This is a genomic window from uncultured Adlercreutzia sp. (assembly GCA_910585575.1).
Taxonomy (GTDB): domain Bacteria; phylum Actinomycetota; class Coriobacteriia; order Coriobacteriales; family Eggerthellaceae; genus Adlercreutzia.
In genome coordinates, this window is the sequence record CAJUFS010000014.1 from 1 (window position 1) to 48,449 (window position 48,449).

Here is a 48,449-nt window from a genome sequence, read left to right on the forward strand (position 1 = left end):
TTCGCGCCGGCCATCGGCCCCACGGTGGCGGGCTTCGTCATCGATCAGGCCGACTGGCACATCCTCTTCTTCGGCGTGTTCGCCATCTCCGCGCTCATCATTGTGATGTCGCTGTTCTTCATCGACAACAAGCCGCCGGCGAACAAGGGCGACGCGGTGCTCGACCCGCTGTCGCTGGCGCTGTCCACACTGGGCTTTGGCATGCTGCTCTACGGCTTCTCGGCCCTGGGCTCCAACGGCTTCACGCCCGTCACCGTGGGCACGACGCTGGTGGGCATCGTGGGCGTCGTGTGGTTCTTCATTCGTCAGACGCGTTTGCCGCACCCCATGCTGCGGGTCGAGGTGCTGAAGAACCGTCGCTTCCTTATTGGCACCATTATCGGCATGCTTGTGCAGGGCGCCTTGCTGGCCGCCGGCATCCTCATGCCCATCTACATTCAGTCCCTGCGCGGCTTCTCGGCGACCCTGTCCGGCCTGGTGCTGATGCCCGGCGCCATTCTCATGGGCATCATGAACCCCATTGCCGGCAAGCTGTTCGACCGCCACGGTCCGCGCAAGATGGCCATTACCGGCATGTCGCTGCTGACGTTGACCACCGTGGCCTTCGCCATTTTGAACCTTGAGTCGAACATCATCTACATCACCATCGTGTACACCGTGCGCATGTTCTCCATGGCCCTGGTGAACATGCCCATTACCACCTGGGGCATGAACGCGCTGGACAACAAGGTCATGAACCACGGCACCTCGGTGAACAACACGCTGCGCCAGGTAGCGGGCTCTCTGGGCACGGCCATTATCATTTCGGCGTCCACCATGACCCAGGCCGCCACGGTGCCCACCTTCGGTGAGGCCCAGGGCACCATGTTCGGCATCAACGTGGCCTTTACCGTGTGCGCTCTTCTGTGCCTTGTCGGCCTGGTTATGACCATTGCCCTGGTGAAGGACAGGCCCGGCGAGGAAGCGGCCGTGGACGAAGAGGGCGCGCGCAAGTCGCTGCTGAAGTCCATCATGAAGACCGACGTGTTCTCGCTGCCCATCGACGCCACGGTGGAGCAGGCCATGCGCTTGTTCGTGAACAAGGGCATTTCCGCGGCACCCATTGTCGACGCTCACGGCGAGCCGGTGGGCTTCGTGTCCGACGGCGACATCCTGAAGCGCCTGTCGCCACGCGGCGCCTCGTTCACCGATCCCATTGTGCTTATCAACCGCACCATGATCGACGAAGAGGGCTACGAGGAGAAGCTGGTGAAGCTCATGGCTATGCCGGTGCGGGAAATTGGCGCCGCGCGGCCTATTTGCGTCAGCGTTCATGCGAAGCTGCCCGACGTCTGCCGCGTGCTGGCCGAGAACCATCTGAAGAAGGTGCCGGTGCTCGAGGACGGCCACATCGTGGGCATCATTAACCGTAGCGACATCACCCAGTACTCCATGGCTGCGTATCTGGCCGATCACCCGGAGCGTGCCGTGGGCGTGGGAGCCGGCCCCTCGGGCCAGGACGAGTGCGTGGAAGATGCCAGCGGCGTGTGCGAGCTGCCGTCCAAATAAAATCAAGCGGCCCCGGCGAGCAAGGCAACGGGGCCGCTTGGGCTTGGGAAGCCGCGAGGCGATGGGCTTCCGTGCTACCAGAGGCTGAGTGAAGTGGTGTCGTTTGAGGCAGGATTGGCATTCAGTATCTCTAACCTCTATCCTAGCCATTTCCCGTTCCAGGGCTTTGCACGGCGGCGAAACGTGGCCGAACTGCTAAACTAGCAGGCAGCTGAAATCGAGGACAGGAGAGTCCCATGTTCGGAGACAATCTCGAGCGTATCGTGGCGGCCATTGAGAAGAACTACGAGGCCGACGAAATCTTCTTTACGAAGCCCGGCCGCCGCTTCCCTAGCCGCACCGCCATCAAAGGGCTTATTACCGAGCTGCGCCGCGTGCTGTTCCCCGGCTACTTCGGCCCCGAGATGCTCACGCCCCAAACAAGCCCGGCCTACTTCATCGGCCAGGCGCTCATCGACATCGAGGCCGTCCTGCGCGAACAGCTTATTTTGGCCCTTACCTATACCTCCGACGATCGCGACGACCTTATCGAGGCCGGAAGCCCCCACTGCTTGGGCTGCGGCTCCGACGCCATTTGCAAGCAGGCCGCCGACATCTGCACCGCTTTCTTCGATGAGCTGCCTCACATTCAGCGCGTGCTGCTCACCGACGTGCAGGCGCTCTACGATGGCGACCCGGCCGCGGGCTCGAAGGAAGAGGTCATCTTCACCTACCCGGGCCTGTACGCCATCTACGTGTACCGCATTGCCAACGTGCTGTACCGCCTGGGCGTGCCCATTATTCCGCGCGTGATGACCGAGATCGCCCATTCGTCCACGGGTATCGACATTGGCGCCGGGGCCACCATCGGTGAGTACTTCTTCATCGACCACGGCACGGGTGTAGTTATCGGCGAGACCACCATCATCGGCGAGCACGTGAAGCTCTACCAGGGCGTTACCCTGGGCGCGCTTTCTACCCGTGGCGGTCAGCGCTTGGCTGGCGTGAAGCGCCATCCCACCATCGAGGACAACGTCACCATTTACTCGAACGCCAGCGTTTTGGGCGGCGAGACGGTTATCGGCGAGGGCTCCGTCATCGCCGGCTCCACCTTCGTCACGTTCAGTGTGCCCGCGAACTCCCGCGTGTCCGTCAAGGAACAGGAGATTCGCGTGCGACAGCCCGGCGAGCGCGACTAGGTTTCCGCGAGCCGCTCGTTCGCGGCTCCCCGTACCTGCTGCCTTCCTGCGGTCGTCGATGACCTCAGGAGATAAGCTCTGCGGTAGAATAGCCTCCAGCAAGTACGTTGGAGGGAAAGGGAAGAGCAGTGGGGGCTCTCCTTGAGAGGCTTACGGGCAATATTTCACCGGCGGCCCTTTTGACATCGACCTTCTTTTGGAGCTGGTTCGATGTCGTACCGTTGGGCGCGGCCATATTTCAACAGTTGGGCGGAAAAGTGGAGATGCTGCCTTTGGCGGTCTCTCTATTTGTCAGCGTTGTTGCGTTGATGGGATGCCTGCAGCTCAGTCGGAAACGGCGCTTGGCGCTTCGCCCGCGAGCATTCGCAGCGTTCTCGCTGGTGTTTGGCACGGGGGGCGCCGGCCTCGTGTTCGCCGGCGTCCTGGTCGGGTCGGTGCCGGCTCTGGTGGCGGGCGGTTTGCTTGTCGGTGTGTACGAGGCCATCGGCATTATTACGTCGGGGAGTATTGCCACGTGCGAAGGCACGACAAACGCCCTGGTTCATATTGCCGTAGCTTTGCCGCTCAACATCATCCCCATCCTTCTCATTGCGTTTCTTGAGCCTGGGGCCGCTATAGTCCTGGCTTGCTTGCTTCCGCTGCTTTCCGCCCTCAGCTTCGCCGTCTATACTGCGCGGAGAGGGAACGCTGAAGCGTTGGCCACCGTGCTGCGGGCGCGCGGTGCTTCGGGCGCCTCGCCGCTGCGCGCCCTGGTAAAAGAAAACGGCATCTTTTTGGCCATGGTGCTGGTGGTAACCATGGGCTTTGGCGTGGTGAACGTGCACACCATGGTGGCCACGGGGCAAAATCCCTTCGATGAGTACTTCTCTCTGGCCATTCGCGCCGCGGTCAGCGCTTTGGTGCTCTTCGGCTATCTTCGATTTTCTTGGAATCCCCGTTTTCTGTTCAATCTCGCCGTTGTGGTTATGGCGGTAAGTCTTGTCGGAGCTGCAGTGGGCTTGGCTCCCTTTTCGCAATGGGTCTATCACGCTGCGTACATCTGCTTCGATCTTCTTATTTGGGCGATCATTATTGCGCTGAGCTACAGCGCTGGTGCTCCTCTTGTCCAGGGCATCGGCGTTGTGCAGGCCGTGGACCAGCTCGGCATATTCATTGGCACCGTGGTGGCGCTGATGCTCCCAGCGGGACAGGTGCAGGAAGTGCTCTATGCCGCCTTGGGCGTGGCAGCGTTATTGCTTACCACGGGACTGTTGGTGCGCCGCCAGTCGGTCATTGACGATTTGGGCAAGGCCGACTTTGACTTCGCTGATGCCGCGCCAACGGAGCCTTCTTCCGTTGAGGCTGGCGATCCCCTCGCGGTGGTTCCGGCCCTGAAGCCGCTCGAAGAGATAGCTGCACGCTACTTTCTCTCTGATCGCGAAGGCGATATCTTGCAGCTGCTGGTGGCCGGCCGAACGGTTCCCTATATTGCCGAGCAGCTGTGCATTTCAGGCAATACCGTAAAGACCCATGTGCGACATATTTACACCAAGCTCGATGTGCATACGCGCCAGGAATTGCTTGATGTCGTGCGATCGCCCGAGGAATAATCCCAGGTGAGCCATCATCACTATCGGGTGATTCTCGCAAAAAACACCCGATAGTGATGAACACTGCCTCTTCCTTCTACGGTTCAATAGCAGCGTCGTCCAAGCCCGCAAAGGGGCAAGGAGGGGGCGACGGAAAAGGAGGAAGGATCATTATGAAAAGCATGATGACAAGGCGTGTGGCTCTGCTGAGCGCCGTGGCCCTGGTGGCTGCGTTGGCCCTGGGTGCTCTTATGGGCTGTAGCCAGGGATCGGGATCGTCGCTGGCCAGCACCGACTCGACCACCATGACCACGAAGACGTTGGTGAAGACGGCTACCAACGAAATGACGCTCATGGACTGGGATGTAACGGCCGACGAGAGCCCAGTGACTATTGCGAGCGGTGATCCGCGTTTCGCCGAGTACATCGAGAACTTGGGCGAGCTTACCGGGTTTACCATTGAGGATCTGACCATGGTGGTGCAGGTAACTGAGTTTGCCGGCGCAGAGATTGCGGCAACTCACGAGAACGTGACCGACAACATGTACCGCATTGAATCATTGCAGGCAACCGTTGACGGTCAGACCATCACCTACGAAGACGGCGACTTCAAATAATCCCGCTTCGCACATTAAGTTCACTCCTATGAAAGAGGTATCCATCATGGCAGAACTGACAAGAAGGAATTTCCTGTTCGGAGCAGGTATGGCCGGAGCCGCCTTGGCGGTGGTCGGTATGGGGCAGAAGGCCTACGCTGCGGGCAAGGACGAGGAAGAGGAAGACTGGGCAAGTCAGGTAACGGAAGAAATCTCCTGCGACATCCTGGTTGTCGGCGGCGGCTTCTCCGGTGTGGCCGCGGCCGTTCAGGCGGGCGAGCACGGCGACAAGGTGCTGCTCATCGAGGGCCAGTCGGCTTTGGGCGGCAACGGTACCGGCGTGGAGTGCACCAACGCCTATGGCCTGCATCCCAATTCACACGAGGCAACTTTGGGCGAAATGGTGCGCTATGAGGCCGACGCTCAGTCCTACACCGTGAACCAGCAGTTCATTCGCGATATGATCAGCCATGCTGCCGAGAACGTGCAATGGCTTATCGATAACGGCGTGCAGTACGAGGCCATCGAGGACCTGGACCCGGCCTATCTGGAGATGTACAAGCAGGGCCGCTATCGCGCCGAGTTCAGCTTCGACTACGTGTACAAGGGCGGTGCCGCTGGCATCGGCTACTTCCCCTATATGAAGAAGAAGCTGGCAGAATATGGTGTCAACCTGCGCCTGAACACCCGCGCTCGCGAGATTATCCCCGGCGAGAACGGTGCTGTGGCCGGTGTGTACGCCACCGACACCTATGGCGACACCATTAAGATTAACGCCAAGGCCGTCATTGTGGGCACCGGTGGTTTCGGCGAGGATGCCGATCGCATGGGCAAGCTTGGCATCGACCTCGATGACATTCGCATTATCGGCACGCCCGGCCACTACGGCGACGGCGTTTCCATGATGATCAAGGCTGGCGGCATTGAGCACGGCGCCCCGGCGTTCGGTTGCACGAACATCATCGGCTCTGCAGGTCCCTGGGGCCCCATCTGGGACAAGCTTTGTTGGGGCGGCCCCAGCTTGTGGGTTGACATCAACGGAGAGCGCTTCTCCGATGAGGCTTGCTCCACCTACACCCACAACTTCGAGCTGCAGAACGTTCCGGTGCGCCTTGCCGGCGGCACGTGCTGGGCTATCTACGACACGCCCATCCTGGAAACCATGATGGAGGGCGACGAGGAGTGCGCTCAGCTGTGGAAGGAAATGGTGGAAACGGGCGACGATGCCTACCAGGCCAATTCCTTGGAAGAGCTGGCCGATATCATGGAGGTGGACAAGGAGCTGTTCCTGGCCCAGGTCGAGCAATACAACGCCAATGTGGCCGAAGGCGTGGACAAGGATTACGGCAAGGATAAAGAGTACCTCATGCCCATCGCCACCCCGCCTTTCTACTGCGGTCTTATTCGCGGCGCCTTGGAGGGTCTGTACTCCGGCGGCGTTAAGACCGATCGCCAGTTCCGCGTGAAGAAGCCCGGCCGCGACCAGGCCTTCCCGAACCTGTTTGCGGTGGGTGCCGACGGCGGCATGCTGTACAACAACATGTACGGCATTGACATCAACGGCTCCATGACCTGCCATGGGGTGAACAGCGCCCGTACGGCGGCCCACACGGCCCACGAGTACGTGAGCCAGCTGCAAGCCTAGCCGCCGTCTCATCGAGCGTTTCGCTTCGATGTAGCCTCCCTCTAAGCGCGAGCCCACCCTCCCTGGCTCGCGCTTTTTTCTTTGGTTGCACGCCAGCAGTTTCAGGGGCTCTGCCGATAAAAGGGAACTCCTGGCAGTCAGAGACCCCGCGCCTTCACTAGACGATCTTCGTCTCGTCGAGCTTCTTGAGGAACCAGTTGTTGAGGCGAATGACGGGACGGCGCAGCACCAGTCCCAAAATGAGCGACGGCACCAGGAAGGCCGCCAAGAGCCCCATGCTCACCGCGAAGTGATTGCCGTAGATGCCGGCCATGGCTCCTTGGAACGCCTCCATGGAGTGGGCGAAGGGCAGCCATGGGTAGATGACTTGGAACCAATCGGCTGACATCTGCACGGGCATGAGGCCGCCGGCGCCTCCCAGCTGCAGCACCAGGCCGATAATGGCCAGGGCCTTGCCAATGTTGCCGAAAGACACCGTCAGCGTGTATACCAGGTTGGTGAACACCACCGAGGCTAGGCAGCAGGCCAGCAGGTAGAGCCAGAAATGCTGGCACTCCACGCCCAGGAAGAACACGTTGCCCAAGCACACGATGATAGCCTGCAACAGTCCCAGCACGGCGAAGACGCCGTAGCGACCCAGATAGAGCTGGGCCTGGGTGGGGGCGTGGCCGACCTCGCGCGTCAGGGCGGCTTGGCGCTGCGGTGACACCTGCACCGACATGAGCGCCACCATGAAGATGGCGCCGATCCATAGGCAAAGCGAGGTGTAGAAGGGGCTCATGGCGCTGCCGTTGTTGGCCATGGCGTACACCGGGTGCTTGACCAGCTGGGTGGGGGCGGCGAGGAACTGCGCCACCGCCTCGGGGTTGTTGCCGATAATGCGGCGCACCTCGTCGATGTCGCCGGTGTTCACCGCGTGCTGCAAGTCATCGCGGCCCTCGGCCAGCTCTTTGGCGGCCTGCTTGAGGGCGGTTGCGGTTTTCTTCAGCGAGGTCTCGGCGGCATCGAGGCTCGTGCCGAGAGACGTGGTGGTGTCTCCCAGGCTCTCGGCTGTGGACTGCAGCGAATCGGTCAGCCGCTGGGCGTCGTCGCCCACGGAAGTAAGGCTGCTGCTGAGCGCTGTGAGCTTTTCCTTCAGCTGGTCGCGATAGGTGCTTTGGGAGGCGTCGAGGGCTTGCCGCGCCTGATCAAGGGCTTGATTGGTTTCGCTTTGCGTTTGCTGGAGGCGCTTCTCGTCGCTTCCCAGGGCGCTGGAGGCGGCTTTCAGGGTGTCCTCGAGAGCACCGAGCTGGGCTGTGGCCTGGGCTGCCGCGGCGGTCGCATCGCTGTCGGGGATGAGCGTGGCGAGCTTGTTGCTGAGGTCTCGGTAGGCCTTCTTCAGGGCCGCCACGTCGGTTTGGCAGGCATCGAGGGTTTTCTGCGCCGCTGCAGGATCGTCCTTCATGGTGGCGAAGGCCTGGTCGGCGGCCGCCTGCACGAAATCGAGGCTGCTTGAGGAGGAGGCGAGGGCCTGATCGGCTGCGGACGCTCCCTCCGTAAGACCCTTGTTGGCGCTGGAAAGGCCCTTCTGGGCCTCGCTGACAAGCGGCGTGACCGCACTGGGGGCGGCGCCGGCGTCTTTCAGTACCGAGGAGGTGGCCTCCACAAGCGACGTCGTGGAACCGAGCAGCCCCTGGTAGGCCTTCACCTGCGAGGCCGCCCCTTCCAGCTCGTCGATGGCCGTGTCCATGCGCTCGAGCAGCTGCTGCATGTAGCTCATCAGGCCATCGCCGCTCATGAAGGTGGTTAGATCCGAGGTGGTGCCCAGGGCGACGTTGGCCACGGTTTCGGTGAAGGTTTGGTCGATGGTCTCTTCCAGATCGGTGGCGCCCGTCGAGGTGACGCGCTGCGCGATGGCGTTTTCCTTCTCGTTGTCGTAGTAGACAATTTCGGAATGCTTGATATCGCCCGAGAAGACGGTCATCAGGTCGGCGGAGAACGAGGGGGGAATGACGATGGCCGCGTAGTACGCGCCCGATTTCACGCCCTCGATGGCCTCGTCCTCCGACACGAATTCCCAATGGAACTGGTCGTTGGCGCGCAAGGCTGAGACGATCTGCTCGCCGGCATTGATCTTGGTGGGGATGAGGTCCGATTGGTAGCCCTCGTCGGTGTTGGCCACTGCCACGTTGATGTTCCCCGTGTTCGCATAGGGGTCCCAGAAGCCGAGGGTCGTGAACCAGGCGTAGAGCGGGGGTACCAGCACCAGGCCCAGCACTACGATGGCGGCAATGACGTTGCGCAGCAGATGGCGCATGTCGCTGGAGAAAATGGCCCAGATCATCTTCACTTGCCATCACCGCCTTGGGGTCGTCGCTCCTCGGAGCCACCAGGCTCTTCTGCCGCTGAAGAACCCAGCTGCCGCTTGGCTTCGGCCTGAAGGTCGTCGGGGCTGAGGTTCGCCAGGGCCAGCTGGTGGGTGAGGCTGGTATTGAGGTAGCTGATGACAATGAGGTAGGCGTCCACCACGATAATGCCGATGACCATGGCCACCAGCATCTCTACGCGGACGTCCACGTCGGCGTGCACCAGCACCATGATCAGGAACGTGACAAGGGGCTGGGCGAACAGCGCCACCCAGCCGATGCGCACCAGCCGCGGGTAGTTCTTCTGGAAGCGGGCGGCGCGTCGGGCGAGGGCGGCGCGGAAGCCTTCCGCGTTGAGCAGCGCCTTCATAAGGGTACGCGTCCGGTAGCGCAGGGTGCCTCCCTGGGCGGCTTGCCGCGCGCTGGTGGTAACAGGCTCGGCTTGGAACAGGTCGGTAGCGCCCAGCTTCTCGTCGAACATGAGGTTCAGGTTGAAGTCGGCGCGCCCCACGCCCAGGCCGATGAAAAAGCCCAGGGGCACGAAGAGCAAGCCCAGGCACAGCATGTCCTTCAGATAGTTCATGCCGTAGAAGCCGCCGATGGCCTCGCGCATGGCGTCAATGGAGTAGGTGAAGGGCAGCAGGGGATGGATGGCCTGGAAGAACGCCGGCATCATCTCAATGGGGAACATGCCCGAGCTGCCGGGAATCTGCATGATAAGCAGAATGACGGCGATGGCCTTCCCGATGTGCCGCGAGGCATAGGCCAGGGCGTACATGAGGTTCACGTCCACGAAGACGGTAAGGAGCCCGGCCCCGATGAATGCCGCGGGGTTTTCGCACTGGATGCCCATGAGCAGGTCGCCAGCGCAGCAAATGAAGCCCTGGGCCAGGCCGATGGTCACGTAGAAGAGCCAGCGTCCGAGGTAGGCCTGAGTGGGGGTGAACTTCGGCAGCCCCGTCGGGTCGACGCGCAAGCGCACGATGGCCATGAGGATGAAACCGGCTACCCAGAGGGCCAGGTTGGTGAAGAAGGGAGCCACGCCGCTGCCGTAGTTCTTGACGGGGTAGACGGGCACGGTCTTCAGCGCGACGGGGGCGGCCATGAACGATCCGATGTCGTCGGGGTTCGCCTTCAAATAGGAAGCCAAGTCTTTCACCGTGGAGGAATCTTGCAGGGCGGTGAGATCCTTCAGCGTATGGTCGAGGCTTTCCTCCATGGACGTGAGCGAGGTGGCCGTGGTGCCCAGGGAGTCCTCGGCGGTGCCCAGCGTGCCGTCCAGCTCCTGGAGCAGCGTGTGCGCCTGGGAAAGGGCCGGCTTGAGCCCGGTGAGCGCGCCTTGCAGGGTGCCGCAGGCTTCCACGAGGTCGTCGAGGCTTGCGGAGAGGGACGGCAGCACCGAGGACTGGAAGCTCTTGGCGGTATCCTGCAGCGAGGCAGCGCCTTTCTGGGCTGCCTGGTCGAGGGCCGTGGCCTCCTGGCCCAGGGCGGTGTTGGTGGCATCAAGGGAATCGGCCAGGGACGCAAGGGCGCTGACGGTCTTCTCCAGGTCTTTTCCGTCCGTCTGAGCTTGGGCCAGGGCGTCGGCCACGCTGGGGTTGGCGTCGGCTTCGGACGCCAGGGACGCAACCAGCTTCTCGTTGGCCGCCAGCAGGGCCTGCGCCTCTTGGAGGGACGCCTTGGTCTGACTTTCCGCTTGCGTTACGGCGCCCGTCACGGTGCCCAGGGCCTGCTGGGCGCCGGTGGCGGCGGCACTTAGCTTGAGGGCGCCGTCGACGGCGTTCTTCGCCAGCGAGGTGCCGTAGGTGTCGGCCGCCTTCCGCGTTTCGGCCAGCAAATCCTTCGATTCGCCGATGGCTTCAAGGAGGTGCGGCACGTCGTCTTGGAGCCCCGCCACGGTTTCAGCGGCGTGGCCCACGGAGCGCCGCGCCTCCTTCACGGTATCTTGCAGGGAGGTGAGGGCGGCTTCTGTGTCGATCACGGTGCTATGAGCGGTTTTCAGCCCCGCAGTCAGGCTGCGCTCCGACTCGTCGCCTTTCTGCTCCGCGTAGGAGCCAGCCGCTTGAGTGGTGTCCACCACTTTCTCGGCGACGGTTTCCACGAAGTTCTCGTCGATGGCCTTCTGCACGGCCTGGGCTCCCGCGTCGGTGACTTTCGGGGCGATGGACGAGGGCTTCTCGTTGACGTAGTAATCAAGGGACGGCTGGGTGAAGTGCCCTGTGAAGACGCTGGCGAAGTCTTCGCTGAAGTTCTCGGGAATGACGAGGGCCGCCCAGTAGCGCCCTTCGTAGACGCCGTTGATGGCGCTTTCTTTATCGGTGAATTCCCAGCCCAGCTCATGGTTGTCCTTCAGCTGGTCGACCACCTGGGCGCCTACGTCGAGCTTGCCGGCCACGGCGCTGTCATCGCCTTTGTCGTCATTGGCCACGGCCACCTTCATGGAGGCCGTGTTGTTGTAGGGATCCCAGTTGGCCGCCACCACGTACCAGGCGTAGGCCGAGGGAATGACCGCCATGCCCAGCACCACGACGAGGGCAATGGGGTTGCGCAGCACGCGTTTCACGTCCCGGAGGAAAATGGCGAAGATGACGCCGAGATATGCCTTTGCTCGCTTGAACACCGCCTGCTGCATCCCATTTGGCTCGCTGCTGCCTTCTGCGAAAAATTATCCCAAAGCTCAGCGAAGGAGCAGACAGCGCGGGCGCTTTGTCAACGCCCCGTGGCCTGGCGTTCAGGGGAAGGGAACGAGGGGCGTGGACCGCGCCGACGGAAGCGGCTAGGCGGCTTCATAGATGAGAGCGCCGTTGTCGTCTTGGTTACGTTGCGCGCGGCCCGTGTCCACGAGATAGTCCAGGTAGCCGAAGAGCGTGGCCACGCGCCGCGCCCGCACGCCACGGGGCTGGCCGGCGAAGCCGCCCGGGCGCGCGGTGTCGTAGGCAGTGGTGACGGCGTGGACCGTGGCAGGCCCTTGCGCCTGCAGGATGGCCATGGTTTTGTCCAAGGGGCGCTGGTGGGTGGCTACGATGCGGTCGATCAGGCGGTTGATGGCGTCGGAGCCGATGAGCGCCTCGTGGTGGCTGAGCAGCGCGCGCTGCAGCCCAAGGCCGCGCAGGGCGGTCATGCTTCCCAGATAGTTGGCCAGCAAGTGCTGATCGGGCTGCAGCTGCATGACGCCGGGCGCGCCGAGGATGAGGTGATCGCCGGCGAAGAGAACGCCGCGCTCGCGGTCGAGCAGGCAACGGTGCTCGGCCGTGTGACCCGGCGTTTCGATCACTTCCAAATGCCAACTGGCGCGGTCGAAGGCTGCCCCGTCGTTGACGGGATGGACGGCGGGCGATTCCTCGAAGAGCGGATTGCCCTCGCCCAGCAGGAAGGCAACGAATTCGTCGAGCTCCTCATCGCCCGCGGCGCGGGCGCCGGTGACGGTAAGGAACTGCTGGATGGCGGCCGGGTCGAAGGGCCGGCACGAACCGCGGTGCACGCGCTGCGCGCCCTGGTGCAGGACGTAGGGCACGTTGCCCGCGTGGTCATCGTGGAGATGGGTGAGGAACACCTCGGTGTTTTCCCAGGTGCCACCCGTTGCCCGAGCCAGGTCGTCGAGGAAGTCCATGCCACACAAGTCGTAGTGGCCGGTGTCTACCAGAAGCCCTCCGTCGTGGGGGTTGCCCACGGCGTAAAGATCGACGCGATCGCAGAAATGGAAGCCTTCCAAGGCAAAGGCCGTATGGTAGAGCCCGGGCAGCTCCTCGACGGCCTCGACCAGAGGCGTGGCCGTCACCTGGGGATAACGCACGGGCACCTGATGGACGGCGCCGAGCCGATCGACATAGGAGCGCGTTTCCCCCGCGTGGGGCTGGTCGAGCCAGGGGATGAGACTGCTGGGTGTGTCCATGGAATCCTTGGTTTACGGTAGCTTTGTGGGAAGCCGATGAAGCAACGGTGACACCTATTTTGCGCCTCTGGTCGAACAGAGGCAATGGCTATAATGGACGAACTGCCCCTTGGCCTAGACTAGGGACAAACTCATGTCAGAAAGGAGGCCGTCATGGCCGATCGCACCATTGAAAATGACAGCCAGGAAGTCCCCGAGATCCCCGAGGAGCTCGAGCGCGTGCTGGTGTTCTCCCTGGACGAGGCCAAGGAGAAGATCAACAACGGCGAAGACCTCATTCCCTTCACGTCCCTTATTGTGAAGGACAACCTGTTCATCGAGTCCCATCCCGGCGATTCGGCCGAGGAGTGCTTCGCGGCTGCCGAGGCCAACGTGCGCGGCGCGCGCGGAGCCGGCGCCTACGCCTTCTGCTACGACGGCTATATCGAGACCGACGACGGCGTGAAGGACGCCATCATCGCCGAGGGCGGCGAGCCGGGCGCCGATACGGGCTACGCCGTGGCCTACCTTTACACGGTTGACGAGCAGGGCACCTATAATTTCGAGTCCGAAGCAGCCTACATCGGCGAGGCCCCCAACTTCATGGAAGGCCTGAAGGAGCCGGTGGACTACGCCGACGAAGACATCGAGGAGAAGTACCTCGACATCGACGAGGCCGACATCGAGGGCGACGAGAAGCCGGCCGAGTAACGAGCGCGACTGTAGCGTCGCCTTGCCGGCGGCACGCGAGGGCGCCCCGTGACGGGGTGCTGTGCCCCGCTGGTGCCCCTATGCTGGAAGGCTCGGCCCCGCGTCCCGCGGCCGGACGGTTGGGGCAGCGCCGCCCCGCACCCTGGGTGGGACAACCAGGGCTGCACCATGGCCTTAGGCTGTCGACTCCCCATCCCCAGGCCTGGAATGGCAAGACTGACGGCGCCCAGGTGTCCATGCTGCCAAGCCGACGTCGTTGGGTCCATGCTCCCCAGCTCGTGCTGTTGGGTCGCATTGTTAAGGCGCGAAGCTGAAAAAGCTTCGCTCCTTTTTGCTGGCAGCCCAAAAGCTCTGCTCCCGGTGGTCAAAAGAGCCTCGAGGCGGGGCTTTGGTTCGAAAAGCGCCGACTAAGGTCGAATATCGGTCGAGGCGGGGCTTTTGCGAGCTCGAAGAAGCCGATTGGATGGAAAATGCGCCCCCGTTGGCCATCCCGTGGCCAATTAGGGCGCGCTTTCCGCGCCGAACCACCGCCTCGATCGTTTTTCGACCTTAAAAGCCTCGAATCCCGCAAAACCTTCAACTTGGAGCTTATTTTGACCTTGGGCACGTTCGGAGGCGGCGGAACAAGCGCGAACTCATGAGGAAATCGACGCTAGACAGGGCGGTGCTTCTGAGACGAGTAGCTTGCCGGCAAGGAAACGGCAGGCTCTGGGCAATCGCGGACTTAAGAAGAAGTCAGTTTCGGGCCGCCGCGGATCCAGAGACCAATTGGTCCTGGTCAAATGATGAGGGCGACAGCTAAGCCGAATCTGCGAAAGGTATCTTAAGGGGAGAAAAAGAATGAGGCGGCGAAGAGGGGTACTTCGCCGCCTCGGAGGAGGGGGTAATGCGGCTTGAAGCCGCAGTCTGCTCACAAGGGGTATGAAGCAGAACGGAGCGAAGCAGGGGAACTTCGAAACTCCGTGATTAGAATTTTATGACGAAGGTCATCCTTTGGGGCATTTCCCCATATAAACGGAGGGATTTCAGCGGTAGAGGGCGCTCCAACGCAGTCGAGGCTCCGCTCGCCCCGACTCAGCTTCCGCTCGCCCTGGGACGAGGTTTTCGCTGAATCGGCGGTCGCGTCCCTCTGGAAAGGTCCATCTTCCGCTAGGATGGAATCAAACATCGATCCCTCGAGCAAAGGATGGTCGTCATGGCGGATATCGCGCTGCGCTTCTTCAAGGACATGCTGGTTCTCTCCTCTCCCGTGGCCGGTGCGCTGCGCCGCCATGGCGTGGAGGGAGAGCGCGAACAGATGCTGGCGCTTCTGCTCGAGCCCGAAACCATCGAGGAGGCCTATCGTCTGGAGGCGGTGGCTGGCCCCCAGTGCTTTGTTGCCGACACGGCCGAGTTGACCCCGGCCCGTTTGGCGGCTCTGGGTATGGACGGCCGCGGCGAGCAATTGGCGGCCACGGCCTTGGAGGCGGTGGAGTCCTTCACGCCCCAACACGTGCTGGTGGAGTTGGGGCCGTGCGGGCTGCCGCTCGATCCGTCGTCGAAGAGCTCCCTGGTTGAGAACCGCGATCAATACGCGCGGGCTGCCCAGCTGTTCGAGGGGCGCACCTTCGATGCGTTCTTCTTGAATGGCTTCACCACCTGCGGTGATTTGAAGTGCGCGCTGATGGGTGTGCGCAAGGTAAGCGATGCGCCCATCTTCGCCTCTGTCGATATCCAGGAAGACGGCATGCTGGCCTCTGGCCGCGGCACGCTGCGTGAGGCGGTGGAGGTCATGGCCGAGTTCGGCGCCGCGGTGGCGGGTTTCGCCACGACGGCGCGTCCCGCAGTGGCGGCCGAGCGTGCGGCCGAGGCGCGCGAGGCGCTTGAGGCCATGGGCGCCGACTTGTGCTTGCTGGTGTCGCTGGTGGTAAAGGAACGCGATGCGCGTCAGCAGGCTCCTACCGATGCGAACCCCTACTATTGCGCCGACACCATGACCGGGGCAGCTACGGTGCTCCGTGGCGCCGGCGTCCAGTTCCTCCGTGCCGCCGGAGACGCCACGCCTGCCTACACCGGCGTGCTTGCTGTCACCGTGGCGGGTCAGGACGTGGTCACGGGCCACTAGCGCTTTCGGCTTCGGCTCGTTCCGCCGCATTCCGGCTTCCAGGAATGGGCGGTTTGGTTCCCCCGTGCTTTAGGTTCCAGGATCGCGCTGTTTGGTTCCCTTTGGACAGTCAAAATCGGAGTCTTTGGTAGCGGGTGGCCGCAAAAGGCCAGGTCGCGTCTTGGCCGATTCGAAGAAGCAGGTACCAAAGCGGGCCTTTCTGGAACTTCCGACGTTGGGGCCTGCCTTGTCCCTCCGCGCGGGGCGCGTCGGCGTCCCTGCGGGCACGCGCCGCTCCGCTGGCTCGCTTCGCTCGGGCGCTACGCTCCTTCATGCTTTTAACGGGGCGAGCTGCGCTCGCTTTTTGTTGATCAGTGTTCAGACGGTGCCCTCCGGGACGCCGACGCGCCCCGCGCTGCTCGTTGAGGATAGTGGAGGTTTGATGGGCTCTTCGCGCCGCGCCCCGCGCTGCTTGCCGGAGGCACTGTAGGTCCGCTTTCCGTCCCTCGTTTCCCGTTTGCGAGAAAAAGTTTTGGAGTTTTTCGGCGCGTAAAAACACATCTTGTTCGATTGCAACCGAACACCTCTCCGAGTACTATATATATCCGCCAAGTGAAGCACAAACACAATATATTGTGTGACACTTGGTTAATAACCCGGTGGAAAGAATGCGGGAAAAGTATTCGGAAACACGGGTTTACCCCCCAAGTAATTGAGAAGTGCGGCAATGGGGAAAACATCGCCGCACTTCTGCATGTTGTGGTTCGGTTTCGAAAGAAAGGACTTTGGTCACTATGGTCAAGACCATCATCAAGCGCGACGGGCGCACCGCAGAGTTCCATCCCCAGAAGATTGCCGATGCGGTGGAGAAGTCGTTCCAGGCCTGTGCTGCCATGCAGGATCGTGCCACGGCCGAGGAAATTGCGCAGAAGGTGGTCGACAAGCTGGAGAGCGGCGCCATCGAGGGCACGCCCACGGTGGAGGGCGTCCAGGACCTGGTGGAGGAAACCCTCATCGAGTCCGGCTTCGTGCAGACGGCCAAGGCCTACATCCTGTATCGCGCCGAGCGCAATCGCGTGCGCGACGTGAACTCCCGCCTCATCCAGACGCTGAAGGACATCACCTTCTCCAAGGCGGCCGATTCCGATATGAAGCGCGAGAACGCCAACATCGACGCCGACACGGCCATGGGCACCATGCTGAAGTACGGCTCCGAGTCCGCCAAGCAGTTCTATGAGATGTGCGTCATCGACCCGCGCTTCGCCCGTGCCCACCGCGAGGGCGACATCCATATCCATGACATGGACTTCTACACCCTGACCACCACCTGCTGCCAGATTGAGCTGCGCAAGCTGTTCAAGGGCGGCTTCTCCACGGGTCACGGCGTGCTGCGCGAGCCCAACGACATTTCCAGCTATGCGGCCCTGGCCTGCATCGCCATCCAGTCGAACCAGAACGACCAGCACGGCGGCCAGTCGGTGTGCGACTTCGACTACGGTCTGGCTGAGGGCGTGCGCAAGACCTACCGCCGCCTGTTCAAGAAGCATGTGGCCGAGGGCGTCGACCTGCTGTCCGACATCGCCGACGATCGCGAGTTCGTCGAGAACCTGCTGGCTCAGATCGAGCAGTCCACGGGCGTGGTGGCCTCGCTGTCCATGGACCCCGAGTTCCGCGCTGCCGTGGTAAGCGGTCTTGAGGCTGCCGGCATCGACGCCGCCACCGCTGAGCGCGTGGTGGCCTATGCCGAGAAGAACGCCTCCCGCGACACCGACCGCCAGACCTTCCAGGCCATGGAGGCCCTGGTGCACAACTTGAACACCATGCACTCCCGCGCCGGCGCTCAGACGCCCTTCAGCTCGGTGAACTACGGCATGGACACCAGCCCTGAGGGCCGCATGGTCATCAAGAACATGCTGCTGGCCACCGAAGAGGGCCTTGGCTCCGGCGAGACGCCCATCTTCCCCGTGCAGATCTTCCGCGTGAAGGAAGGCGTGAACTACAACCCCGAGGATCCGAACTACGACCTGTTCAAGCTGGCCATGCACTGCTCGGCCAAGCGCCTGTTCCCCAACTTCAGCTTCCTGGACGCTCCCTTCAACGCGCAGTACTACAAGGGCACTCCGGAGACCGAGATTGCCTACATGGGCTGCCGTACCCGCGTGATGGGCAACGTGTTCGACCCCTCCAAGGAGGTCACGCCCGGCCGCGGCAACCTGTCCTTCACCTCCATCAACCTGCCCCGTCTGGCCATCCGCGCCAAGGGCGACCTGGATCTGTTCTTCGACCTGCTGGACTCCAAGCTGCAGCTGGTCACCGGCCAGCTGGACGAGCGCTTCGAGATTCAGGCCCGCAAGCATGTGTACAACGCGCCGTTCCTCATGGGCCAGGGCGTGTGGATCGACTCCGAGAAGCTGCTGCCCTCCGATGAGCAGCGCGAGGTGCTGAAGAACGGCACGCTCACCACGGGCTTCATCGGCTTGGCCGAGGCCTTGGTGGCTCTGACGGGCCAGCATCACGGCCAGTCGGCCGAGGCGCAGCGCCTGGGTCTGGAGATTGTGGGCCATATGCGCAGCTACTGCGACCGCATCTCCCGCGAGCGCGGCATGAACTACACCCTCATCGCCACGCCGGCCGAGGGCCTGTCCGGCCGCTTCGTGCGCATGGACCGCGCCCGCTACGGCGTCATCCCCGGCGTCACCGATCGCGACTACTACACCAACGGCTTCCACGTGCCGGTGTACTACGACATCTCCGCTTTCGACAAGATTGCCAAGGAGGCGCCCTACCACGCGCTTACCAACGGCGGCCATATCAGCTACATCGAGCTCGACGGCGACCCGACGGACAACCTGGAGGCCTTCGAGAGCGTTATCCGCTACATGAAGGACTGCGGCATGGGCTACGGCTCGGTGAACCATCCGGTCGACCGTGACCCGGTGTGCGGCTACAACGGCATCATCGAGGACGTGTGCCCCAAGTGCGGCCGCACCGAGGCCGAGCACCAGCAGCCCTTCGAGCGCATCCGCCGCATCACGGGCTACCTGGTAGGCACGCTCGACCGCTTCAACGACGCCAAGCGCGCCGAGGAGCACGACCGCGTAAAGCACGACGTGCCCGCAACGGACGAGGCTGCTGAGTAAGCGGCTAGAACCCAGCCAAGTCAGCAAAGAAGGGAGCCTTCGGGCTCCCTTCTTTTTGTATTGCTAGCCATATCTCGGATCTGAGAGGGGAAGGAGTACCGCCTAAATTTCACCTTCCCTTTACATTCGCCTTACGTGGTTCTCGCACGAGTTCCTTAGACTACGGTTCGCTGAAACAGGAAACGTGCGCCTAGATGCTCTGGGCGAAAGGCGAGCGGCGGCGCTGAGGCGCCCCGGTGAAGGAGAAGCAGTGCAGGAGTTGATGCAGATCGGACTGGGCCTTCTGGGCGGTCTGGCCATTTTTCTCTACGGTATGAACCTCATGAGCGGCAGCTTGCAGGATGCTGCGGGCGACCGCATGCGCTCCATTTTGGCAGCGGTTACCAAGAACCCCGTTATTGGCGTGCTGGCCGGTGCGGTGGCTACGGCCGTGCTGCAAAGCTCCAGCGCCACCACGGTTATGACCATCGGTTTCGTGTCGGCGGGCCTGATGAAGCTGCGCCAGGCCATCCCCATCATCATGGGCGCGAACATCGGCACCACCATTACGGCGCAGATCATCGCCTTCAAGTTGTCCGACTACGTGCTGGCCATCGTGTTCGTGGGCTTTGTCATCATGAGCTTGGCGAAGCAGCAGAACATCAAGCTGGGCGGCCGCGCCGTCTTCGGCTTCGGCCTGTTGTTCCTGGGCATCGACACCATGGGCGGCGTCATGAAGCCCTTGGCCACGAACCCGGTCTTCACCGACATGATTGCCGAGGTGGTGGGCGTGCCGCTGCTGGGCGTGCTGGTGGGCACCTTAATGACGGTCGTGGTGCAAAGCTCCAGCGCCACCATCGCCGTGCTGCAGAACTTCGCGGCTCAGCCGGGCATCGACGGGGCCAGCATTATTGGTCTGCACGGGGCCATCCCCATCTTGCTGGGCGACAACCTGGGCACCTGTATTACGGCGCTCATGGCTGCCATCGGGCAGTCGCGCGACGCCAAGCGGGTGGCCCTGGCCCACTGCATCTTCAACCTGTCGGGGTGCTTGCTGTTCGTGTGGCTCATCGGTCCCTTCGCCGGGGTCATTGCCGCCATCACGCCGGGGCCCGAGTTGGAGGTCATCGCGCGCCAGATTGCCAACGCGCACACGCTCTTCAACGTGTCTATGACCCTGATCTGGCTGCCCTTGGTGTCCCTTATGGTGCGCATGGTTATGGCGCTGCTGCCCGAGAAGCCGCGCCGGCCCCGCGATCCCCTGCACGATCGCGAGACGCCTTGGATGCCCGACGGCGCTGCGGCCTAAATACGGGCGCTCGTCTCAGAAGTTCATCAAGAACGTCACGCTTGCTTCGGGGGCGGCCGCAGGGCCGTCCCCCTCGTCGTACAATAGGCGATGCTAGCAACTGAAGGAGATCCATGGCCGATCAGCCCCTCATATTCTACGTGGAAGACGACGAGCACATTCGCGATTTGACCAGCTACGCCCTGCGCCAGGCCGGGTTTGCTGTGCGCGCCTTCCCTGACGGCTCGGACCTCATGGAAGCATGCCGCCAGGAAGCCCCCCAGGCGGTTCTCCTCGACATCATGCTTCCCGGCGTGGATGGGCTCGAGCTGTTGCGCCAACTGCGCGCCGATGCGGCTACCGAGAACATTCCCGTCATGATGCTGACGGCGAAGGGCACCGAGTACGACGCCGTATGCGGGCTCGATGCCGGTGCCGATGACTACCTGGCGAAGCCCTTCGGCATGATGGAGCTTATTTCGCGGGTCAACGCGCTGCTGCGTCGGGCCGCCCGTCCCGCGCCATCGACATCGCCGGTCCCCGCATCCGACGGGCATGAAGTCCCATCGCCTGATCGTGCCCCCTCTGCCGACGTCCTGCAGAGCGGTCCCATCGAGCTGTCCCTGGCGGCCCATCGGGTGAAAGCCCAGGGCCAGAAGGTTCCGCTGACGGTCAAGGAATTCGATCTGCTGCGCGTGCTCATGGAAAACGAGGGCCGCGTGCTGACCCGTGATCAACTGCTGGAAATGGTGTGGGACGTGCTCTATGCCGGCGAAACTCGCACGGTGGACGCCCACGTGAAAACCTTGCGACAGAAGCTGGCTGCCGCTGCCCCAGGGGCCGAGCAGGCCATTGCCACGGTGCGCGGCGTGGGCTACGTGTTCCAGGGGGAGGGCCAGTAATGGCGCCCTTGAAGGAGGCCATGAGCCTCTCGGGGCGTATTTTCCGCAGCGTTCTAGCCTTTGCCCTGGTGGGTATTGTGCTATTCTCGGTGGTCATTACCGGTATCTTCTACGTCTCGCTTGAGCACGATGCCTCGGCGAAGCTGCTGGCCCAGGCCCATCGCGCCGCAGCGGTGCTTGATGAAGAACCCGTCGACGCGCGGCCGGCCGTGCTTGCCGAGCAGTTCGACGGAGCGGTGCGCTATACCCTCATCGATGCCGGCGGCGCCGTGCTGTTCGACAGTGCCGCCCCCGCAGAGGGTGTTTCGTGGGAGAATCACGCCGACCGCCCCGAAGTGCGCGCGGCGTTAGAAAGCGGCGAAGGGGCCACCAGCCGTCACTCCACGACGCTCAACGCCGATACCCTTTATGCGGCGGCCCCATTGTCGAACGGCTCGGTGGTGCGCCTTGCTGAGACGCGTGCCTCGCTTATTGCGTTCTTCGCCACCGACTTGATGATGCCCGTCGCCTTGGCGCTGCTGGCGGCCGTGGTGCTGGTGCTGGTACTTTCGCGCCTGCTGACGCGCCACTTGATGCGACCCCTCGATAATTTGGACGTGTCATCGCCGCTGGACAATGCGGCCTATGCCGAAATGCAGCCCTTGCTCGAGCGCATCGATTCGCAGCAGCGTACCTTGCGCGCCCAGAACGAGGAGCTGGCCCGGGCGGAAAGCCTGCGCCGCGACTTCTCGGCCAACGTGTCCCACGAGATGAAGACGCCGCTCCAGGTTATTTCCGGCTATGCCGAGCTTATGGCCAACAACATGGTTCCTCCCAAGGAGGTGCCGCGCTTCGCGGGGCTCATCTACGAGGAGTCCCAGGCTATGCGCGCGCTCATCAACGATGTGCTGGTGCTCTCGCGCCTCGATGAGTCTTCGGGCGATATTGCCCAGACCGGCCCCGTCAATCTAGCGACGGTGGCCGAACGCGTCGTGCATCGATTGGCCGCGCCGGCCCACGAAGCCGGCGTGGTGGTTTCGCTTGAGACGGTGCCCGTGTGGGTTGAGGGCAGCGAGCTCTTGCTGGAGCAGATGATCTACAACCTGGTGGAGAACGCGGTGCGCTACAACCACGAAGGCGGCGCCGTGCACGTGCAGGTAACCGAGGAGAGGGGCGAGGGTACCGCGCTTATGGGCGAAGAGGGAACGGCGCAAGGCCGCGGCCGCGCGCGAGACCCCGAAGACGGCGCGGCGCTCGGCGAGGGAGATGTTGCGGCCTCGGCAACGGCCGCAACGCATCTCCTCCGGGTAGCCGTCGTGCGCGTAAGCGATACGGGTGCGGGCATTCCCCTTGAGGCCCAGGAGAAGATCTTCGAACGCTTCTACCGCCTGGACAAAAGCCGTTCCAAGGAGACGGGCGGCACAGGCCTGGGCCTGGCCATCGTGAAGCACGCGGCCCTCTATCACGGTGGCGAAGTAAGCCTGGAAAGCGAAGAAGGCCAGGGCACCACTTTCACGGTACGGCTGCCCCTGAGCTCCTAGTGCGTTTACCAGTTGGAAGGCTTTTCCAGCGAGAAGGTGGTGGGCTGCCACTCCACGATGGCGCCGGCGCGGCGGGTGGCCGGCACGTCGATGAGGCGCTGGTTCGAGGAACCGCACCACTTCAGCTCAAGAGACTTGAGGGATTCGACGAAGGGACCGTCTACTAGGACGTCGATGTGCTCCAGAAGGTGCTTGACGGCGGCGTCGTTGCGACGGGCCAGGTCTTCGTACAGATAGCCCGTATAGCACCAGATGCCGTAGCCGCGCTCTTTCAGCGCCTCGGCCAGAAGACCGCAGGGACCCGGCTGCTCGAAGGGCTCGCCGCCCGAGAGCGTGACGTCGTGCACGAGGCCGTTGGCCTCGATGTCGGCCAGCAGGGCCGGCAGCCCCAGCTCGGTGCCACCGCAGGCCGGCTGGCTGTCGGGGTTGTGGCACCCGGGGCATCCGTGGGAGCACCCTTGCACGAACACGGCATAGCGCAGGCCCGGGCCGTCCACAATGGAGTCGGGCTCGGTGCCGTACAGGGTGATGGTGGCGGTTTCGAAATCCTCGACGCGGCGAGCAGAAGACTCGTCTGCGGAGGAGCTGTTGTTTTGCGTAGTATCCATGGCGCCATTGTAGCCCAGGGCCCGATGCGCAACGGTGAACTGTTGCCGACCCACAAAGTCGGCACGAATACGTAAGACGCCGACCGCAGAGCCGGTGCTCACGGTCGGCGTCGGGAGATTTCAAGACCTACGGCACGGCGTGGCGCGGATGCAATAGATCCAGGAGACGTTCTGCCCGCCCCGCCCTGCGGGCGGAGCTCTGTGTCTCTAGGCGTTTTCGGTCTGCTGTCGTCGGCGGCGGATGGCGACAGCTGCGGTACTGGCGAAGCCAAGGGCCGCTAAAAGAGCAAGGGTGGTGGCAGCCCGATTCTGCACTGAATCGGACAGTCCGCTGCTCAGGGCGGTTTCGTCGTCAAAAAGCGCAACGGAAGCGGGGCCAGATCCTGTCGATCCTGGCCGACCCTCGGTCGTTGCCCCTACGACTGACGTTTCACCTGCAAGAGAGATCTGGGTAGCCAGAGCGCTATCGGCTCGGGAAATCAGCGTGGTGAACGCACTTCTCTGGCGATCGGCAAATGGCGAATTCGCGGCATGGTGCAGTGGAAGTCGAGAGCCGGCGCCGTCGGGCAGCAGGGTCGATCCCGAAGCGCCTCCCGGCCCAAGTATTCCGACATTTCCGGGGGCTCCGGGGTGTGTTGTCTCGGTTCCTGGCGCAAAGACTCCGGGGCTTGTGTTGCTTCCTGTGCCGCCGGGGATGCTGCCGTCGGTGCCGGGCGTCGTGCTGGTACCGGGAGTGGTTCCCGGTGTCGTAGGCGTTGCCGGCTGGGAAGACTCGGTCGGCGTGGGTGCGTCGGGTTCCGCCGGCTGACCGGGCTTAGGAGTTTCTGGCTCTTCGGGACTGATGGCCGCGCTCTTCTTGAGCACGAACAGATAGCCGCTGTCGTTGGTATAGCCGATATGGCCGGCTGCGTCGAGATAGGGGGAGGCCATGGTGTAGTTCTGGCGTGCGGCAGCCGGCTGGTAGACACGATGAGCCTGAGCGCTGCCCTCCTGGTAGCCATAGAGACAACCCGTGGCGTCATTGGTGGTGAAATACAGGGCAAGGCCCTGATCGCGCACGGTCAGGGGATGGCTTTTAACCTCGCCGGGAAGAGCCGTCCCGTCGGCGTGGGTGATGCGGCGGGTAACGGTGAACCGATCAAGATCGATTTCGGCCAGAACACCCTTACCGCCCAGCGCGCCGCCCACATAAGCCGTAGATCCCACCACGGCCGGCGTGGAGGTGGAAGTGTCGGCAAAGGACAGGGACAATCCCCGCCGCAGCTGGCCCGAGCTGTCAACGGAAAAGCGATGAAACGCTCCGTCGCGCGAGACCAGGTAGCAGGTGCGCCTTGTGCCATTGACCCCGCCCACTACTAAGGTGCTGCGCAGTGGGGAAGAGCTAAGGGCCAGGGTGCTCACTTCCAAGCTCAGGTCGGGGCGGTAGGCGTGAACGACGCCGGCATCGTCGCCGATAACGTAGGCGCCGCCCACCAGGGCGCCGCCAGCCCAGTAGTAACCGGCGCGCGGGTTGGTGATAGCGCCGCGCAGCTTTCCCGTGCGCACGTCGAAGGCACGCAGGGTGCCCCGAGTGCTCATGCCCTTGCGATCCAGCTTCTCGGCCGTGGCCAGGTACACTAAACCGTTGGCCACGGTGGGGGTGGATAAAGTCTGGGCGCCTTCCAGCGAGGCGGGAACGTACCAGAGCGTTTCAAGGGTTGAAGCAGAGAGGGCCTGAACAGCCCCTTCGGCCAGGGGAACGACGATGATGCCACTGCCGTAGGCAAGGCGGCAGGTGGAATTAATGGCTCCCGCCAACCGCTTGGTGGTGCGCGTCCCGTCTTCGGCCACTACGGACAGGGTGGCACGTTGAAGATCAGCGCCTGAGACGAGGAAGGTGCGCTGGCCGACCACAAGGGGATCGGAGGTATAGGAAACACTCAGGCTGCGGGAGGCGAAAGAGGCGCTGCGCAGCGTACGGAAGAGCGCCGGCGCTTCGGACAAAAGCACGGGATCGAAGGCTTCCTCTACCTCGGCGGCAACCAGGGGCGTGTCTGCTGAGGCGTTTGCGATGTTCCCCTGGGCCACTACGGAGGCATGCTCGGTGAAGCCCTCCCAATCAAGGGCCAGATCGGGATGGTCAGCCTCGATATTCGCCTCAGGGACTTCGACTGGCTGCTCCTCGCCGCTTCGATCCAGGTAGCGCAGCTCAATGACATCGCCGTCGACCACTTCGTAGTCGTCGGCATAGACGTCGGCGTAGCGGCCATTGACGTAGAAGGCCCAGTAGGACCGCGGGTCGTCGAAGGTGGCGGCCAGGGTGCGTCCCGCCTGATTGGTAATGCTGTAGGGCAGCCATCCCTCCTCAGTCGAGGCACCCATGCCGTGGGCGGAAAGCAGGCGCGAGAAACAATCCCAGGCCGACCATGACTCGTCGGCAGCGAGCTCAAGCACGGCCGCCGGCACCCAGGCTTGAGCCGCGAAGGCCTCACCGTCTTCATGCTCGGTGACGCCGGTGATGGAGGCGGTAACCGTGCGCACGGCGGGTTCCTGGCCACCGGATGGGTCGACGGTGCCTTCGGTGCCCTTCACCACGAAGGTGGCTTCGACCGGTTGGCGGTACAGCTGGGCCAGCAGCGGCCCCCACGTGGGATCATCCTGATAGCGTTCGAAGTAGTCGGCGAACTTCTCGGAGGAGAGGCAGCTGCGCACGGTGATGGTGCGATCATAGGCAGGGCGCGTGACCAGCAAGTTCTGGTGTGTGACCACGTTCTTGTCCGAGGACTCGAAGTACTGGTTGTCGTCGGGCACCGCGCTGTTCGTGACCAGCTGGGGAACAATGCCGCCGACGATGGCCGAAGCCTCGTCGTGAGTGCGCGACCAGAGCAAGCTACCGTCGCTGGCGCGCGATACCTTGAAGAAGTAGTCGAGGTTGTCGGTGACCGCGTCGGCGCTTTGGCCGCGGGAAATGGCCTCGAAGTAATGGGCCTTCGCCTCCTCCATAAGGGCTATTTCGTCCTCAAGGGCCTGGCGGCTGACGGGCTCCACGGTAACGTCGTACACCTTGATGGCGCACACCCAGGGTCGCGCCCGCTCGTAGACTTTGACGGTCAGCGTGGTAGTGGCCGCGTCGCCCTCAAGGGGTTGGAACACGTTGACGCGGTAGCTGTTGACGGACAGCAGCTCCTCGTTGCCGCTTTCCACCAAGAACGCATAGTCGTCGTTCACGCCAAAGCCCGGAAGCTTGAGCTGGGTGGAGGTGGGGGCGACGAAGTCGTCGGTAACGGTGACCGCCGTCTGGCCCACCGCCGTCAGCGCTTCGGTGCGTGCGGGATTCCACAGCTGGTAGCGCTCATCGATCTTGCGTTGGAGCCGTTCCTGATCGGTGAGGGTGGGGTCCCAATCGGCGGCCTTCAGGGTGAAGCGATAGGTTCTCGTCAGCGAGGCCGTGGTGGGGTTACCGGTAGCGCCGTCGTTGAAGAAGAACGTGCCCGTCAGCGTGATGTCGCGGTCGTTGGCGGGGCGGTTGGCAATGACGCCGTCGTCGCCCACGTAATAGTTATCGAGGCCCGAGGTCGCCCAGGAAGCGGTGACGAAGGGCGAGGTGATAGCCGTGGCCAGCGAGGGATCGGCCAGCACGCCGTCGATGGCACCCGAGCCGGTGGGAAGATTCAGATTATGGGTGACGGTGGATGAGGTATCGCCCTCGGTGAACAGGGAAGCGCCCACAGCGGTGGCGGTGGGTTCCAATATCTCGTTCTGAATGCGCGCCTGGTCCCAGCCAAGGGCCACGGGTTGGGACGGGCTCCATTCGAGGGAAGCCTCGCCGCAGGTAAGTTCGAACGTGACGGCAAAGGAGGAACCGTAGCCGTCTGGCTTGGTCACCGTGGTCGGGGAGACAACGGAGGGATTGTAGAAGAAGTAGGAGATAGCGCCATTGGCCTGGTCGTTTGCCGTGGAAAGGGCGGCGAAGGCGCCGTTGCGCACGGCATTGGCGGTTTTTAGGCGCAGGGTAATGCCCTCCAGGTTGAAGTCGGCCAAGGTGGCCGCAGTCTGCAGCTTTTCCTGAACGAGGGTGGTCAGGTTGCTATCGCGGGGGCTTTCCGGCTCGGGAGCCCATCCATTCGCGGCCGCGTCGCGCAGTAGTTGCACGGCCTGACGTACGCGCACTTCGTCGGAGGACAGGTCGAGCGGTCCCACCTGGCCCACGGAGTGTACGTAGGAGCCTTTTTGCGTGCGGGCCGACACTTGCAGGTAGCAGCCGTGGAGCGACCAATCAGGGGTAAAGTTGTCCGCCGTTGCGCCGAGAATGGGCAGATAGGATCCTTCTTCGCCCGTTGACGACACAAACCACTGCCAGGCAACCTGGGACGAGGTGATGCTGTAGTAATAGGTAGGACCGCCGTATTTGGCTTGGGCCGTCAGGGTTTCACCCGCGGCGCAGGAGCCGCTCATGACGATGAGCGTGGGCTGCGACGAGTAGAGATACGTGTACTGGACGGGCTCCGAGGAGAAGCTTACCGCTTGGCCGGCCGCGTCGGTGCCGGTAGCGGTAACACGTAGGTACTTGCCGCCGTAGGTGGAGGAGGTGGAAGTAAAGGTGGCAGCGGTGCCTCCGCTGTAGCTGGCGATGTTCGTCCAACGGGCGCCGTCCGAGGAGTACGACCACTGGTACTTGACGTTGGTGGGCTGCTGCAAGCTGGCACCCTGGGCCACCGCGGTAAGCGTCTGGCCCGACTCGGGAATACCCTCGATGGCTACACCCGTGAGCGCCACGGGAAGGGGGTGCACGGTTAGGTTGCCGGTGTAGGTATAGGAAGACGACCCCTTCGTCACCTTGGCAGTAACCACGACGGAGGTGCTGTCTGTGATGGGTAGCGTCACTTGGCCCGTAGCGCTGATAAGCGCCTCGTTTTTGCTGGTCCACGTAACCGTGGAGCCATTGGCGCCTTCTGCGGGAAACGCCAAGTCGCAGGGCTTGTAGATGTTCTTGTAGGTAGTGTTGTAATAGCTTTGAATGAGCTGGAAGTCGGTGTTGGCGCACAGGTAGTCGGAGAAGACGATGGCTCCACTAGCCTCTGAAGTGGCGGAGCTCTCCTCGTCTCCCCTGGCCGTGACGCGCACCATGCGGCCCTTCCACCCTTCGGGGCTGGCCGCCACGTAGGAGTTGGGAACCGTCCAGGTGGCGGCTGTGGCGCTCGGAATGTCGATCCACGTTCCAGCGGCAGCGGACTCGGCACTCTCCGCGTATTGCCACTGGTAGGTCACGTTGGTGGCGGTCTTGCCGTTGGCGCCCAAAGCGGTGGCGGTCAGCTTGGTGCCCGTTACCAGCTCGCCCTCAGGGAAGGAGCCGTCGGGAGCGGTCAGGGACACCGTAGCGATGGGATTGCTGGCCGGGTGCACCTTGATATCGAAGGTTTTCGTGGCGGTGGCGGTGCCGATGCGCAGGGTGGCGGTCAGACGTACCGTTACAGCGCTGGCGGTATCGGGCAGGGCTAAGGAGCCGTCGGAGCCAATGACGGCCTCATTGTTGGAGGCCCAGGTGATAGCGGCTTGGTTCAGACCTTGGGAGGGCAGCTCAAGACGCTTCACCGTCGCAAAACTATCGGCGGTGATGTCGTCGGTGACAATGTGCAGAGCCTCTTTGGCCTCGGTCACCAGCAGGGTGTCCGATTTGACGATGGGCCCGACAACATTCGAGGTAGCAGACGAATTCTGGTCGGCAGTCACAGAGGCGCGCAGGTACTTGCCCACCAAGCTGTCGTTTTGCGGAATGGTAAAGGTGGAGCCTGTGCCGGCGGTGGCGAGAGCCTCGAAAGGCCCCGCTGCGTTGTCAGACACCTCCCAGGTGTAGAGGGCGCCCGAGGCCTCCATGCCCGTGGCGCCCAGGGCAATACCGCGCAGGGTAACGCCGGTTTCAGGAGTGCCAGTAATTTCCAGCGTTGCCACGGGCACCTGGTAGAAGGAGCCGTTCGTGCAGGTGGGCATGCCGTAGCCGTTGGCGCCGACCAGCCAATAATCCACGGACGTATTCGCAGGAGTAGGCGAGAGCGTCTTGGTGGTCTGGCAGTTCGTCAGCGTCGCGCGCCCGGAAGAGGATGACGCGTAGCCGATGATGCCGCCCGCATTGCGGTTTTTCACGGCGGTGATGGCGCCGACGTTCACGCAGTTGCGATACGTGACTTTCGTTCCGCCCGTCGAGTAGCCGGCAATGCCTCCGGCGTATCCGAGGGACGAGGCCGTGGTGGTGACGGTGCCCTGGTTCGTGCAATCTTCCACGGCACCGCTGTTGTGGCCGATGATGCCGCCCAGGTAGTTGGCGGTGCCTGTGACGGTGGCGAGGTTGGTGCAGTGGCGCACGGTGCCCGTGTTGGAGCCGACGAGCGCACCCTGGGAATAGCCCGAATAGCCCGAATAACTCGATCCTGTAGTGACGACGCTGCCGGCTAACGTGAGGTTTTCGATGGTGCCGCTATTGCTAGCGAAGAGGCCCTTCTTGTCGCCTGATGCCAGCTTCAGCTCCACCGTAAGCGTGTGGCCGTCGCCATCAAAGGCGCCCGAGAAGCTGCTTTTGGGGGCCAGCGCGGTGCCACGCAAGTCGAAGTCGTTGCACAACTTGGCCGAGGCGGCGTTCGTGGTGTAGCTGCTGAAGAACCACAGTACCTCATCGACGGTGGAAAGCTGGTAGACACCGTCCTCGTCCTGGGCCGGCACGCCATCGGATTGTGCAGCCGGTGTTTCAGCGGAGGTTGCAAGGGGCTTCGGCGCTTGGGATGCGCTGGGGTCGGAAGCCGTCGAGAGCACCTCTTCCCCTTGGCTCGGTTGATCGGCGAGGGATGCTGTTGCGCCCGCTTCGGCGACTGCGTCAAGGTTTTCCGCCTCAGCCCAAGCAGCACTGGGCGTCAACGAGAGAATGAGGAGAACGCTCAACAAAAGAGAGAGCCATTGCTGCGCCCGCAGCGCAGCAGGGCGCCTTAAGGGCGCACGGGATTGTCCGACCATGCGGAACACCTACTTCCAGGGCTATCGTGCGACAGGCAGGTATTCCGACTTCGCCTCTTTTGGGAGCATTCGGCGTGCAACCGCCGGCGCCGACCTTGCGCTTCTTCACGCTGCTCTCGGTGGTTCTGACGAGAACGAGCGGCCCGACAGCAAAAGGATCCAGCGCGGTAATGCCCCATCAGCTTTACGGTTCCTGGTAGAGCGGAGGATTCTCACCTCCATTCCCCTCAGCCGTGCGGCCCCTTGCCGCCCGACCGGCGCGGTGCCCCGCGCAACCCATCAATGCCAATGGCCTCATTCTACCACCTGCGATACCGCCCCTGGGGAGGGTGGCCTGCGGGTGGTCTATCTGCCTATCCCGAATTCTCATATTTCGGAATAGGCCCCTCGCAGGCGGATGGCCACCATGCAGGCCTAACGAGGCGCAAGGTCGCAGCCTCGGGGAAGGATGATCCGCGGGTGGCGCGTCTGCGTTTCCCGATGGCGAGCAACGATAACCCAACAGCTTACAGAAGCCGCTATGTCAAGACTTCACGGCGCCGATGTTTTGCGTATACTAAGGGCAAGTCCTGTTCCCGCCCATCTTTGCGATGGACCGACGTTTTTACATGAGGGAGCTTTAGAAGCTGGTGAAACGGAGATTCGTATCCGTTGATACGAAAGCCGGGAAGCCAGATGCGAGCACCCACCTTTTGAGGTGGGTTCATCCTCAGGCGGGGGCAGGATTTGCTTATGCTTGCGCGGGCTTTTCCTGTTGAGTGCCTGCCGGAGCGCTCGTCTCCTCGCTCTTTCCCGTATCGCCCTTACTGCCGCTGTGCTCTGAACTGGGGCCACTGCCCGTGGCAGAAGCGCCGCCTTGCGCACCGGCCGTCTGAGGCACGGGTACCAGCACGCCGGTCTCGTCGGTGGGCACCAGCACCGGGGCCGTGCCGTGGTCTTCCCCGTCGGCAGTCAGCGAGCTCATGGCTTCTTCGATAAGGTGGTTGTGCACGTAGGGCGCCACGGCGCGAATAGCAGCATCGGTGGCGTTGCTGGCTTTGCTGGCGTCCGTAATGGTGAAGCTGAGGGTGCCTTGGAAGCCCTTGTCGGTAATGGCGCTGAAAGACACGCTCGGCCCCTTCTTAATTTTGCTCACCCGCGAAACCGCCTTTTCGGCGGCGTCCTCGATGTGGTGGGCCGTGGCGGTGAGCCGTTCGCTGTTCGTGGTGACTACCAAGTTGATGGACACGTCGTTCAAGGGCGAGAGCTTAGCCACGGCAGTGGAGGTCATCAGCGAGTTCGGGATGTTGATGTGGTTGCCGGAGCTGTCCACGATAGAGGTGTAGCGCCAGGTGACGTCCTGCACCACGCCGGACACGCCGCTCGGCCCCATGCGAATGTTATCGCCGGGCTCCACGCTGCGCGATACGCTGACCTGCAGGCCGCCCAGCAGGTTCGACAGCGTGTCCTGAAAGCCCAGGGACACAGCGATACCAACGACGCCCAAGCCGGCAATCATGGCGTTGATGTTCACGTTGAAGCAAATGGACAAGATGCAGGCAATGCCGAAGATCCACACCACGGCGCGCACCAGGTTGATGAAGATAGAGCTGGACGGCAAGAGCGTGGTCTTCTTCAGGATGCGCCGCATGAAGGCTACGGTCACGCGGCAAATTAGGAACGTGATGGCGCAGATGATGACCACGCCCAAAAAGGTATTGAACCAGTCGGCGTGGACGAACTTGTCGAATATGTTGAACCAATCGGGCATGACTCTATTATAGAAGCGGCTCCCTCAACGAAGCGAGGGAGCCGCCATCTTCACCGTTTTGTTGCAGAAAACCAGGAGGAAGACCCTGCGCCTTCTGCTGAGCGCCCAGGGCGAGCCTAGGCTTGGGCGCCCTCCGTGGTGCCCGCGTCTCCGCCGTCGGCGTTGCCGTCTTCGCCCGCATCGTCGCCATTGTCGGGCGTGGTGGGCTCAGGAGTGGGGGTGGGATCGGGCTGTTTGGGGCCGTTGCTGACCGTGATGGTGATGGTGGCACCCGGCTCGGCCGTGCCCGTCTTGCTTTGGTTGATGACGGTGCCGGCGGCATCGTCGCTGTCGGCATACTTGGTCTTCACCGTGAAGCCAGCGTTCTGCAGCGCTGTGGTGGCCGTGCTCTCCGACTGACCGACGACGCTGGGAATGTCGGCCTCGTTCTTGCCCATGCTCACCGTAATGGACACGGTGCCGCCGGGCTCGATGGGGTCGTTCAGCGGGTTCTGCTTGAAGACGGTGCCTTCGGGCTTGTCGGAGTACTCTTCGTTCACGTCAACGCCGAAGCCGGCATCCTGCAGCTCCTTCTTTGCTTGGTCGAGATCCATGCCGATGACGTTGGGAGCCTTCGTGGTTTTCGGACCGCGAGAGATGACGTATTCGATGGTAGCGTTGGGATCGGCCTTCTCGCCAGCGGACGGATTCTGCGAGATGATGAGCCCCTCTTCCACGGTGTCGGAGTACTGGCTTTCCGATTGCGCCACGTTGAGGCCCTTGGCCGCGGCCGCTTCCTTGGCGGCCTCGGGGGTCATGCCGGTAATTTTAGGAACTTCCACCTGCTCGTCGCCTTGGGAGACCAGCAAGTTGATGTTCGACCCTTTCTCCGCTTCGCCGCCGCTGGGGTCTTGGCTGATGACGCAGCCTTCCTCAACGCTCTCGTCGTAGCCGAAGCCGATGGTGCCCACTTCGAACCCGGCTTGGCGAATTTCCGTGGAGGCCTGGTCCACCGTCTTGCCGGTGACATCGGGAACCGCGACCATTTCCTTATCGCCGGCGCCGGCGAAGGCCCACACCAGGCCACCGATAAGGGCAATGGCCAGGACGGCGGCGATCACGGCAATGATGATGGGCTTCTTGTTGCTTTTCTGGGGCCCCTGGTCGCGGAAGTTGGTGGCGGGGAAGCTGCCTGTCGAGGAGGGCGAGCTGGTGTTGCCGCCCACATAGGGCATGGCCTGGGTGCCGTCGGTGAGGGGCACGGTGGCAGCGGCGCCGCCGACTGCGCCCATGACGCGGGTTTGCGCTTCGGTGAAGCTGTTGCCGCGGCCCAAGTTGAGGGGGCGGCCAGCCAGGTAGTCGTTCAAGGCCAGGCGCATGTCGTTGGCCGTGGCGAAACGGTCGGCCGGGTTCTTCGACAGGGCCACCATGATGATGTCCTCGAGGGCCGGATCGATGTCGGGGTTCACCGAGCTGGGCGGGACGGGATCGTCCTTCACCTGCATCATGGCCACGGACACGGCGTCGGGGCCGTCGAAGGGCAGCTTGCCCGTGGCGGCCTCGTAAAGCACCACGCCCAGCGAGTAAATGTCGCTGGCGGCGGTGAGGTCTTTGCCCTGGGCCTGTTCAGGGGAAATATAGTGGGCGGTGCCCAGCACCGCGGAGGTTTTGTCGTTGACGGAGTTCTTAGCGCGGGCGATGCCGAAGTCCATCACCTTCACGTTGCCATCGGGCTGCACCATGATGTTCTGGGGCTTGATGTCGCGATGGATGATGTCCTGGTTGTGGGCCACGGTAAGGGCCTGGCATACCTGGGAGCCAATTTCGGCCACCTTGCGCTGATTGATGGCGCCGCGCTGCTGGATAGCGGTTTTCAGATCGGAGCCGCGCACGAACTCCATGACGATGAAGTAGGTGCCGTCCTCGTGGCCCCAGTCGTAGACGTTCACAATGTAGGGGCTCTGAAGGTTGGCGGCCGCAGCGGCTTCCTGGCGGAAGCGCTGGGTGAAGGCCGGGTCAGCGGCGAACTGCGGCAGCATGACCTTTACGGCCACCACGCGCATCAAGGTGTTGTCCTGGGCCCGGTATACCTCGGCCATGCCGCCGATACCGATACGGTCTTTGATTTCGTAGCGGCCCGCGAGGACCTTGCCCGTCATTGTTGCCTGTCCGGTCACCTTGTTACTCCTTAAAGTTCCATGCTCTGGTGGGTTTGCAGTTTGTTTTGGATGCGAACTCGCGTGAGTTTGATCATTGTACTACAGCGCCCCCGTCACTTCGAGAGCCGTTTCCAACACGTCGTGTGCGGCGGCGGCACCGGCGCCCGATTCTCCGCGCTCGATGGCCACGGCCACTACGACCTTCGGGTCGTTCGCCGGGGCGAGGCCCACGAACCAGCTGTCGTCATCGCCGTCGCCGCGCTCGTGGGTGCCGGTCTTGCCGGCTACGGCCACGCCGTCGATGGCGGCTCGTGAGCCGGTGCCGTCGGTAACGACGCCCTTCATGATCTCGATCTCGCGGGCGGCGGTGTCTTTGTCGATAGCCTGCTTCAGCTTGAGGGGCATCGGCGAGAAGCTGCGCTCGCCGTTGGCGTTGTACACGCCGTCGACCAGGTAGGGCTGCATGAGCGCGCCCTCGTTGGCGATGGCGCAGCCCACGAGGCACATTTGCATGACCGTGGCCTGGGGGCCGGCCGGGCTCTCGTGCTCGCCCACGGGCTCGCCGCAGGCGGCCCAGGCTGTTTCCCAGGTAGTCATTTCCTCGGGATCGGGCATGAGCGAGGTGGCCAAGGGCAACGGGAAGTCGATGTCCTCGTTGAAGCCGAAGTTGCCGGCCATCTGCACGAGCAAGTCGGCACCCAGCTGAACGCCTACCTGGCCGAACACCGTGTTCGACGAGTACCACATGGCCATTTCCAGCGTGATGCGGCCGTAGTTGCGCTTCTTCACGTTCGTGACCGGGGCGTTGCCGATATCCATGGTGCCCGGCGAGTCGTACATGGTATCGGCCGTGGCCACCCCGTCTTGCAGGGCCGCGGCCAGGGTGACCATCTTGAAGGTGGAGCCCGGGGCGTAAAGCGCCTGGGTGGCGCGGTTGAACAGTTCCGAGGAGTCGCTGCTGTTGTCGGAGGCGGCGGTGAGCAGCGCCTCGTAGTCGGCGGCGTCGAAGGTGGGCGAGGAGGCCAGGGCCAGCACGGCGCCGGTTTCGGGATTCATCACCACGCAGGCACCCACCTGGCCTTCCAGCACGTTTTGCGCAGCGCGCTGGATGGTGGCGTCGATGGTGAGCGTGACATCGTTGCCCTTCGTTTGGATGCCGGCCAACGAGTTCACCACATCGGTGAAACTGGCGAAATTCTGCTCGCCGCGCAGCGTGTCGTTGTAGGCGGCCTCGATGCCGGCTGAGCCGAACTTCTGCGAAGTGTAGCCCACGATGTGGGCAGCCAGGGTACCTGCGGGGTATTCGCGCTTATAGGTGCCGTCTTCTTGGCGCACCGACTGGGCCAGCACGGTGCCGTCGACGGTGGAAATGGTGCCGCGCTCCATGGTGGCCTCGCGGGCCATGGTGTGGTTGTTGCTCGGCATGTTCTGGTACTCGGGGGCCTTGATGACCATGAGATAGGTGAGGTTGGCCACCAGCACGCCGAAGAGCACCGAGTAGATGATCATGGTGCCGGTGAGGCGCTTGCCCAGGGCCACGCGGCCCAGCACCGAGTTGGTGCCATGGGAGCCGATAGTACCCGTTTGGCGCATTTCGGAATCGACGCCTGTGCCCTCGTCGCCGCAGCGCAGCAGGCAGCCCACAATAATGAAGCTGGCAATAAGCGAGGAGCCGCCTTGGCTGATGAAGGGCAGGGTGATGCCGGTCAGGGGGATGAGGCGCGTCACGCCGCCCACAATAATGAAGGCCTGCAGCACGATGATGGAGGTGAGGCCCACGGCGGTAAACGAGCTGACATCGCTTTTCGCCCGGGCCGCCGTGACCACGCCGCGAATGGCGAAGCACAGATACAGAAGCAGCACGCCAGCGGCGCCCATGAGGCCCGTCTCCTCGGCGATGACCGGGAAGATGAAGTCGCTCTCGGCGACGGGGATGCCGCCTTCGGCGATGGGGTTGCCGCCCATGCCGCGGCCGATGCCCTGGCCGAACAAGTCGCCGTCGGCCAGCGAGTAGATAGATTGCACCAGCTGGAAGCCGGCGCCCTGGGCGTCGGCGAAGGGGTCCTGCCAGATGGCCACACGGGCCTGCACGTGGCCCATGAAGGAGTACAAGGCCACGGCGGCAATAACGGCCAGGCCGATGGACACCACCAGGTACAGTTTTTTACCGGTGGCCACGTACAGCATGATGACGAACACCGAGAACAGCACGAGGGCCAGGCCCAGGTCCTTCTCCAGCACCACCACCACGAAGGCGAGCGCCCACATAACGATAAGGGGCAGCAAGGTGGGTAGGCTCGGCAGGTTGAAGGGACCCACTTGCCAGGTGAACACCGAGAGCATTTCCCGGTTGGCCGCCAGATAGGCGGCGATGAAGAACACGATGAGTATCTTCGCGATTTCGCCGGGCTGGAACGAGAAGGGGCCGATGGACAGCCACAGCTGGCCGCCGCCGGACTCGTGGCCGATAACGGGCAGCATGGGGGAGAGCAAGAACAAGATGCCCACCACCATGAGGGTGTATTTGTAGTTGGCCAGCTTATCGAGGTTGCGCACCACGGCCAGCACGAGAATCATGACCACGACACCGGCGAAGAGCCACACCACCTGGCTTAAGGCCTTGTCGGGTAGAATGCGCGTGACAAAGGCGATGCCGATACCCGACAGTGCGAAGGCGATGGGCAGCAGCGCCGGGTCGGCGGCGGGGGCCAGCTTGCGCACAGCCAGATGGGCCACGAGAAAGCTGCCGAAAATGCCGAGGGGCACCGCCAGGGTCTCCACCGACAAGGTTTGGCCGCCGGTGACCACCAGCATGGCGAAGAGCACAATGACGATAGGCGAGGCGATGAGCAGGAGCAAAAGCTCGATGTTGCGTCGGGACATGGTGCACCTCCTAGGCCGTCGGGTCGGCCGAGGGGGTTGGAGACGGGGAGGTGGTGTCGGCGTCGTTCGAGCCCGCCGAGGAGTTGGCCGCAGCAGCGTCACCGTCGGAGCCTGTGGCCTCGGTGGCCGTGGTGCCGGCAGCGTCCGTCCCGTTGGCGCCGGTGTCGGGCGTGGCGTTCGGGTCGGTAGCCGTGCCCTCATCGTTGCCGGCGGCGGCCGCTGCCGCAGCCTCCTCGGCGGCTTGGGCCGCGGCTTGCTGCTTCTCGGCTATTTCCGCCTCGTAGAGTTTTACCAAGTTGTCGGCATCGGCGAGGCCGTCCACGCGAATGCCCTCCTCGCGCAGGCGATTGGCCGTGCCCGGCTGCAAGTCGTCCACGGCGATATCGGTAACGCGGTCGAGGGTGGAGAAGCTGAAGCCGAACAAGTCTCCGGGAACGCCCCGATAGACGGCGACTTTGCCGTTGTCGTCGGCCAGGTAGGCCGAGTTGGACACCAGGTAGTTCAAGCCGAAGCCGGCGCCCACGAGAATGGCGGCCAGCAGCGCGACGAGCATGATAGCTGTGGCGCGCGTGCGGCGCGTCATCTTGCGGGTGCGCTGTTCGGCCAGGCCGGTGACGTCTACCACGATGACCGTGGTGTTGTCGTAGCCGCCCAGGGAATTCGCCTCGTTAACGAGCTGAGCCGCGCAGCGCTGCGGATCGGTGGCGCTGTTGAGAATGGCCTCGATGCGGTCGTCCTCGAGCATGGTGCACAGGCCGTCGGAGCACAGCAGCAAGCGGTCGCCCGTCTCCACGTTGAGCTCGAAGAGGTCGGGCTCGGTGCGTGGGTCGGAGCCCAGGGCGCGGGTGATGACCGAGCGCTGGGGATGCACGCGCGCTTCGGCGGGGGTGATCTGGCCCGCCTCGATAAGGTCGGTGACCAGCGAATGGTCGCGGGTGAGCTGCTGCAGGCGCCCGTGATGCAGAAGATAGGCGCGCGAGTCGCCCACCTGGGCAATGACGAGTCGCTCTTTATCGAGGATGGCGGCGGTGCAGGTGCAGCCCATGCCGGCGCGCCCGACGCCTTCGCGAGCGGCCTTGATGATGGCCAGGTTGGCCTCTTCGACCGCTTGGCCGAGGGCGGCCGCATCGGCGGTGCGGGGCGCCCGCTGGGCCACCACGTCCACGGCAATTTCCGAGGCCACTTCACCTGCGGCGTGGCCTCCCATACCGTCGCACACCACGTAGAGCGGGGGCGCTACGACCAGGGAGTCCTCGTTGTGCTCGCGCACGCAGCCCACATCGGTGCGGCTGCCGAAGGTGGAGTTGGCTTTCCGTCGCGTGCGGGCCATTACTCGTACCTCACACGGATATCGACGTCGCCGATGGTGACGAGGTCTTTATTGCGCAGGGCCACCGGCTCGTGGATGGCGCGCCCGTTCACAGCGGTGCCGTTCTTCGACCCCAGGTCCTCGACGAAGAGGTTCTGGCCCATCAGCTGGAAGCGCGCGTGGCGTCCTGACACGTAGCCGGCTCCGATGACGATGTCGGCGCCCGGGGAGCGGCCCACAATAACGGGGCCATGCACGGCGATGGACACGCCGCGCAGCTCTTTCGGGCCGTGCTCTACGGACAGCGTCCAGCCGCGCTCTTTCTTACGGGAGCCTTTCACCATGCCAATGCCCGTGCGCATGATGGCGAACAGGAAAAGGTAAAGGAGCGCCACGAAAAGAAGGCGCGCGATAAGCAGGACGAGATCGATCACCGAATAACCTCCAAAGCCGCGGGCGGGCTAGATGAGCTGGAACTCGAGGTTGGTGGTGCCCATGACGATGCGGTCAGCATCGTTGAGGGCCACCGACTTGATTTGGCGTCCGTTGACGAAGGTGCCGTTGGTGGAGCCTAGGTCGGTGAGGATCCACGCGCCCGACTCGTCCTGGCGAATCTCGCCGTGGACGCGGGACACGTTGATGTCGGGGATGACGATGTCGTTCTTGGATTCGCGGCCGATGGTCTCGGCGCGGCCGGGCAGCGTGAAAGCGCGGTCGTTGGTGATGTCGTAGATGTAGGCCTGGCGGGTTTCAGGCTCGGGCTCGTCGTAGCCATCGCTGTAGCCATCCTGCACCTGGCCGAACATCATGGTTTGCGGCTCGCCGCCGTTGTCGTAGCCATAGCCGTCGTCGTAAGCCGGGGCGGCCTGATAGGGCTCCTGGTAGGCCGGCTCCTGGTAGCCGTAGTTGGCTGCCGGGGCGGGCGCGGCGGGCGCCGGAGCGGCAGCGCGGCCGTTCTGGGAGCGCATGAGGCCATAGCGTGCGAACTCTTCCTGGCGCAGCTGCTCCACCAGGGGAGAGGCCACCATTTCGGCGATGACGTCGAACTTGCCATGGCGCAGATCGTCGTCGACGATGAAGCGCACCAGGGGCTGGCCGTCCATGACCAGGCCGTGCTCGGCGGCTTTGGCGGACAAGTAGGTTTCGGTCTCGCCGGCCAAGGTGGGGTAGTAGCCCAGCAGGCGGCGGTCGTCATCGGGATTGACCAGAACGGTGTAAAGAGTGGGGGCGTACTGCTTGCCTGCGCCGACCATTTTCTCGCGGCGCATCTGCTTCTCGGCCTTCTTGGCAATTTGGACCGGAGAGAGCGGCGCGGCACCCATGCGATCGGCGGCGCCTTCCACCGTGTCTTCCATTTTGCCCTCGAACCTTGAGAGGAGTCCCATGTGATTCTCCTTGTTTCTACCGTGTTTAAGCTACGTTCAAATGCACAACCGCATATTTTGCCATAAACCCTGCGCCTTTCTGTCAACAAGCCGCCAACCTTACGCAATCGTCACAGCGAGAGGACCGGGGCCGTTCCGCCGCCTGTGCGCCCCTCCGGCATCCCGCTTCGGGTATGCGCCGATCCGCTGGCTCGGCTTGCTGGAGGTTCCGAGATTGGGCGGTTTGGTTCCTTTCCAGCCGTCAAAAGGGAGGGGTTTGGTAGCGAGCGTTCGAGAAAGGCCAGGTCGCATTCTGCTCCCCTCGACTGCGCGGGAGCCAAACCGCCCGATCTTGGAACGTAAGTGGCGTAAAGATGGAAACGGGTTGATAGCAGGTCAATTGATAAGGGTGGAGGTCGGCTTATGCCTTGGTAGCATGAGCGCGCGAGGAGGTGCCCCATGGCTACATTTCAGGACTTTGTGAAGCTGGCGAAGATCAGCATGCAGGACAAGACGTCCCATAAGCGCATGAACGAGATTCTGCGCATCATGCACCAGTACCACGTGCTGGCCGGCTTAACGCCCGAGCGTGCCGTAGAGGTGTTGCAGGCCTTGGGTCCCACCTATGTGAAAATTGGCCAACTGGCCTCCAACCGCTCCGATCTGCTGCCGAAAGAGTATTGCGACGCCTTTGAGAAGCTACGCGATGATGCTGACCCCATGCCGTTCGCCACGGTGGTCGAGCAAATCGACAAGGCCTACGGGGCCTCGTGGCACACGGTGTTCGCCTCCATCGACCCCAATCCGTTGGGTGCCGCCTCCATTGCCCAGGTGCACAAGGCGGTGCTGCTCGACGGCACGGTGGTGGCGGTCAAAGTGCGCCGGCCCGGCGTGGCCGAGTCCATGGCCGAGGACATCATGCTCATGAAGCACCTCATTGCCACGGGCGAGCTGGTCAGCAACAGCCACCGCGACATTCTGCTTTCCCTGGAAGGCTTCGTGGAGGAAATCGAGCGCACCACGGCCAACGAGGTGAACTTCACCATCGAGTTGAACAACCTGGTGCGTTTCCATAAAGAGATAGAAACGGAAGAGGGGGTCACCTCGCCGGTGCCCTATCCCGCGTACTCCACCGATTCAGTGCTGGTCATGGAGTTTGTGCAGGGCATTGAAATTTCCGACACGGCGAAGCTGCGGGAGCAGGGGGTGGACGTGGAAGCCCTGGCGCGCCGCGTGTGCCAAAGCTACGTGACCCAGGTGCTCGACAACGGCTTCTTCCACGCTGATCCGCACCCGGGCAATATATTAGTGCGTAAGGGCGAAGTGGTCTGGATCGACCTGGGCATGGTGGGCAGCTTAACGGCCTCGGAGCGCATGCTGGTGGGCAAGGTGTTCACCGCCGTGGCCACGAACAGCGCCTACTTGCTTATGCAGGCGCTGACGGGGCTCGTCCATGTGGTGGGGCCCGTCGACCACGGTGCGCTGCTGGATGATCTGGCCCGCCTGCTTTCCGAATACAGCACCGCAGAAATGAAGGACATCAACGTGGGCATCGTGCTCACCGAAGTGGTGGAGCTGCTGCGCAGCCAGAACATGGTGGTTACCTCGTCGGTGACCATGCTGGCCCGCGGCTTCGTCACCATCGAGGGGGTCATCGCCCAGGTGGCGCCCTCGATCAGCGTCATCGAAATTGTGTCCAAGCACGTCATTGCCCAGCAGGGCAGCCCGAAGAACATTGCCCAGCGCATGGTGGATCTGGCCATTGCAGGCACCGAATCGGCCGAGGCGCTGGCAAAACTTCCCACGCAGCTGTCGAACACGCTGGAGATGATCGACCGCGGGCAAATCAAGGTCAACGGCGACGTCGATGTGTCGTCGCGGGTGCTGGCCACGGTGTACGCCTCGGTGGGACGCCTTTCGCTGGCGCTGCTGTCGGCGGGGCTCTTCCTGGGTTCTTCCATCTTGTGCACTACCAGTATGCAGCCGCAGTTCTTGGGCGTGCCGTTGCTGGGTGTGTTGGGGTACCTGGGGGCTTTTGTGCTGGGGGTGTATACCATCGTGCGCATCATGGCCTCGCGCCATCGTCTGCTGAACAACGAAGAGCCGCGCTAGGGGGCGCGTGAGCCAGACGGGTAGCACGCGAGGAATACGTGCGATGGGGCGGCTCGGGCCGTCGAGCTGCAGCGCGTTTGTGCCAGCTGGTGTCGCGGCACGCGAAGGGGCAACGCGATCCTTCATGGCTCCCCGCGCCGAGCTGCTGAAGCGTTGAGCCGCAGCGCGGGGATGAGTGATGGCTCGTAACGTGGCGTCTACAGCTGGTGGCCTTTCAAAGGGCTGGTGGTAGAATGAAGCCGTCTTTCATATATATGAGCAAATAACTAATTAATTTGCTCTACCAGGGGAAAGGTGTTGCCATGTATCAGAAGATTCTTGTTCCCTACGACAAGTCCGATCCTGCGAAGAACGCCCTGCAGGCGGCGCTCGATTTGGCCGCGGGCGTGCCGGATGCCACCATCACCGTGCTTTCGGTGGTCGATTGGCATGACTTCAACGCCGAAACCTTCCGCATTGCCTCCCGTATGTCAGGGGTGCTGGGCGATTCTCTGGACATGGACGCCATCGCCGAGGTGGAAAGCGAAGCCGTGAAGGCCGACACCGACGCCATTGCCGCCGACATTGCCCCGCTGGTGGGCGATACCGCTGGCGTCGAAATTGCCGTGGTCAACGGCTCGCCCCACGATTCCATCACGGCCTATGCCGACGAGGGTGGCTACGACTGCATCGTCATGGGCCATCGCGGCCTGGGCGCCGTGCGCGGCATGCTGGGCAGCGTGTGCTACTCAGTGCTCCACAAGACCAACGTGCCCGTTCTGATTGTGAAATAAGATGGGTAGATCAGGCGGAGGCGGAAGCTTCGGCGGAGGTGGCGGAGGGTTTTCCGGCGGCTTCGGCGGGGGCGGTGGGTTTTCTCGCGGCCCCAGCTCAGGCGGTCGCTCAGGGGGCCCCAGTTTCGGGGGAGGCCGCTCAAGCGGACCGAGCTTCGGTGGCTACCCTGGTGGTTACTACGGCGGCGGCTTCGGCGGCAGCAGCTTCTGGGGCGGCTTTCTCGGAGGCCTGATGGGCTCCAGCCGGTCGGGCGGATCGGGCAGCGGGGGCGGTATCCCTCCCCAAATGCCCCAAGGTCCGCAGCAGCCAGGGCCCGGAAACAACGGTCAGCCTGGCTCTCCGCAGGGCACATCGCCGAACAGCGGTTGCGGAACGATCTTCATCATCGTTGCCGCCTTTATCCTCGTCGTGTTTCTCGGCATGGCTCTTTTCGGGGGTGGCTGTACGACGAATTCGGTGGCGGCTTCGACGGTGGAGCGCACGGCGTTGGCGCCAGGTTCCGCCCAGGAAACGGGCTACTATACCGATGAAGACGGCGATTGGATTCACAACACGGCCGTTCTGCAGAAAGGCATGCGCCATTTCTACGAGGAAACGGGCGTGTGGCCTTACGTGTACATTCTTCCCAACGGCAGTGTGACGTCCACGGCGGAACTTACCGATATGGCCCAGCAGCTTTACAGCCAGCTGTTCAGCGATGATGCCCATTTCCTGCTTGTCTTCTGCGACAACAATCAGGGCGGATTTAACGCGGGCTACTGGGCGGGCAGTCGGGCGCGCACGGTTATGGACGACGAGGCAGCCGAGGTGCTGGCCGATTATCTCTGGGTGCATTACCAGGATGCTGCTTCTGAAGAGGAGGTTTTCTCCAACGCCTTTGCCGACACGGCTGACCGTATCATGACGGTTACGCCTTCGCCATGGCCGGTGGTTGCGGTGGCGGTTGCTGTCATAATCATCGCCATCGTGGTGTTTGTGCTGGTGCGCCGTCGGCAGCAGGCCAAGCAGCGCGAGGCCGAGCGCATGGAGCAAATCCTGAACACGCCGTTGGAAACCTTTGAGGATTCAAGCTTGGAAGACCTCGAGAAGAAGTACGCCGAAGCGTCATCGGCTCCGCCGGTAACCTCGTCGAAGCCCATCTCCGACGACCCCATTCAGCGCTAGGCACTTGGCTCTTTCGCAGTAAGGCAGCGCGGAGCGCAAGCCGCCCCAGCTGGAATCACCTTCGCTTTGTGTGAAGTTTGCCCCGGCCCTTCGGGCCACGACCAAGGCCGATAAGGCCAGAGAGGAGCACCCCCATGGGTATTCTCGATCGTTTCGCCTCCATCGTAAAGGCGAACATCAACGAGCTGTTGGACAAGGCCGAAGACCCCGAGAAAATGGTCGATCAGTACCTGCGCGAAATGACGGAGTCTCTCGCCGAGGTGCGCGAGGCCACCGCGGGCGTCATGGCCGAGGAAAAGCGCACGAAGAAGCTGGTCGATGACAACATGGCCGAAATGGCCAAGTACGAGGATCTGGCAAAGAAGGCTCTGGCTGCTGGCAACGAGGGCGACGCCCGTACGTTCCTGGCGAAGAAGCAGGAACTGGCCGGCCGCACCGAGGGCCTGACCATCGCCTACGAGGGCGCCAAGGCCAACGCCGATAAAATGCGCATGATGCACGACAAGCTGGTCAAGGACATCGAAGAGCTGAACGCCCGCAAGGCCACCATCAAGGCCAAGGCCGCGGTGGCGAAGACGCAGTCCAAGGTGAACGAGATGACCTCCGCGGGCGACCGCGCCGAGGGCGCGCGCAGCGCCTTCGATCGCATGGAGGCCAAGGCCGACGACATGCTTGAGCGCGCCAATGCCGTGGCCGAGCTGTCCGAGAAGCCGAAGGATCCCACCGAGGAACTGGAGAAGAAGTACGAGCAGGCCGGAGTTACCGCCGCGGTCGATGACGACCTGGCTCGTCTGAAGAAAGAGATGGGTCTCGACTAGTTCGCGCTAGTCGTTTCCATAGTCGCAGGGTCCGCTTTCGGGAGGGAAGGCGGACCCTGTTTTTGTTGGAGGGGCTGCATTTGGAGAGCGGCAGCAAGCTCTGGGGTCTTTGCAGGATGGTATCTGAGCCCTGCCTCGGTTACTCGCTCAGGTAATCCCAGAATGCCTGGGCTAGGGGAGAGAGGACTTCTCCCTTGCGTTTGACCAGGTAAGTGCCGAATACGCTGTCGTCGGTGATGAGGGGGATCAGGGGATACTGGGGGTCAATGGGCCGTGTGTCGCTCGGGGGCAACCCGAACATCAGAGCTTCGTGCTGGTGGGCGGCGCGCAGCAGCACGTCGAGGTTCGAGGCGGTCATGACGATGTTGGGTGCGAGACCGTGGTGCGCACAGAGATCGACGAAGTAGCGATGCAGATGGTCGCGCTTTCCGAAGGTGACGAAAGGCTCGGAGGAGACGTCCTCCAGGGTGAGCTCCGCTTGCGAGGCAAGGGCGCTGTGGGCAGGCACGTGCACGTAGGCGCCGGTTCGCACCAGAAGCTGATAGTCGAAATCGCCGAGGTACTGGGGCGCTGAGCCCACGAGACCCACCTGGGATTCGCCGGTTTCTACCATGCTGAGCGCTACGTCGGTAGGAGCGTTTTCCACGGAAATGAGCACGGGGGCAAACTGGTCGCTAAAGCGATCGATAAAATTGTCGGGCAGAGTGAGGGCCGCACCGGGCACAAGTGCGATGGAGAGTGAGCGCGGAAGATTCTGGGAATCGCGCGGTCCGGTATAGCGTTGTTCAAGTTCGCGAAACGATGCAACCACGGGGCGCGCATCGCTGAGAAGCGCTTCTCCCGCAGCGGTAAGGCGCAAGCTTCCGTCCCGTGTTTCGAAAAGAGGATCGCCCAACTCCTGCTCTAGGTTGTGTACGGCTTTGCTCAGTGCCTGCCGGGTGATGAAGAGCTCGCTGGCAGCCTTGGTGAAGCTGCCGCACTGTGCCACGGCGAGGCAATACTCAAGCTGACGTATGTCCACGATTCCCTCCCAATCGTCGTGACCACGTCGCATAATTATGCGCATGTTACTTATTATTTTTATCGTTTGACGTGGGGTTTGGCAAGCAAAAAACAGTTGCGAGACAGCAATCATAAACTGCTGCGTTAATGCCTGCCGCACCCTTATGATACAGCCTACCTGCTTGGAGCAGGATTCATCAAGGGCCTTGGCCGCATCTTGCGTTGATCTCGCACGCGGCGGACGTTTCGGAAACGTCCTTCTTCAAGGCCGAAGTACTCTGTGGAGGGAGTAAAATATGAGCAAAAGTCAGGGTTTTTCGCGTCGTGACTTCCTGAAGATCGGTGCGGTGGGCGCTGCCGGCGCCGCTGCGGCTGGTCTGGCCGGTTGCGCGCCGTCCGGCAACGAGTCCAGCTCGGGAGCCGTTGCCGGCGAGGCTACCGCCGAGGGCGGTGCCGTCAGCACCAACGATGTGGTCATCAAGCTGGGCGACCAGATGCCCAAGTGGTCGTTCATGGTGCCGCCCGAGCCCATCGCCGACGACCAGATCACCGAGACGGTTGAGAACGACATCATCATCGTGGGCGCCGGCATGTCCGGCCTGACCACGGCTGTGGCCGCCGCCGAAAAGGGCGGCAAGGTGACGCTGTTCTCGGCGTCGAGCGCCCCCATCAGCCGCGGCGGTTCCAACTACGCCCGCAACTCGAAGGTGATGGAAGAGCTGAAGGTGAAGCCCTTCGCCCCCTCGCCGTTCTATTACCATGAGATGCGCGCGGCTTCGTTCGCCATTGACCAGCGCAAATGGATGCGCGGCTACAACGAGTCCGAAGAGGCCATGAACTGGATGATCGATATCGCCAACGAGGCCGGCCTGCAGGTTATCCTCGAGCGCGACAACAACTTCGATCTTGGGCCCCACTATGCCCATGCGTTCTCGACCGAGGGCGATTCTTCCATGGTGTCCACGGGCCAGCAGGGTGCTGTGGAAGCCCTGGAGAAGAAGGCGCTGGAATACGGCGTGCAGATCGTTTACGACATGAAGGCCGAGCAGCTTATTCGCGAGGACGACAACAAGGGTCGCGTGACCGGCGTTATCGCCTCGAAGATGGACGGCTCCGGCTACACCAAGTTCACGGGCAAGTACATCGTGCTGGCTACGGGCGACTACTCCATGGACAAGGAGATGCTGGCCTGCTACTGCCCCGAGGTGCTGAGCATTGTCGGCTACGACCAGGCCGAAGTCGATTACAACACCAGCTTCAACATGGGCGGCATCTACGGCGGCGACGGCCAGAAGATGGGCTTGTGGATCGGCGCTGCGTGGCAGAAGGCCGCGGCGGCCCCCATGTACCAGGGTGGCTGGGGCGGCGGCCACGAGCCGCTGGGCTTCCACTGGGGCCTGAACGTGAACAAGAACGCCGAGCGCTACCAGCGCGAGGATGTGTCCGCGCCCTACACAGCCCATCACCTGATGTCGCAGCCCGACATGATGGCCTACGGCATTTGGACGAAGAACTATCCCCAGGCTATCATCGACCGCGGCCAGGAGTGGTACCTGTTCGGCTCCGACTACACGCTGCCGGCCAAGACCGCCGAGGAAATGATCGCCATTTGGGACGCCGGTGCGGAAGACGGCTCCTACTACAAGGCCGACACGCTGGAAGAGCTGGCTGCCCAGCTGGATCTGGACGTGAACAAGCTGAAGGAGACCGTCGCCCACTACAACGAGCTGGTGAAGGCCGGTGAGGACACCGACTTCTACAAGGATCCCACCTACCTGATCGAGATCGAGGAGACGGGCCCCTACTACGCTGCCATGAACACCTGCACGTTCATGACCATCATGGGCGGCCTGCGCACCAGCGCCGACATGGAGGTGTGCGACGAGAACGACACGCCCATCCCCGGCCTGTTCAACGTGGGCTGCATGGTGGGCGACATGTACGCCAATGAGTACAACTTCGCCATCCCCGGCAACAGCTACGGCATCAACTGCCTGACCTTCGGGTACACCCTGGGTCATCAGTTGGCCGAGGGCAAGTTCGAGTAAACAACGCAAGCAGGGGCCGGGCGACTGCGCTCGGCCCCTTAGCGGCTGCAGCAGAGCGCGGCCTGCTTGATCCGGTGACCCTCCCCATCGGTCAAGCAGGCCGCGCTTTTCGTTTTGTGGGAGGGGGCGGCTCTTGGGTTGTTGGTGAGGGGACTCACGCCATCTGCGCTACATCAATTAAAGAGGCGCCTGACGCTGTGCAATGGCAGCCGGTGCCCCGTCATGTCCGGGCGGCTTCGTGAAAGGAGTTGCCATGGACACACAGACCGTCATTGCGCTTTGCGACGTGTTCCTTGTGCTTATCGGAATCATCGGCCTCGTGTTGGTGAGGAGGGAGTGACGGACGGAGTTGGAGAAAGAAGAAGCCGGGCAACCGTCCAAAGTCTACCCGGCTTAAACACTTAACCAATGCCGCCCGGTTGTGCGGGGCACCATCGATTGCCTGCATTATAGCATCGACTTCTTCGCATGTGTAGACAGCGCGCCCTCAGTGTTGCTGATCCTTCGTATAGGATCCTTGTCTGACAGTTGCTGCCCGCTATGCCCCGGTGAAGAAGTCGTCGGCGCGTTGGGGGTCGAAGGTGGGGGTGTCGGTGCGGAATTTCTCGAACTGGGGGAGTAGGAGGTACTCCGGGACGAGGTTGGCGTATTCGGCCATGTAAAGGTCCTGCATGCGGGAGGCAAAGCCTTCCAGCAGGGCTGGGTCTTCCGCGTACACATCGAGACCCTTGTAATAGTCGGCCTTGTATTCGTCGAGCACGATGAACGGGTCGATGTCGTTTGCCAGGCATTCTTTGAACATGACCATGCGGCCGATGCGACCGTTGCCGTCCTGGAAGGGGTGGATGCATTCGAAGAAGTAGTGGAAGCCCACGATTTCGCGCAGGGTATGCTGCGACGCGTTTCCGTAGGAACCGAGCAGCCGCTCGACCTCGTCGGCTACCTGCGAGGGGGGCGTTGTGGTGATGCCGCCAACCCCGTTCGGCACGGTTTTCCACATGCCCGATGCCTGGCCTTCGACCCCCGCTTTCAGCACGCCGTGGTAGCTGAGCAGCAGCTCGGGCGTGAGGGGGTCGCGGGCCGTGTCGAGCATGAAGTCGAACAGCTTGAAGTGGTTCACGGCC

29 protein-coding genes are annotated in these 48,449 nt (G+C 62.8%); 16 read left to right on the plus strand and 13 right to left on the minus strand.

The features are described from left to right. From QZ307_RS02935 to QZ307_RS02955, 5 genes are all read left to right on the plus strand, one after another. Positions 1–1,548, plus strand: a 1,548-nt coding sequence (locus QZ307_RS02935; RefSeq protein ID WP_295995605.1) for an MFS transporter, incomplete at its 5' end; no start/stop codon positions are given. Between the two features lie 236 nt (positions 1,549–1,784). Then, positions 1,785–2,726 (plus strand): serine O-acetyltransferase, encoded by a 942-nt coding sequence (locus tag QZ307_RS02940; RefSeq protein WP_295995608.1) that lies wholly within the window; start codon positions 1,785–1,787, stop codon positions 2,724–2,726. 380 nt (positions 2,727–3,106) lie between these two features. After that, complete coding sequence (locus QZ307_RS02945) at positions 3,107–4,315, plus strand: LuxR C-terminal-related transcriptional regulator (RefSeq protein ID WP_295995611.1); 1,209 nt, start codon at positions 3,107–3,109, stop codon at positions 4,313–4,315. A gap of 152 nt (positions 4,316–4,467) precedes the next feature. Beyond that, the gene (locus QZ307_RS02950) at positions 4,468–4,911 is read left to right on the plus strand and encodes a hypothetical protein (protein ID WP_295995614.1); all 444 of its coding nucleotides are present in this window, start codon (positions 4,468–4,470) and stop codon (positions 4,909–4,911) included. Positions 4,912–4,957: 46 nt separating this feature from the next. Further along, positions 4,958–6,535, plus strand: coding sequence for an FAD-dependent oxidoreductase (locus QZ307_RS02955; protein ID WP_295995618.1), 1,578 nt, complete (start codon positions 4,958–4,960; stop codon positions 6,533–6,535). A gap of 157 nt (positions 6,536–6,692) precedes the next feature. On the opposite strand, the gene QZ307_RS02960 is transcribed toward QZ307_RS02955, so the two are convergent. The 3 genes from QZ307_RS02960 to QZ307_RS02970 all read right to left on the minus strand — a co-directional run bounded on the left by QZ307_RS02960 (position 6,693) and on the right by QZ307_RS02970 (position 12,772). Then, the gene (locus QZ307_RS02960; RefSeq protein WP_295995689.1) at positions 6,693–8,858 is read right to left on the minus strand and encodes a YhgE/Pip domain-containing protein; all 2,166 of its coding nucleotides are present in this window, start codon (positions 8,856–8,858) and stop codon (positions 6,693–6,695) included. Positions 8,859–8,860: 2 nt separating this feature from the next. After that, complete coding sequence (locus tag QZ307_RS02965) at positions 8,861–11,443, minus strand: YhgE/Pip domain-containing protein (RefSeq protein WP_295995622.1); 2,583 nt, start codon at positions 11,441–11,443, stop codon at positions 8,861–8,863. 213 nt (positions 11,444–11,656) lie between these two features. Then, on the minus strand, positions 11,657–12,772 hold the full coding sequence (locus QZ307_RS02970; protein ID WP_295995625.1) for an MBL fold metallo-hydrolase: 1,116 nt from the start codon (positions 12,770–12,772) through the stop codon (positions 11,657–11,659). A gap of 153 nt (positions 12,773–12,925) precedes the next feature. On the opposite strand from QZ307_RS02970, the gene QZ307_RS02975 reads away from it, so the two are divergent. The 6 genes from QZ307_RS02975 to QZ307_RS03000 all read left to right on the plus strand — a co-directional run bounded on the left by QZ307_RS02975 (position 12,926) and on the right by QZ307_RS03000 (position 22,374). Next, positions 12,926–13,462 carry a hypothetical protein gene (locus tag QZ307_RS02975; protein ID WP_295995628.1) on the plus strand — a complete coding sequence of 179 codons (537 nt, stop codon included), beginning with the start codon at positions 12,926–12,928 and terminating at the stop codon, positions 13,460–13,462. A gap of 1,195 nt (positions 13,463–14,657) precedes the next feature. Continuing rightward, a complete protein-coding gene (locus QZ307_RS02980; protein WP_295995631.1) occupies positions 14,658–15,566 on the plus strand; it encodes a homocysteine S-methyltransferase family protein in 909 nt (302 codons plus the stop codon). 773 nt (positions 15,567–16,339) lie between these two features. Then, positions 16,340–18,685 (plus strand): anaerobic ribonucleoside triphosphate reductase, encoded by a 2,346-nt coding sequence (locus QZ307_RS02985; protein WP_295995632.1) that lies wholly within the window; start codon positions 16,340–16,342, stop codon positions 18,683–18,685. Positions 18,686–18,935: 250 nt separating this feature from the next. Further along, the gene (locus QZ307_RS02990) at positions 18,936–19,973 is read left to right on the plus strand and encodes a Na/Pi cotransporter family protein (protein ID WP_295995635.1); all 1,038 of its coding nucleotides are present in this window, start codon (positions 18,936–18,938) and stop codon (positions 19,971–19,973) included. A 113-nt stretch (positions 19,974–20,086) separates the two neighbouring features. Beyond that, positions 20,087–20,854, plus strand: coding sequence for a response regulator transcription factor (locus tag QZ307_RS02995; RefSeq protein WP_295995638.1), 768 nt, complete (start codon positions 20,087–20,089; stop codon positions 20,852–20,854). After that, positions 20,854–22,374: an ATP-binding protein gene (locus tag QZ307_RS03000; RefSeq protein WP_295995641.1), complete on the plus strand. Its 1,521-nt coding sequence runs from the start codon at positions 20,854–20,856 to the stop codon at positions 22,372–22,374. The genes QZ307_RS02995 and QZ307_RS03000 overlap by 1 nt, the downstream gene beginning before the upstream one ends. Before the next feature lie 5 nt (positions 22,375–22,379). Here the strand turns inward: QZ307_RS03000 and nrdG are convergent, their stop codons facing one another. From nrdG to QZ307_RS03040, 8 genes are all read right to left on the minus strand, one after another. Then, the gene (nrdG, locus tag QZ307_RS03005; RefSeq protein ID WP_295995645.1) at positions 22,380–22,982 is read right to left on the minus strand and encodes an anaerobic ribonucleoside-triphosphate reductase activating protein; all 603 of its coding nucleotides are present in this window, start codon (positions 22,980–22,982) and stop codon (positions 22,380–22,382) included. Between the two features lie 207 nt (positions 22,983–23,189). Continuing rightward, positions 23,190–29,765, minus strand: coding sequence for an immunoglobulin-like domain-containing protein (locus QZ307_RS03010; protein ID WP_295995647.1), 6,576 nt, complete (start codon positions 29,763–29,765; stop codon positions 23,190–23,192). Positions 29,766–30,693: 928 nt separating this feature from the next. Next, a complete protein-coding gene (locus QZ307_RS03015; RefSeq protein WP_295995650.1) occupies positions 30,694–31,713 on the minus strand; it encodes a mechanosensitive ion channel family protein in 1,020 nt (339 codons plus the stop codon). 116 nt (positions 31,714–31,829) lie between these two features. Beyond that, positions 31,830–33,869: a Stk1 family PASTA domain-containing Ser/Thr kinase gene (gene pknB, locus QZ307_RS03020; RefSeq protein ID WP_366143041.1), complete on the minus strand. Its 2,040-nt coding sequence runs from the start codon at positions 33,867–33,869 to the stop codon at positions 31,830–31,832. 81 nt (positions 33,870–33,950) lie between these two features. After that, the gene (locus QZ307_RS03025; RefSeq protein WP_295995654.1) at positions 33,951–36,734 is read right to left on the minus strand and encodes an FtsW/RodA/SpoVE family cell cycle protein; all 2,784 of its coding nucleotides are present in this window, start codon (positions 36,732–36,734) and stop codon (positions 33,951–33,953) included. A gap of 10 nt (positions 36,735–36,744) precedes the next feature. Next, positions 36,745–38,064: a Stp1/IreP family PP2C-type Ser/Thr phosphatase gene (locus QZ307_RS03030; protein ID WP_295995657.1), complete on the minus strand. Its 1,320-nt coding sequence runs from the start codon at positions 38,062–38,064 to the stop codon at positions 36,745–36,747. Beyond that, positions 38,064–38,477 carry an FHA domain-containing protein gene (locus QZ307_RS03035; protein WP_295995659.1) on the minus strand — a complete coding sequence of 138 codons (414 nt, stop codon included), beginning with the start codon at positions 38,475–38,477 and terminating at the stop codon, positions 38,064–38,066. Before QZ307_RS03035 ends, QZ307_RS03030 begins: the two co-directional genes overlap by 1 nt. Before the next feature lie 27 nt (positions 38,478–38,504). After that, positions 38,505–39,428: a DUF3662 and FHA domain-containing protein gene (locus QZ307_RS03040; protein WP_295995662.1), complete on the minus strand. Its 924-nt coding sequence runs from the start codon at positions 39,426–39,428 to the stop codon at positions 38,505–38,507. 438 nt (positions 39,429–39,866) lie between these two features. Here QZ307_RS03040 and QZ307_RS03045 point away from each other — a divergent pair, with 438 nt between their 5' ends. The 4 genes from QZ307_RS03045 (at position 39,867) to QZ307_RS03060 (ending at position 44,275) form a co-directional block, all read left to right on the plus strand. After that, positions 39,867–41,519, plus strand: a complete 1,653-nt coding sequence (locus QZ307_RS03045; protein ID WP_295995665.1) for a lipopolysaccharide core heptose(II) kinase RfaY — start codon at positions 39,867–39,869, stop codon at positions 41,517–41,519. A 302-nt stretch (positions 41,520–41,821) separates the two neighbouring features. Continuing rightward, positions 41,822–42,292 carry a universal stress protein gene (locus QZ307_RS03050; RefSeq protein WP_295995669.1) on the plus strand — a complete coding sequence of 157 codons (471 nt, stop codon included), beginning with the start codon at positions 41,822–41,824 and terminating at the stop codon, positions 42,290–42,292. Positions 42,293–42,713: 421 nt separating this feature from the next. Continuing rightward, positions 42,714–43,457: a hypothetical protein gene (locus QZ307_RS03055; RefSeq protein WP_295995671.1), complete on the plus strand. Its 744-nt coding sequence runs from the start codon at positions 42,714–42,716 to the stop codon at positions 43,455–43,457. Between the two features lie 134 nt (positions 43,458–43,591). Next, positions 43,592–44,275: a PspA/IM30 family protein gene (locus QZ307_RS03060; RefSeq protein WP_295995673.1), complete on the plus strand. Its 684-nt coding sequence runs from the start codon at positions 43,592–43,594 to the stop codon at positions 44,273–44,275. Positions 44,276–44,414: 139 nt separating this feature from the next. Here the strand turns inward: QZ307_RS03060 and QZ307_RS03065 are convergent, their stop codons facing one another. Continuing rightward, positions 44,415–45,296, minus strand: coding sequence for a LysR family transcriptional regulator (locus QZ307_RS03065; protein ID WP_295995676.1), 882 nt, complete (start codon positions 45,294–45,296; stop codon positions 44,415–44,417). 277 nt (positions 45,297–45,573) lie between these two features. On the opposite strand from QZ307_RS03065, the gene QZ307_RS03070 reads away from it, so the two are divergent. Then, complete coding sequence (locus QZ307_RS03070; RefSeq protein WP_295995679.1) at positions 45,574–47,325, plus strand: FAD-dependent oxidoreductase; 1,752 nt, start codon at positions 45,574–45,576, stop codon at positions 47,323–47,325. Between the two features lie 538 nt (positions 47,326–47,863). Here the strand turns inward: QZ307_RS03070 and QZ307_RS03075 are convergent. Then, positions 47,864–48,445, minus strand: a complete 582-nt coding sequence (locus tag QZ307_RS03075; RefSeq protein WP_295995680.1) for a Fic family protein — start codon at positions 48,443–48,445, stop codon at positions 47,864–47,866. Positions 48,446–48,449 lie beyond the last annotated feature (4 nt).

What these genes read in the sequence shown, in the direction of transcription:
- QZ307_RS02940 (WP_295995608.1), top strand. Translation starts at nt 1,785, where the DNA reads ATGTTCGGAGACAATCTCGAGCGTATCGTGGCGGCCATTGAGAAGAAC.
- QZ307_RS02960 (WP_295995689.1), bottom strand. Translation starts at nt 8,858, where the DNA reads ATGATCTGGGCCATTTTCTCCAGCGACATGCGCCATCTGCTGCGCAAC.
- QZ307_RS02975 (WP_295995628.1), top strand. Translation starts at nt 12,926, where the DNA reads ATGGCCGATCGCACCATTGAAAATGACAGCCAGGAAGTCCCCGAGATC.
- QZ307_RS02995 (WP_295995638.1), top strand. Translation starts at nt 20,087, where the DNA reads ATGGCCGATCAGCCCCTCATATTCTACGTGGAAGACGACGAGCACATT.
- QZ307_RS02950 (WP_295995614.1), top strand. Translation starts at nt 4,468, where the DNA reads ATGAAAAGCATGATGACAAGGCGTGTGGCTCTGCTGAGCGCCGTGGCC.
- QZ307_RS03045 (WP_295995665.1), top strand. Translation starts at nt 39,867, where the DNA reads ATGGCTACATTTCAGGACTTTGTGAAGCTGGCGAAGATCAGCATGCAG.
- QZ307_RS03055 (WP_295995671.1), top strand. Translation starts at nt 42,714, where the DNA reads ATGGCTCTTTTCGGGGGTGGCTGTACGACGAATTCGGTGGCGGCTTCG.
- QZ307_RS03070 (WP_295995679.1), top strand. Translation starts at nt 45,574, where the DNA reads ATGAGCAAAAGTCAGGGTTTTTCGCGTCGTGACTTCCTGAAGATCGGT.
- QZ307_RS02955 (WP_295995618.1), top strand. Translation starts at nt 4,958, where the DNA reads ATGGCAGAACTGACAAGAAGGAATTTCCTGTTCGGAGCAGGTATGGCC.
- QZ307_RS03050 (WP_295995669.1), top strand. Translation starts at nt 41,822, where the DNA reads ATGTATCAGAAGATTCTTGTTCCCTACGACAAGTCCGATCCTGCGAAG.
- QZ307_RS03000 (WP_295995641.1), top strand. Translation starts at nt 20,854, where the DNA reads ATGGCGCCCTTGAAGGAGGCCATGAGCCTCTCGGGGCGTATTTTCCGC.
- QZ307_RS02980 (WP_295995631.1), top strand. Translation starts at nt 14,658, where the DNA reads ATGGCGGATATCGCGCTGCGCTTCTTCAAGGACATGCTGGTTCTCTCC.
- QZ307_RS02970 (WP_295995625.1), bottom strand. Translation starts at nt 12,772, where the DNA reads ATGGACACACCCAGCAGTCTCATCCCCTGGCTCGACCAGCCCCACGCG.
- QZ307_RS03025 (WP_295995654.1), bottom strand. Translation starts at nt 36,734, where the DNA reads ATGTCCCGACGCAACATCGAGCTTTTGCTCCTGCTCATCGCCTCGCCT.
- nrdG (WP_295995645.1), bottom strand. Translation starts at nt 22,982, where the DNA reads ATGGATACTACGCAAAACAACAGCTCCTCCGCAGACGAGTCTTCTGCT.
- QZ307_RS03040 (WP_295995662.1), bottom strand. Translation starts at nt 39,428, where the DNA reads ATGGGACTCCTCTCAAGGTTCGAGGGCAAAATGGAAGACACGGTGGAA.
- QZ307_RS03030 (WP_295995657.1), bottom strand. Translation starts at nt 38,064, where the DNA reads ATGGCCCGCACGCGACGGAAAGCCAACTCCACCTTCGGCAGCCGCACC.
- QZ307_RS03060 (WP_295995673.1), top strand. Translation starts at nt 43,592, where the DNA reads ATGGGTATTCTCGATCGTTTCGCCTCCATCGTAAAGGCGAACATCAAC.
- QZ307_RS03015 (WP_295995650.1), bottom strand. Translation starts at nt 31,713, where the DNA reads ATGCCCGATTGGTTCAACATATTCGACAAGTTCGTCCACGCCGACTGG.
- QZ307_RS02985 (WP_295995632.1), top strand. Translation starts at nt 16,340, where the DNA reads ATGGTCAAGACCATCATCAAGCGCGACGGGCGCACCGCAGAGTTCCAT.